Raw genomic sequence first — 46,959 nt, 5'->3', positions numbered from 1 at the left:
CCCAACCCTGCCTGCATGGAACTACCGCATCTACTCAACAAGCGCTGCATAGCGGGAAGTTATTTCGGTAACGATCCTTATTACTTCGATCACAGCGGCCCGGATGTCGATCTGCTGACGCAGGTCGCGAAGATCGCGGCGGCGGCGCACGCGCCGTTCATCGCGGGCGCGGACCCGGCCGCGCTTCTGATGGAATCCTGGCAGGAGCTCGCCAATCCGCGCGATCTGACCAAGATCTTCCAGACGCCCGAGCATGCCGCCTGGCGCTCGCTGCGTGATTCGGAGGACTCGCGTTACATCGGCCTTGCGATGCCGCGTTTTCTCGCGCGCGCGCCCTACGGCGCGAAGACCGATCCGGTCGAGGCGTTCGACTTCGAGGAAGACACGGCCGGCGCGAACAGCACCAAGTACGCGTGGGCGAACGCATCGTATGCGATGGCGGCGAATATCACGCGCTCGTTCAAGATGTCCGGCTGGTGCTCGCGCATTCGCGGCGTCGAATCGGGCGGCGCGGTCGAAGGATTGCCGGTGCACGCGTTTCCCACGGACGACGGCGGCATCGACATGAAATGCCCGACCGAAATCGCCATCAGCGACCGGCGCGAGGCCGAACTCGCCAGGAACGGCTTCATGCCGCTCGTGCACAAGAAGAACTCGGACTTCGCGGCGTTCATCGGCGCGCAGTCGCTGCACAAGCCGGCCGAATACGAAGACCCGGACGCCACCGCCAACGCGAACCTCGCCGCGCGCCTGCCGTATCTGTTCGCGTGCTGCCGTTTCGCGCACTACCTGAAGTGCATCGTGCGCGACAAGCTCGGCTCGTTCCGCGAACGCGACGACATGGAGCGCTGGCTGCAGAACTGGATTCTCCAGTACGTCGACGGCGATCCCACGCACTCTTCCGACGACACCAAGGCGCGCAAGCCGCTCGCCGACGCGCAGGTCATCGTGGAGGAAGTGGCGGGCAATCCGGGCTATTACACGTCGAAGTTCTTCCTGCGCCCGCATTACCAGCTCGAAGGTCTGACGGTGTCGCTGCGGCTCGTGTCCAAGCTGCCGACGGCCAAGGCCGCCTGAGCTTCGTCGTATCCGCGCATTTCGTTCTGAAAGGAGCCGCTCATGTCCGAACCTTCCGCCCGGGACCGCCTGCAGCCGTCGTTGCTGGACCGCCTGACCGATTTCGAACCGCACGCGCGTCATGAATCCCGCGAGCGTCGCGTGATCTCGGCGCGCGCGCTGCGCGACAGCGTGCAGCGCGATATCGGCTGGCTGCTGAACGCGAGCGGTCTCGGGGAGGGCACGGACGCGGCGAACCTGCCGTATGTCGCGACGTCCGTGCTCAACTACGGTTTGCCGGACCTGGCGGGCCGCGACGTCGCCGCGCTCACGGCGGCAACGCTGGAGCGCCTGATCCGCGACGCGCTGTGGGCCTTCGAGCCGCGGCTCGCGCGTGAATCGGTGCGCGTGACGGCGATCGACGATTCGCGGGGCAAGACGCGCGGCCATGTGATCCGCTTCGAGATCGAGGCCGACATGTGGTCGCAGCCGTATCCCGAGCGGCTTTTTCTGCGCACGGAGCTGGATCTCGAAGCGGGCGAGGTGCGCGTCGCCGACGCATCGACGGTGCGCGAAGGATCATCGGCCGGGGAGCAGCAGGCATGAACCCCGCGTTCCTCAGGTACTACAGCCAGGAGCTCCAGCACGTGCGGGAGATGGGCGGCGAATTCGCCGCCGCATTTCCGAAGATCGCCGGGCGGCTCGCGCTGGACGGCGTCGAATGCGCGGACCCGTACGTCGAGCGCCTGCTGGAAGGCTTCAGCTTTCTCGCCGCGCGCGTGCAGACGAAGCTCGATGCCGAATTCCCGCGCTTCACGCAGCATCTGCTGGAACTGGCGTATCCGCACTATCTGGCGCCGACGCCTTCGATGGCGGTCGTCCAGCTTCAGGCCGATCACGCGAATCCGCAGCTCGCCGCGAGCGCCGACGGCATCGTCGTGCCGCGCCACACGGCGCTGCGCGGCATGCTCGACAAGTCCGCGTCGACGCGCTGCGAATACCGCACCGCGCACGCGCTCACGCTGTGGCCGGTCGAGATCGCGCAGGCGAAGTTCTTCACGCATGCGGGCGCGCTTAACGCGTCGTCGCCTGCGCTGCCCGCGGGTGTCAAGGCGGGGTTGCGCCTGCGGCTGCGGGCAACCGGCTCGCTCGGCTTCGACCGCCTTTCGCTCGATCGCCTCGCGCTCTATCTGCGCGGCCCGGACGGCCTGCCCGCGCGCCTGCACGAGCGTCTGCTCGCGCATTGCGTCGGCGTCGCGGTGATGCAGCCGGGCAACGGTGCGAGCGCGGCGGCCACGCTCGCCGTGCTGCCGAAGACCGCGCTGCGCCCGCTCGGCTTCGCCGAAGACGAGGCGCTTCTGCCGGTCGGCCAGCAATCGTTCGACGGCTACCGCCTGCTGCAGGAGTATTTCGCCTTCGCGCCGCGCTTCATGTTCGTCGAAGTGGCCGGACTGCGCGGCGCGCTGCGTCATTGCCGCGGCCAGGAAGCGGAGATCGTGATCCTGCTCGATCAGGCCGATGCATCCCTCGAACGCGGCGTCGATGCGTCGAACTTCGCGCTCGACTGCACGCCTGCCATCAACCTGTTTCGCCGCCGCACCGATCGCGTCGCGCTGTCGGACACGGAGTTCGAGTATCACGTCGTCGTCGACCGCACGCGGCCGATGGACTACGAGATCCATCAGATCGACGAAGTCACCGGCTACGGCGCGGGCGCGGACGCGCAGAAGCAATACCGCCCGTTCCACTGCGCGAAGGACCTCGACATGCCGGGCGAGGGCGTCGCGTTCTATCAACTGCGCCGCGAGGCGCGGCGCGCGTCGGTGCGGCAGCAGCAGAACGGCGCGCGCAGCAGCTACCTCGGCAGCGAAGCCTTCATCGCGCTGGTCGATGCGCAGAACGCGCCGCAGGGCGGGGAAGTGCGTCAGCTCGGCATCAGCGCGTGGTGCACGAATCGCGATTTGCCGCTGTCGATGCCCATCGGCGCGGGCTCGACCGACTTCACGCTCGATGCCGAAGCGCCCGTCACCGCCGTGCGCTGCGTCGCGGGCCCGAGCCGGCCGCTGCCGTCGTTTGCCGAAGGGCCGGCGGCGTGGCGGCTGCTCGATCATCTTTCGCTGAACTACGCGTCGCTCGTGGATACGAACGCGCAGGAAGGCGCCCGCGCGTTGCGCGAGCTGCTCGCGCTCTACTGTCCGGCCGATGACGCCGCCGCGCACCGGCAGGTGGAAGGGCTGCGCTCGGTGTCCTGCGAGCCGGTCGTGCAGCGTCTGCCTTCGCCCGGGCCGATCGTCTACGGGCGCGGCCTCGCGATCACGCTGCGCTTCGACGACGCCGCGTTCGAGGGCGCGAGCGCCTTCCTGCTCGGCGCGGTGCTTGCGCAGTTTTTCGCGCAGTACGTGTCGATCAATTCGTTCACCGAGACCCACGTCGCGTCGCTCGCGCGTGGTCCGCTCATGCACTGGCCAGCGAGGACCGGACGATGCGCGACGCTCTGACCATCGACGGCGTGCTCGCGCGCAACGCCCGCCGCTTCGACTTCTTCCAGGCGCTGCGGCTGATCGAGCAGGCGCATGCGGAGCGTCCGCGCCTCGGCCGGTCCCTTTCCGCGCGCGACGACGCCGTGCGCCTCTCGCAAGACCCGGAGCTGATCTTCCATCCGACGACGCTCGGCGACTACGTTCCGGGCGAAGCCGGTCAGCCGGGCCGGCTCGCGGTGAATTTTCTCGGCCTGCTCGGACCGAACGGCCCGCTGCCGACGCATCTGACCGCCTATGTGCGCGAGCGCGCCCGCAACGCGAACGATCCGACGCTCGCGCGCTTTCTCGACGTGTTCCATCACCGGATGCTGTCGCTCTTCTATCGCGCATGGGCCGATGCCCAGCCGGTGGTGAGCGCCGACCGGCCGCGCGAGGATCGCTTCGCGGATTACGTCGGCAGCCTGTTCGGCCTGGGCGCGCCCGCGCTCGCCGGTCGCGACGCCGTGCCCGATTCCGCCAAGCGCCACTTCGCGGGCCTGCTCGCCGCGCCGACGCGCCATGCAGACGGGCTGCGGCTGATCCTCGCGCGCTTCTTCGGCGTGAACGTATCGATCGAGCCATGGCGCGGCCACTGGATCGCGCTGCCGGAAGACGCCTGCACGCGCCTGGGCGGCGCGCGGCTCGGCGTATCGACGGTCGTCGGCACGCGGGTGTGGGACTGCCAGCACAAGTTCCGCATCGTGATCGGGCCGCTTCGCTACATCGACTTCGCGCGCTTCCTGCCGGGCGGGAAGAGCCTCACGAAGCTCGCCGACTGGGTCCGCAACTACGTGCGCGATCCACTCGACTGGGACGTCGCGCTGCATCTGAAGCGTGAAGAAGTGCCGCCGCTGCGTCTGCGAGGCAAGGCGAGCGACGGCGCGCGCCTCGGCTGGAACACCTGGCTCACGAGCGGTGCGCCGGTCCATGACAACCATCGGGTCGTGATCGCCGGGCAGGCGGGAGCGAGCCATCGCAAGGAGACTCCTCATGACTGAAATCAGCCGCATGGCGTTGTTCGGCAAGCTCGATCCGCTTGCGTATCGTGCGATCGAAAACGGCGCCGCGTTCTGCAAGCTGCGCGGCAATCCGTATGTCGAGCTGGCGCACTGGATGCATCAGATGCTGCTCGCGGCCGATTCGGACCTGCGCCGCCTCGTGCGTCATTTCGAACTGGACGAGACCGCGCTCGAACGCGATCTGACCGCCGCGCTAGATCGGCTGCCGCGCGGTGCGACGGCCGTCTCCGACATCTCCGCGCAAGTCGACGAAGCCGTCGAGCGCGGCTGGGTTGCAGGCTCGCTGATGTTCAACGCCGTGAAGGTGCGCACGGGGCATCTCGTGATCGGCATGTTGCGCACGCCGAACCTGCGCAATGCGCTTTACGCGCTCTCGCGCCAGTTCGAGAAGATCAGTTTCGATGCGCTGTCCACGCGCTTCGACGCGCTGCTCGACGGCTCGCCCGAAGCACAGGCCGCGCCTGTCGCCGGGTCCGCCGAGGCCGCCGCGTCGGCCGCGCCGCTCGCGGAGCATGATGCGCTCGCCCGCTACACCGTCGATCTCACCGCCGAGGCGCGCGAGGGCAAGCTCGATCCGATCGTCGGGCGCGACATGGAGATTCGCCAGATCATCGACATTCTGATGCGCCGCCGTCAGAACAACCCGATTCTCACGGGCGAGGCGGGCGTCGGCAAGACGGCTGTGGTAGAAGGCTTCGCGCAGCGGGTCGTCGCGGGAGAGGTGCCGCCCGCGTTGCGCGACGCCATCGTGCGCACGCTCGATGTCGGGCTGCTGCAGGCGGGCGCGAGCGTGAAGGGCGAGTTCGAACACCGGCTGAAGCAGGTGATCGAAGCGGTGCAGACATCGGACAAGCCGGTGATTCTCTTCATCGATGAGGCGCATACGCTCGTCGGCGCGGGCGGCGCGGCCGGCACCGGAGACGCCGCCAACCTCCTCAAGCCCGCGCTCGCGCGCGGCACGCTGCGCACCATCGCCGCGACGACGTGGGTCGAATACAAGAAGCACATCGAGAAGGACCCGGCGCTCACGCGGCGCTTTCAGGTCGTCAAGGTGCCGGAGCCTTCCGAAGCCAGCGCGATCGCGATGATGCGCGGCCTCGTGCGCAAGATGGAGCGGCATCATGGCGTGCAGGTGCTCGACGAGGCGCTGGAGGCGGCGGTGCAGCTGTCGCATCGCTTCATTCCCGCGCGCCAGTTGCCCGACAAGGCCGTGAGCCTGCTCGACACCGCCTGCGCGCGCGTCGCGGTGAGCCAGCAGGCATTGCCGCCGGCCATGGACGATGCGAAGCGGCGCATCGAGACGTGGACGACCGAAAGCGGGATCGTGGCGCGTGAAGCGTCGCTCGGCATCGACACGAAAGACCGCGCCGCCGATGTCGCCGCCCGGCTCGACGCCGAGCGCGCGCGACTCGCCGATCTGACCGCGCGCTGGGAAGCGGAGCGCGCGCTCGTCGCACGGATTCTCGCGGATCGGCGAGCCATCGAGGAGGGTGGCGAGGCCGTGACGCTTTCCGGTCTGAAGGCGCTCACCGATGAGCTCGCGCAACGTCAGGGCGAAGCGCCGCTCATCCTGCCGGGCGTGGATGCGCATGCGGTCGCGTCGGTGGTGCAGGACTGGACGGGCATTCCCGTCGGCCGCATGGTGCGCGACGAAGCCGCGAGCGTGCTTGATCTGGCGGCGACGCTGAGCCGCCGCATCGTCGGGCAGGATCACGCGATGCAGATGATCGCGCGCCGCGTGCAGACCGCGCGCGCCGGCCTCGACGATCCCTGCAAGCCGGTCGGCGTGTTCATGCTGGCGGGCTCCTCGGGCGTCGGCAAGACCGAAACCGCGCTCGCGCTCGCCGAGGCGCTCTATGGCGGCGAGGACAACGTCATCACCGTGAACATGAGCGAGTACCAGGAGGCGCATACGGTATCGCTGCTCAAGGGCGCGCCGCCGGGCTATGTGGGCTATGGCGAAGGCGGCGTGCTCACCGAGGCGGTGCGGCGGCGTCCGTACAGCGTCGTGCTGCTCGATGAATTCGAGAAGGCGCATCCGGACGTGCACAAGCTCTTCTTCCAGGTCTTCGACAAGGGCCGCATGGAAGACGGCGAAGGCCGCGAAATCGACTTTTCCAACACGCTGATCCTGCTCACGACCAATGTCGGCACCGAGCTCATCACGTATCTGTGCGGCAGCGGGCGCGAGTCGCCGTCGCCCGCGCCATTGCCGGAAGAGATCGCGCGGGCGCTGCGCGAGCCGCTGCTCGATGCGTTTCCGCCTGCGCTGCTCGGGCGCGTCGCGGTGATTCCCTACTACCCGCTCGACGACGCCATGCTCGACGCCGTGATCCGCCTGCAACTCGCGCGCATCGGGCGGCGCATCGCGGAGCGGCATCGCGTGAGCTTCGGCTTCGACGACGCGGTGGTCGGCCAGATCGCGCGGCGCTGCACGGAGCTCGCGAGCGGCGGCCGGATGATCGACGCGATCCTCACCAACACTTTGCTGCCGCGTGTGAGCGCGGAATTCCTTGGCCGTCTCGTCGATGGCCGCAGCATCGGGAAAGTCGAAGTCGGCGTGCGCGACGGCGACTTCACCTATTCGTTCGACTAAGGAGCCAGCCATGCCACAACAAGTCAGCATGGGCGCGACCTTGCAATGCTCGTTCGGCATGACGCCGTCCACGCTCGTCGTGCTGCCCGTCAACCGGGTGCGCTGCGAAGGGTCGATCGCCGCGAACATCATGGATCACGTTCCGCTAGTGAACATCATGCCGTTCGGCATGTGCACGTCGCAGGCGAACCCGGAGGTCGCCGCAGCCACCGCCGCCGCGCTCGGCACGCCGACGCCGATGCCCTGCGTGCCCGCTACCGCGCAGCCGTGGGCGCCCGGCGCGGTCACGGTGCTGCTCGGCAGCCAGCCGTCGCTCGACAACGTGTCCACCTGCCTCTGTACCTGGGGCGGCGTGGTGACGATCGTCGATCCGGCGACGCGCCAAACACAGATTCCCTGACGACGAGGCCCGCGATGATGCTCACCGATACCAATCGCATCGCCCAAGTGACCTGCGCGCTCGGCAGGAACGCGCTCGTGCTGTATCGCATGCGCGGACGCGAGGCGCTCGGGCGGCTCGCGCAATGGGATCTCGAACTGCTCGCCGACCGCTCGACTCTCGACATCGCGAAGATGCTCGGCAGCGACTTCTCGCTGTCGCTGGAGATTCCGGGCGGCGGCACGCGCGAGTACAACGGCATCGTCACGGCGTTCGAGCTGGCGCGGCCCGCGAGCACGCAGCCCAATCTCCCGGCGATGTATCGCGCGACGGTGCGCCCGCGCCTGTGGCTGCTGACGCGTGCATCGCACTGCCGCTTCTTTCACCGGATGACCGTCCCCGCGATCATCGGCCGTGTGCTGGCCGACTATCACATCGACTTCGAGAACACATGCTCGGCGACGTATCCGAGCCTCGAACACTGCGCGCAGTATCGCGAGACGGATTTCGATTTCGTGAGCCGGCTCGCCGAGCGCGAAGGCATCTATTACTTCTTCGTGCATCAGGGCGGCAAGCACCGGCTGATCCTCACGGATTCGTCGCAGGTGCACGGCGCGACGCCGCACTGCGCCGAGTTGCCGTTTCGTCCGCAGCCGGCCACGCCGCACGAGCACGAGTGGATCTATGCGTGGTCGACGGGCGGCGAAGTGGCGACGGGTATCGTCGAGATCAATGACTACGACTTCGAGAAGCCGTCGCAGTCGGCGCAGCAGGGTCTGGTCGCGCGTGGGCTGCGCAGCACGCGCTTCGATCCCGCGTTCTACACGATGCAGGAGCACGCGCCGGGTTACACGCAGCACGCGGACGCCGAGCGACTCGCGCGGGCGCATGTCGAGGCGCATCAGGCGTCGAACGCGTTCGTGAACGCGCGGACCACGGCGCGCGCCATCTGGCCCGGCGGTCTCGTGCGGCTGACCGGGCATCCGCTGGAGCCGCAGAATCGCGAGCATCTGGTCGTTTCGGCGGAATATGCGGTCAATTCGGATGACTATCTTTCGACGCTCGACGCGCACGCGCGCCCGCCCGTGTTCGATTGCGCCTTCCGGGCGCTGCCGCGCGACGCCGGTTTTCGCGCCGCGCGCAACACGCCGCGCGCGCGCGTCGCGGGGCCTCAGACGGCGGTGGTCGTCGGGCCGGAGGGCGAAGAGATCCATACCGACAAATATGGCCGCATCAAGGTGCAGTTCCATTGGGAGCAGCTCGAACCGGAGGCCTCGCGCGAGTCGCTGCAGCGCTGCTGGGTGCGCGTCGCGCAGCCGTGGACCGGCAAGGGCTATGGCGCGTTTTTCCTGCCGCGCATCGGACAGGAAGTGCTGGTGCAGTTCATCGAGGGCGATCCGGACCAGCCGCTCGTGATCGGCAGCGTCTACAACGCGGCGCAGACCACGCCCTACGAACTGCCGGCGAAGATGGCGCGCACCACGCTCAGGAGCAATTCGACGAAGGGCGGCAACGGCTTCAACGAAATGCGCTTCGACGATACCAGGGGCGCGGAGCAGCTCTTCTTCCACGCCGAGCGCGATCTGGAGACGTGGGTGAAGCACGACGCGCTGACGCGCATCGGCAACGAGCGCCATGTAATCGTCGAGCAGGACGATATCGCGCGCTGCGGCGGCAATCGCAGCGACGACGTGCGAGGCGGCCAGCGCGTGCGTATCGGCGGCAAATATTCGCTCGATGTCGGCGGCGATACGCAACACAAGAGCGGGGCGAATATTTCGGTGGGGGCGGGTGTTAACGTCGATGTGAAGGGCGGGATGAACGTCACCATCGAGGCGGGCGAGATTCTCACGCTCAAGGCGGGCGGCAACACCATCGTGCTTTCGCCGTCCGGCATCGCGATCAGCGCGGCGGGGCCGGTGACGATCGACGGCGTGGTCGTGGAGATCAACTGCGGCGGCGGGGGCGGCGGCGCGGGTGCGGCGAACGCGTCACCCGATGAACCCGCCGAGCCCCGTCAGGCCGACGACGGCTCGAAATGAATGCGCACGGAGGAGACACCATGTATCTGACGCTCACGGTCGACACGTATCAGGGCAACGCGCCAGATGCGCCGCTCGCATGCCGCTTCGGGGCGGCGGGCGGGACCATCGGGCGCGGCCCCGACAACACGATGGTGCTGCCGGATGCGGCGAAGACCGTGTCGCGCCTGCATGCGCGGATCGACTGTTCCGGGGACGGCTGGCGGCTCGCCGATCTCGGCAGCAATCCGAGCCGGCACAACGGACGGCCGCTCGCGAGCGGTCAGCCCGCGCGATTGGCCGACGGCGACATGCTGGAAATCGGCGGTTATCGGCTCGGCGTTCGGGCGATGGCGCGCGCGCGTGCCGCCGCCTTCGACGCGCCGCTCGGCGTGCACGACCGTCGAAATTTCGATCCGCTCGATGTCGCAAGCGCGGGTGAGTGCGCTTCGGTGCAGGCGTGCGCGCACGATCCGCTCGCGCACGCGGCGGTGCTCGCGGATTCCCCGCTGCCGGGGCCGCGCTTCGATCCGCTCGCCGCGCCGCTCGGCAATTCGCGCATGTCGCATGGAGCACCGGCCCGGCTCGACGGACACGCGGTGTTCGCCGGCTCCGGGAGCGATCACGTATCGCCCGAGCAGTTCGCCTACGTGCAGCCTGCCGGCGCGACGGCGCATGCGCCGGCGGGCGGCATTCCGCACGACTACGATCCGCTGGCCGATGTCGCGTCCAGGCCTGCCGAACGCGCCGCGCCCGTGTCGATGCCCCGGCCCTCGCAGGGCGCGACGATGCCGTCTGCCGCGTCGACGGGCGAAGCGTTCGACGCGCCTTCCCGCCGCGCCGCGAACGCGCCGGGCATCGACGCCGCCAATGACGCCAGCGCCGAATCGGCTTTCGCGGCGCTGCTCGACGGACTGGGCGTCGATGCCGCCGCGCTCGGCACCCGCGATGCCGCCGAGACCGCGCGTCTCGCGGGCGCGATGCTGCGCACGGCGGTGCGCGGCGTGGTGGATGTGCTGCTGTCGCGCTCGGTGCTCAAGCGCGAGATCAGCCTCGACACGACGATGCTGGTCCAGCGCGACAACAACCCGCTCAAGTTCTTTCCCGACGGCGACGGCGCGCTCGCGCAGATGATGCGCGGCGCGAGCGCCGGCTACCTGCCCGCGCAGGCCGCGCTCGAAGGCGCGTTCGACGACATCCGCCGCCACGAGCTTGCGGTCCTCGCGGGCACGCGTGCGGCCATGCAGCATCTGCTCGGCCGCTTCGACCCGCGGGCGATCGCGCGCGCCGACACGCGGCGCGGCTGGCTCGACTGGCTGCCCGCGTGCCGCAAGGCGCGCCAGTGGGACCGCCTCATCGCGCTGCACGCCGAGCTGGAACGCGCCAGTGCCGATGACCTTGGGGCGCTGTGCGGCAGCGCCTTCAACGACGCATACGAGCGGCAGGCAAACGGCGATGCCGACGCGATGCCGCCGGCCCCTTCAATCCGATAGCAACCCGATAGCAACCCGACAAGCGAGGCGACGATGTCCTGGAACAACAAGGTGATCTGGTCGGAAGGCATGCTGCTGCAGCCGCAGCATCTTCAGCAGCACGACCGCTATCTGCGCGCGCAGATCGACGCGCGCTGCGCCGCGCTGCGTCCCTATGCGTTCGGCTTTTCGGAACTCGCGATCGACGTCGAGCAACTGAAGCTCGGCCGCATCGCGCTGACCGCGTGCGCGGGCGTGCTGCCCGATGGCAGTCCGTTCCGCCTGCCCGCCGACGATGACTTGCCGCTACCGCTCGCCATTCCCGAGGACGCGCGCGATCTGACGGTGGTGCTCGCGCTGCCCGTCGCGCGTCATGGCGTGCCGGAGGCCGCGCATACGGTGCAAGCCGGCGATGGCTTCGCGCGTCATCGCATCGCGGAAACCGAAGTGCTCGACAGCAACGACGGCGCACTCGGCGCGGCGCTCGTGCAGGTCGGCAAGCTCCAGCTGCGGCTCGCGTTCGAGCGCGACGTGGTCCACGCGCACACGGCGCTCGGGATTGCGCGCATCGTCGAGCGCCGCGCGGACAACAGCATCGTGCTCGATGCCGCTTATGCGCCGCCTTGCCTCGACTATCGCGTGTCGCGGGGGCTCGCCGGATTCGTCGACGAGCTCGCGGGACTCGTGCATCAGCGCGCCGATGCGCTCGCCGCGCGCCTGGCGCGCCCCGCCGCGACCGGCGCAGCCGAGATCGCCGACTTCCTCTTGCTGCAGGTGCTCAACCGCGCGGAGCCGCTGTTCGCGGGGATCGCGTCGACCACGGGCCTGCATCCGCACGACCTGCATCAGCACGCGCTGCAACTGGCGGGCGAGCTCGCGACCTTCAGCCAGCCGGGCAAGCGTCCGGGCGCGTTTCCGGTCTATCGCCACGAGCGGCTCGACGAGACCTTCACGCCGCTCGTCGACGCATTGCGCCGCGCGCTGAGCTCGGTGATGGACCCGCATGCCGTGCCGATCGCGCTGGAGGAGCGCAAGTACGGCCTGCGCGTGGCGATCGTGCCCGACCGCGAGCTGTTCGCCTCCGCGAGCTTCGTGCTCGCGGTGAAGGCCGATCTCGCGCCGGCCGCGCTGCTCAACGGCTTCCCGCGGCAGGCCAAGCTCGGGCCGGTGGAGCGCATCCGCGATCTCGTCAATCTCCAGTTGCCGGGCATCGCGCTGCGTGCGTTGCCGGTCGCGCCGCGCCAGTTGCCGTTCCATGCCGGCTTCACCTATTTCGAGCTGGAACGCGGCGGCGAATTGTGGCGGCAGTTCGCGACTTCGGCGGGCGTCGCGCTGCACGTCGCGGGGGATTTTCCGGGCATCGAGTTCGAGTTCTGGGCGATCCGTCCATAACGCCGGCTCCATTCGACGAAGGAACCCATCGTGAACGCACCGACCTTTCCGCAAGCCGGCTTCGACCCGGACGACACCATCCTGATTCCGCAGCCGGGCGGACGCGCCGCGTCGCGTGCCCGCGATGACGAAGATCGCGGCGAACCCGCGCCGCGCGACACCCGCGCGCCCGTGCTGCCGGTCGCGGCCGGCCTGAACCCGCTGGTGCGCGCGGCCAATCCGCTGCTCGAACTGGCGCTGCCGCTGCGCCAGCGCGCGGCGATCGCCGATATCGAAGGGCTGCGCGCCGAGCTCGCGCGGATGGTGCGTGCCTTCGAGTCGGAGGTACGCGCGAGCGGCATCGACACCGAAAAGCTCGCGGCGGCGCGCTATTGCCTGTGCACCTGCATCGACGAGGCGATCTCGGGCACGCCGTGGGGCAGCGGCGTATGGGCGAGCCGCAGCCTGCTCGTGACCTTCCATAACGAAGCGTCGGGCGGCGAACGTTTCTTCCTGATCCTGCAACGGCTCGCGCAGGATCAGGCGCGCAACGTCGACGTGCTGGAACTGCTGTACGTGATCCTGTCGCTCGGCTTCGAAGGGCGATATCGCCTGATCGACGGCGGGCGCAGCCAGCTCGACTCCGTGCGCGAGCGGCTTGAGCGCATCATCCGCACTCAGCGCGGCGCGTTCGAAACCGAGCTGTCGGTGCACTGGCGGCCCGCCGAGCGCGCGCGCAAGCCGCTCGGGCAGCGCATGCCGCCGTGGGTCTGCGCCGCGCTCGCGGGTGTCGTGCTGGTGGCGACGCACATCGCGCTCGCGCTGAGCCTGAACCGCACGTCCGATCCGGTGTTCGACGCGCTCAACCGCATCCGCGTGAGCGAGCGGCCCGCCGCGCGGGCGAGCATGATCGCGCCCGCCGCGATGCCCGCCGCCGCCGCGACGCTCGCCACCTTTCTCGCGCCCGAGATCCGCCAGGGTTTGGTTTCGGTGCGCGAGACGTCGGACCGCTCCATCGTCACGATCACCGGCGACAACCTGTTCGCCTCCGGCAGCGCGACGCTCGATCCGGCCTACGACGCGCTGATCGGACGCATCGCGGAGGCGCTGAAGAGCGTGGCCGGCCGGGTCGTCGTCACGGGCCACACCGACGACCAGCGGCTCGTGTCGGCGCGCTTTCCGTCGAACTGGCATTTGTCGCAGGCGCGCGCCGAAACCGTGCGCGCGATGCTCGCGTCGCTCACCGGCGCGAGCGCGCGCTTTTCCGCCGAAGGACGCGGCGACGCCGAGCCGCTCGCGCCGAACGACACGCCCGCCGGCCGCGCGAAAAACCGGCGGGTGGAGATCACGCTGCTCGCGCCGGGCGCGTCATCGTGACGTGACGTGACGCCAAAGTATTCGAGGCATGGAGACATCGATGAAGAAATTCGCAGGAATGCTTAATACGCCGCAATGGCTCACGCTCGCTGGCGTGCTCGCGCTGCTCGTCGTCGTGTGGTTCGAAGGGCCGCTTTTCGCGTTCGATGGACACGCGCCGCTCGAATCGCCGCGCGCCCGCTGGACCGCGATGGCGGCGCTCGTCGCCGCGTGGACGTTGGCGTGGGGCGTGCGCGCGGGCGTCGCGCGGCTCGTCAATCGGCGCTTCATGAGCGGCGTCGCGGGGCAAGGGCAGGCGGCGGCAGCAGGCAGCGCGGAACTCGCGGTGCTGCGCGAGCGCTTCGGGCAGGCGCTCGCGATCCTGCGGCAGGCGCGCATGAAAGGCGTCAACGGCCGGCAGTGGGTGTATCAGTTGCCGTGGTACATGTTCATCGGCGCGCCTGGCACCGGCAAGAGCACGGCGCTCGCGCATTCCGGCCTGCGCTTTCCGCTGCGCGAGAAACTCGGCGACGAGGCGATCGGCGGCGTCGGCGGCACGCGTCACTGCGACTGGTGGTTCACCGACGACGCCGTGCTCGTCGATACGGCGGGCCGCTACACGACGCAGGACAGCGACTCGCAAGCCGACGAATCCGCGTGGACGGGCTTCCTGCAACTGCTGCGCAAGTACCGGCCGCGCCGGCCGCTGAACGGCCTCATCGTGACGGTTTCGGCGGCGGATCTCGTGCGCCAGGACGAGACCGCGCGCGACGCGCACATCCGCACGATCCGCAGCCGGCTCACGGAGTTGAGCGAGCGGCTCGGGGTGCGCTTGCCGGTCTACGTCGTCGTGACGAAGTGCGATCTGCTGGCGGGCTTCACCGAGTTCTTCGACGACCTCGGCGAAGCGGAGCGCAATCAGGTCTGGGGCATCACCTTCGCGTTCGACGAGTCGCCGGGCGCGGACGCGGCGCTCGCCGCATTCCCCGCCGAATTCGATGCGCTCGGCGCGCGGCTGCAGGCGCGCGTGCCGCATCGCATGCAGCGGGAATCGGACGTGCAGCGGCGCGCGCGCGTGTACGGCTTCGCGCAGCAGTTCGCTGGGCTGCAGCCGGCGCTCGGGCGCTTTCTCGACGGCGCGTTTCGCGGCACGCGCTTCGAGGCGTCGCCGCTGTTGCGCGGCGTGTACTTCACGAGCGGCACGCAGCATGGCCGTCCGATCGACCGCGCGATCAGCGCCATCGCGCAATCGCTCGGCTTGGGGTGCGATGCAGGGTACAACCGCGACGCGTCGGGGCGTGCCTACTTCATCAACCGTCTGCTCAAGGACGTGGTGATCGCGGAATCCGGGCTGGTGGGCGCGAACGCGCGCTTCGAGCGTTGCAGCGCGTGGCTGCGGCGCGGCGCGCTCGCGCTGATCGGCGTGACGCTGATGCTCGCGCTCGCAGGCATGGCCGTGAGCTATCAGCGCAACCGTGCCTATGTCGCCGAGTTCGAGCGGCAGACGCGGCACGTCGCGCAACTGGCGCGCGAGTCGAACGCGTCCGCGGACCCGCTCGCGGTACTGCCCTTGCTTGACGCGGCACGCGCGCTGCCCGGCGGCTATGCGGATGCCGGCAAGCCGGTGCCGTGGCTCACCCGGCTCTGGCTCTATCAGGGCGACAAGCTTGGCCAGGAAGCGCGCGTGACGTACCGGCGCCTGCTCGATCAGACTTTGCTGCCGCTCGCGGTCGGCAAGCTCACGCAGGCGCTGCGCGATGTCAATGCTCCGACCTCGGAGGCGTCGCGCTACGAAGCCTTGCGCGCCTATCTGATGCTCGGCGACGCGCGCCACTTCGACCCCGCCGCGCTGCGCGCCCATCTGGTCCCCGCACTCTCCGTCGACGCGAGCCCGGCCCAAAGAAGCGCGCTCGATGCGCATCTCGCCGCGCTGTTCGACAAGACGCGCTTCGATCCGTCGCTGCCGCTCGACGATGCGCTCATCAAGGCGGCGCGCGCGCGGCTGGCCGAATTGCCGCTGTCGCAGCGCATCGGCGACCGGGTGGACGGCGAGCTTGCGCAGGCGAATCTGGCCGCTTTTGACGTGAGCGCCGCAGCCGGACCGAACGCGCCGCTGCTGCTCAGGCGCGCGAGCGGCGCGCCGCTCACGACCGGCATCGCGGGCGCGTACACCCGGGCCGGCTACGCGCAATACATGCGGCTGCGCGATGCGGCGCTCGACGATGTCGCGAAGGACGCCTGGGTGCTCGGCCGCGACGCCGCCGCGCTCACGCCCGATGGCGCCGCCGCGTTGCGCGCCGCGCTCGACGCGCGCTACTTCGATGCCTATCTCCATACATGGGACGGCCTGCTCGACGATGTGACCGTCGTGCCTGTCACCGCTCTCGCCGATGGCGCGCGTATCGCGAACGCGCTTTCCGCGCCCGATTCGCCGCTCAGGAAGTTCATCGTCGCGGCGGCGCGCGAGACGACGATTGCGGCGGCACGCGTCGACGAGCACTTTCAGCAGTTGCACGAACTCGCGGGCAAGCCGGGCGATGCCGCCGCGCTGGATCGCGCGCTCGCGCCGCTCAAGGACGCCGCCGTCTATCTCGACGCCGCCGACGCCGCGCGCAGATTGGGCCAGCCCGCGCCCGCCGGCGATGCGCTCGGCAAGCTGAGGCTCGCGAGCCAGACGGCCCCGGCGCCGCTCACGCCCGTCGCGGCATCGCTCGCCACGGCGGGCGCGGCGCTCGTCGAGGGCGGCGAGCGCGCGCGCCTCGACGCGCAGTGGAACGCGAGCGCCGGGCCGTTGTGCCGCCGCGCGCTCGATGGCCGCTATCCGTTCGTGCATGGCTCGAACCGCGACGTCGCCGCCGACGACTTCGGCAAGCTGTTCGCGCCGGGCGGTCTCATCGACGATTTCTTCCAGAAGAATCTCGCCGCGCTGGTCGATACGAGCGGACCCGTGTGGCAATGGCGCGCCGGCACGCCGCCGGCGGGCATGCCTCGCGATGCGCTCGCGCAGTTTCAGCGCGCCGCGCAGATCCGCGACGCGTTTTTCCACGACGGCAGCCGCGACATGTCGGTCCGCTTTCGCGTGAAGGCGCTTGCCTTCGATCCCGCCGTGACGCAGGTGAATCTCGACATCGACGGGCAGCAGCTCGCCCTGAAGCCGGACGGTCTCCAGTCGATGCTGCTGCAATGGCCGAGCGGCAGGAATACCGGCCGCGCGAGCGCGCAATTCGGCCCGCCTTCCGCGACGCAAACCGCGCCGCTGGATGCGAGCGGTCCGTGGGCGCTTCTGCATCTGCTCGACGCGGGCAGACTCGAAGCGACGGCGCAGCCTGACCGCTACCGGCTCACGCTCGATTCCGCCGGACGCCGTGCCGTGCTCGAGCTGGATGCGACGAGCATCGTCAATCCTTTCCGGCGCGCGCCGCTCGAGCAGTTTCGCTGTCCGGAGCATCTGTGATGATGTCGCCGGGCGTCGCGGGATGCTTCGGCAAGGTGCGCGGCAACGGCGACTTCGTGACGCGCCGCCTGCCGGCGTGCTTCGTCGAGCCTTGGGACGCGATGTTGCAGGCGGGCCTGCTCGCGGGCCGCGCGGCGCGCGGTTCTGCATGGCTCGATGCTTATCTGACCGCGCCGCTGTGGTGCTTCGCGCTCGGCGGCGGCGTGCTGGGGGAGAGCGGATGGGCGGGCGTGCTGATGCCGAGCGTCGACAGCGCGGGCCGTCACTTTCCGCTCACGATTGCCGCGCCTGTCGAGCCCCGCGCATGGCCGATGTGGCGTCCGCATGCTCACGCGTGGTTCGCGCGTTGCAGCGCGCTCGCGCTCGCGACGCTCGGTAAGGGCGCGTGTCTTTCGGATTTCGATGCCGGATTGCTCGCGCTTTCGCATGCGGATGATGCGAGCGGCGTGTCGGCGCCATCGCATGCCGGTGCGCGGGGAATGAGCGATTGGTGGCACGCGGCATCGGCGCGCGTGAGCGTCGGTTTGCCCGATGCCGCGTTCGTCGCGGCGCTATTCGACAGCGCCGGCAGCCGCGCGGACTAAACGTCGTCGAAACACGCAATGACCGCCGTGATGTTGTCCTTGCCGCCCGCGTCGAGCGCGAGCGCCACGAGACGCCTGCATGCATCGCCGATGCCGTGCGGCGTCATCACAGAGAGCACCGCCTCGATCTCGCGATGCGCGACCTCGCCGTGCAATCCGTCGCTGCACAGCAGATAGCGGTCGCCGGGCAGCCACGCATGCGCTTCCACGACGGGCGCGATCGACGGCAGCGGCCCCAGCGCCTGCAGCAGCACGTTGCGCGGCGGCAGGTGCTCGATGGCGCCGCGCTCCAGCGCCTGCTGATAAAGCGTCTGGTCGCGCGACAGTTGTGTCAGCGCGTCGTCGCGATACCGATAGAGCCGGCTGTCGCCGACATGGAACGAGATTAGCCGCGCCGAGCCGGTGGGCTGCCAGATGCCCGTCAACGTGGTGCCCATCGATCGGTGCGCGAGGCGTTCGCGCAGGTTCATCGCGTGGAGGGTCGCGTTGGCGTGGTCGAGCGCGTCGGCGGCGGCGCGCATCGCGCAGGCCGAGGCATCGTGGACGGTGGCGTCGGGATCATCGGTGAACGTGGCGCCGGCGTGACCGCACGGCATCGCGTCAGTCGCGAGCCGCGCGGCGATGCAGTCGAGCGCCGTTGCACTGGCGCGCGCGCCGAATGCGTGACCGCCCATGCCGTCCGCGACCGCGACGAGGTTCGACGCCGTATCGATCAGAAAGCGGTCCTGATTCTCGCGGCGCGTGCGTCCTGCGTCGGTCAGGCCGAATGCCGAGCAGGTGGCGAGGCGGATCGTGTCGGGTTGCATCGGTTTTGCTCCTTTTAATCGTGTCGCTACAGCCCGATGTCGCGCTCGAAACGCGCGCGGTCGGCTTCGTTGGAGATCGCGGCCGCGAGCCGCTCGTGCAGTGCGCGCAGGCTGGCGGCGCGCGACGCCTCGCGTTTCGCGACGATCGTCGCAATCGGGCCGAGATAAACGGCGAGCCGGAGCGCGGCGGCCTGCACGTCTTCCGCGCCAAGCGACGAAGACGGAGATGGTCCCCGCGACGTGCCCGCCTTTGACGCGTCCGCGAACGCGGCGACGAACTGCGCACGGCCTTTGTCGGAGGGAATATGCGGCGCGAGCAGTGCGACGAGCGCGGGCAGGTCCGGCGCATCGGCGATGCGCGCCGCCGCCCGGCGCACGAGCAGACGCGCCACCGGCCCGATCTGCGCGGCAAGCTGAGCCTCGACCGGCGCGAGCAAGGCGGCCGGCCACATCGTCAGCGAGGGCAGGGAGTCGCCGCGCCACGAGCCAGTCCCCGATGCGAGCGTGACAGCCTGCGCTTCGAGAATCGTGCGGTCGTCTTCCGCTGCTGTCGTCGCGATGTGGGCCGTGCCGTCCGTCGCGACGTCGAGTGCCCGCCGCAGCGCGTTCGCTGTCTGGAAACGCGCATCGGGACGCCGGGACAGCGCGCGCATCAGCACGGCGTCGAGCGCGGACGGCAGCGCCGGGTTGCAGGCGGACGGCATGCGCGGCGTCTCGTGCATGACCTGCCGCATGACCTCCGCCTGCGATGCGCCCGCGAACGGACGGCATCCGGCGAGCATCTGATACAGCACGATCGCGGCGGAAAAAAGATCGGAACGCCCGTCGACGGGCTCGCCGGTGAACTGCTCCGGCGACATGTAGCTCGGCGTGCCGATCATCGCGCCCGTCAGCGTCAGCGTGGACGATGCGACATGCGCGACGCCGAAGTCCGCCACCTTCAGCCGCCCTTCTGCATTCACGAGCAGATTGGCGGGCTTGATGTCGCGATGCACGACGCCGTGCTCGTGCGCGAAGCCGAGCGCGGCGAGCAGTTGCCCGAACCAGTCGAGCGCGGTGGCGGCTGCGAGCGGACGGCCTGCGTCGAGCCATTGCTTCAGTCCATGGCCGCTCACGAGCTCCATCGCGATATAGGCGGTGTCCGCCGTCTCGCCATAGTCATACACGCCGACGATATTCGGATGCGCGAGCCGCCCGGCTGCCTGCGCCTCGTTGCGCAGACGCGCCTTCAGGCTTTCCCGCTCGCCGCTTTCGAACAACTCGTGGCGGATCGTCTTCAGCGCGACATGGCGCTCGATGTGCGGATCGAACGCGCGATAGACGATGCCCATCGCGCCCGCGCCCAGCATCGACTCGATGCGGTACTTGCCGAGCTGCGTATTGCCCGGCGTGCGCGGCGGGTCGGTCGCGGCGGCGTTCACCTCATGCCTCGATCATCTTGAAGGCTTCGACGAGGCTCGTCTTCATGCGGGCGAACGACGCGGCGAGCGAAGCGATCTCGTCGCGGCCGCGCTCGCCGAAGTCCGCGCCATCGAGTTGGCCGAGACTCGCCTGATCGGCGGCGCGCGAGAGCGCACGGATGCGCCGCGTGACGAGCAGATGCACCATCACGTTCAGCGCGACCAGCAGCAGCACGAACACCCCGAGCAGCGACGCGAGGAAGGTGCGCAGCACCGCGTCGCTGCGCGCGACCGGCAGCGCCATCGGCACCGACACGAAATCCGCGCCGATTACATCGTGCATCGCCCAGTTGAAGCCGTTGTCGGGGCCGTACTTGTCGATGAGCGTCTTCGGCGCGCGCGACGGCACGCTGTGGCATTCCATGCAGGCGGCGTCGGTGATGCGGTTCGGGCGCGCTATATAGAGGTTCTGCCCCGTCGGCGTGTCGCGCAGGCCGACGATTTCCTTGAGCTCGGGCTTGTCGTGCAGATGCCGGATCACGTCCGCTTCCCAGTCCGAGGGCCGGTCGCGCGGATTGGTCGGATTCAGCATCGTCGAGCGATAGGAGTACCCGGCGAGGTGCTTTTCCAGCGTCATCAGCGTTTCGACCGCCGAAAACGCCGGCACCGACTGCGGCACGAAACTGTATTTGAGCTGCGTCTGCAAGAGCGGCGTGACTTGCGTCGCCGTGTAGTTCTGCGCGGCGCCCGCGGCTTCCATCAGGACGCGCGCATTCTGCACCGTCTCTTCGATGGCCGCGCGGCGCAGCAATTCGCGCGCGGCGAATCCGGCCGACACGAAACCGACTACGAAAACGGCGAGAAACACCAGATTGAATTTGACGGCGAGCGACAGTCTCATGACTCCACCTCGGTTGACTGAGCCTGCACGGGCGCGACTGCGCGCCGGCGCGGCCTGGCGGGAGGCGGGCACAGCACGCGCCGCCATTCGGGAAGATCGCGCAGGTTTTGCCGCACCTGCGAGCGGAATGGCTCGCGTTCCGCCAACGGCCGGAAGCGCGCGACGAAGCCGCGGCGAATGCCGAGCGGCGCGCTCAGCCAGCCGGCGAGATCGGCAAAGGTCGCCGGGCGGCCCTGCGACGCAACGATGAGCTTCCCCTTCACGGGCGTGGAGAGCGCCACGAGCGGATCGCGGAACGGCAGCGGCATTCCGGCGATGAACGCGGGCGCCGGGCGCGTGCTCGCATCGAGGGGTTTGCCTGCTTCACGCGCGGCATAATGGTCACCGTCGAGCGTCTGACGGACGTCGGCATGGCCGGGCAGGGCGAGCGTCATCGCGCCCGTCTCGATGAAGAGGGAGGTCGCGTCGCGGCTCGCGTGCAGCACGGCCGCGCCATCGCGCATCGCGCCGTCGAGCGTGGCGGTATCGATCGATAGGGACTCCGTTGCATCCGGCCGCGTGCGCGCGATCTTGATCCAGCCCGAGAGCAGCGCGAGCGCATCGCCGCCCGGCGCGGCATCGATGGCGATGTGCGTGTCCGCGCCGAGCCCGATGGTGGTGCCGTCCGATTCGAGTTGCGCGCTGCCTTGCGCCGCGGTGGCGAGGAGATCGCCTTGCTCCAGCGCGATGGGCGCATCGACGTTGAACACGGTCGTCGCGCGAATCAGCGTGACGGTTCCTTCCGGCACCAGGATGTACTGGCCCGCACGCGCGCTCTGAAGCGCGCACAGACACGCAATGGCGAAGCCGATGCGCAGAGCTTGGAGCGTGGTTCTGGCGTTCATCGCGGTCGATGCCTCGGAACGTGAAGGGATTGCGACGAAAACAGCCGGGCGCCGGCTTCTATTCCAAAGAAATTTTTCGCAAGACCGATGCAAGAAATCGCACGTAAAAAAGAGCGCCTTCGCGAATACGAAGGCGCCGGATATGCAGCTTCAGATCCCAGGTCTGCACTTCCGTGTGGCTGACAGCGAGCGCAAGCAGCCCTTTGATCGTCGCATCGTCGGATTTGAATGCGAAGCCCGCATCGCTCAGATAGCCCGATCCCCAGACCTTGAGGTCATCGATGTACTTGCAGCCGGCCGTGAATCCGTTTGCGTGACGATGGTTTCGTTGTCCTTGAACATCGCGAGGAAATGCATCTTGTCGCCGCAGATGCCCGAATTGAGCGTGAGCACCGAGAGCGCGGGTATCGGCACGGCGTAACGCTTGAACCAGCTGTTGTAGGCGATCGGCCGCGTATGCAGCGCATCGCGCTGCATACGCGCGTCCCAGTGCGCCTTCGCCTGCTGGCAGAATCGCTTGATGCGTTTGATTTCAACGATCTTCTAGATGACCTCCGCGAGCGTTTCCATGATGGAGACGACGGCATCCACGATCGTCGATACGCCCTGGCTCGCGAGCTGCAGGCAGAGGCTCGTCCCGCCCTTGAAAATGTCGTAGACGCACGCGCCGATGGAGAGCTTCATCGCGCGTCAGATCGCCTCGACGATGATGCCGGGGTGTCCGGTGCCGAACTGGACGTCGCGGCCCTGCACCCACTCGCGATACTTGGTGATGCTGCTGTCGACGGTATTGGCGATGCCCTTCGCGAGATCCAGGCCCGCACCGATGAGCGGCGCAAGGGTCGCGAGCAGCTTGCCGCACAGGAAGTCGACGAGCTTGCGCAAGAGGCCGGGTATCGTGTCGAGCGCGAAGCACGCCGGATCGTTGCGGATATCGGCGACCTTTTCGCGGATCATGTCCCAGAGCTTTTTCGCGCCTTCGCCGACCTTGTCGCGAATGATTTCATAGAGACGCCGCGCCGCGCTGCTCAATGCAGGCAGCGTGATGTCGGACGTCATGAGCTGTGCGGAACTCGTGAGCGTGGGGTTCTTGCGCTTTCTGATTTTTTGCTGCACCTGTTCGAGCGCGAGCGACGCCGACTTCTGTACGAGACTGTTGTCGATCACGTCGCTAGCGATCGACGCCGCGTCGTCGCCATCGGGTGCGAGGCCGAGACCGGCGTTGGTGATATCGAACGCGCCTTCGAGCAGCACCTGGAACGTGTCGTCCTCGATGTCCAGGTTGCCGAAGAGATACAGCACGCCGAGCCGCGAGTTGATGAGCGCAGGCGTCATGAAGTCCTGCGCGCCGGCTGCAGCGTCGGTGTCGCCGTTGCCGCGCAGCTGCTGATCGAGCAGCGTGAAGTGGTTCAGGCCGTTGCGCGAAACTTTCTTCCAGTCATCTCCGGTGCCGGCCGACTCTCGCCAGAACTCGAACGCGCTCACCAGAAGATGGAATTGATGGACGGTGCGATCGCGGTGGTATAGCTGGATCTGATCATCCAGGTTCTTCAGCGCCGAGCTGCGCACCTGACGCAGCGCGAAAGTTCCTCTTAGCCATTCATCGTAGGGCACGACGTCCGGCAAGCGGGCATAAGCGTAGGTCATGGATAGGTTCCTCGGGCCGGATTTGATCGAAGGGCTGCGCCGCACAGGTCCTAGCACCACGCGATGTCGCTGAGTTTCACGTAGTGCGTCTCTATCAGGCGGCCGCTGCGGCTGCGCAGGTCCACGCGATAGAAGCAGCCGAAGCTGAAGAAGCTCTGGTCGAGGACGTAAATTGCGCGGTGCATGATTCCTCCTGCGTGGCCGGTTCGCTGGACGAATCGCGCCGTTCGAGGTCGCTGCGGTGTGCTGCGACCGTCGAAAGCAAAACAGCAGGGTGTGGCTCTTTGTTCCGCGCAAGAGCGGCAATTTATTTGAGCGAGGAGGGGGAATAAAAGGGTTGCTTGAGTGTCCTCGCAGTTCGGGTGGGAGAGACGGATTTGGCACGAAGGAGGCAGACGGACCTCCGCGCGCCACTACAGGACGACCGGGGCAGGTCGGCCCCGGCTGTTATGCGTCGGCAGAAGATGGCGGGTGATCGGCGCTTGTCGGGCCACACTATCAGCCTTTCGCGAGCACCGTCTCCTAGACATCCAAATGTCTCTTCAGGTCAACAAACAGCCATTCAGCTTGCGAGCGCAAAGACGGGCAGTCCTCAGCCAAATACGTAGACCAGCCCGCGCAGGGCGGCTAATCGCTACAGAATGCACAGCGAAGGCCTCTATTCGTACATCCTCGCTAGTGTTTGCCCAGTGCTGGTTCGCCCCCCGAACGGATGGGTGGGGGCGCCTCACACCTTGCGTTTTGTCCCGTTCGTGGCTTCCCCCGAGAGCACAGTCCAGCGTAGGCGCACGACTGAGCCAACGGCCGCTCGACCGTCGGCGCTCTGACGGGTGTGGCCCGCTGAGGAGCGAGCGTTTCGTCGGCTGAACGCCGACGAACTATCGTAAAGGCTCCCCACAGCCGCTGCGGCGTCGAGGACGCAGCGATGCTGTCGTCACCTTATATCAGCGCCACGCCTCTGCCATCAGACCCTTGGCGGCACCGTTGGCGATCCAGACAGTGCGGCTTTGCCGGTCACAGGATCGGCCGCCGAAACCGGCGCGACCCCAGTCAGATCATGGGTAAATCCCGTCCATGTTGACGATCCGCCAGCGCGTCTAAAAGAGAGAGTTTCCGTGCCACGCATGGAGAAAAAGACCGAGACATCATCGCCGAACTCCCACTCGCGGCGCCTGATGTCAATGCGGGTTCTTAAGCCTGGCTGTGGACTGTCTCGCACCTGTCGGCGCTGAGGACTGCGACCGGCACCAGTTACCTAGTTACTGTGAAAAGCCACTTGAGCGGTGAATCGGTTCGAATTTCTTCGGCTTTTTTCTGGAATAAACATGCGAGCTCGGCTGTTTTCGGGTCATTGATCTCGCGAAGCGGACTGAACGAATGAGAGCCAGTTCACCTAGCGAAAAGCGGACGCAGCTTTACCAGCGCTGATAGTTGCAGGCGGCTGCTGCGTTCACCGGAGCTCGGAGAATAAATGGGCGGTGATGGGCGGCCGCGTCAAATTTTCGAAGCGAGCCATACCACAAGGAATGCGAACGAAGGTAAATTATGGCAAAGCCTAGAAATGAAAATTCGCCACTTAGCTACGCGAATTTCGGCCCCGGAAGGGGCGTTTTAATGGAGACTGATATGGCCGTGGATATGTTCCTCAAGTTGGGCAACATCAAGGGTGAATCACTGGCGGTAGGACACACCGAAGAAATCGAAGTGCTCAATTGGTCGTGGGGCTGCTCACAGACAGGCACAACACACAGTGGCACGGGCGGCGGCACCGGAAGAGCGTCAGTTCAGGATCTCAGGATCACCAAACACGTCGACAAGAGTTCGCCAACTATCGCTCAGTCGTGCTGTCAGGGCGTGCACATGCCGGAGGCCGTGCTGACGCTGCGAAAGGCGGGCGGAAACGAGCCGGTCGAATACCTGAAGATAACGCTGAAGGAGGTACTCATCAGTGGCCTGTCCTTGGGCTTCGGTGGTGGAGAACAGGTCTCCGAGAACGTCACACTAAACTTCGCCCAATTCAAAATGGAATATCAGCCGCAGGACAACAACGGCGCAAAAAAGGGCGGTGTGGTTGCGGGCATGTGGAACATCCCGAAGAACACGGCAACAGCGTCTAGTTGAAGCGCAACGTTGCTCTCACGAATGTGCCGGCTGACTACCAAAAAACGCTTGTCCTCGAGGAAACAAGAGGACGGCGCAGCTAGCGCGCCGGCATTCTACGACCGCAGGCATATTTCAGTTCTCTGGAGAAGTATCACCATGGCTTGCTCGAATAAAACTTGCCAAAATCAATCGAATGATCAGGCTCCTGTAAACAAATTAGGAGAATGTCGAAGCTGTCACGATGCCCGTATGTCGGCTATAGGAAGTAACTTGATCCAACTACCTCATAGGGTTATCGAGTGGTTCAGGCAGGCAGAGCAGAACTATGGCAAGAATTGTTTCTACTCGATGGACCTGCAAAAGATAATACTCGAGAAGAACGCAGGGAAACTTCAAGAGCTGGGCCTCGGTGGCATGGACTTCAAAGCGAGGATAAAGCTTGCCAACAACGGAAAAACTGACGGATTTTTGGCGACGTCGAAAGACTTTGCGCTTATGGCGAACGAGCGGCCATCGGTGGCTATTCGGGCCTTCATTAACGGACAACTGACTGTCTGTGAATGCGAATGCATGATAAAAGCTGTCTTCTTCAACTCACTGTGCGATCTGGTGGGTGAAGACGTCTTCGACATTGTGTTCGCAAATCTGAGAATCGCTACTGGGGGGGGCGTGGAAGACGCATTCATCGATCAACAACGCATCAAGATTAGCGAATCCGATTGCAACGCCGGCGATTGGACCTTTGTGGCGCACACGACCGAGAGCGCATTACAATTTCGCGAACTCGCAGAAAAAAAGAAGACGGGCGGATCGGCTTCTGGTTGGAACGTGATTTGCGTAAGCGGCGGCGGTGCGCTCCAGAACACCTATCTAGGTTTTGGGTTGTCGGGGGGGAATGCGGCACCGAAGACACTGCAGCAAATCAAAAGTGCCATGATCCAGGAGTGCGGCGGAGATCCGAATTCCAGAGGTTGGGATCTCTATTTGCACTTTCGTCGACGGCTGAACGCAAACAGATTTCTGCAATGGGTAAGAAACGAACTGCAGATAATCTGACCAGCGCTATGTCGTGACGATGCGGAGTCGCCTTGCCACGTGCATCAGTAGCTTTCCCACGGGCCCGCCGGCAGTGGTCCCTGTCGGCGAACGGCTCGATCCATGTTTAGTGTTCGCGGCGTCTGCGTCTTGACACCCATTAGAGATCTGAGGGACGCAGCCGACGATGCGTCGAAGCGTACGTGTGTCGCGCCAGCCATCTTGACATGAGGTGCGCCGCATCAACAGATCTCGAGAGGCGCAGTAGTCGTATCCTTGCTACGATCGTCACTAACTTCGGCGGCGCCGTTCCGGAAGAGCGGTTTCATCCCGATCTAGGACAGCAGCGCATCGATCTGCGAAAAATGGCGGGCGGAGTTTTGGTACTTTACATAAAAGGAATCGTTAGCTTACGCGAAATTAGGATTGCTTCTTAATGGTGGCGCCGGCAGATTGTGAAAGGCAAGTCGCTGCTGCGGCAAGAATTATGGACACCTGGCTCAAATAGGCCGGTGTTGTCCGGAATCGCTGCTGCACCCACTGTATGCGGAGCGATCATGCAGACCGGCATCGCCGACGGTCGCGGTGGTTCGTCAATGGATCGACACGCCACCATGCGGGCAACCTGATCGAGTAGGGCCATCTCGACGCACTGGGCGAACCTCCGCGGGTCGATCTGCTCCACCTACAACTGAAGACGGCATGGTCCATCTGCTACTTGTGACCACATGCACTGACGCTTCGGACGCCACGAATCGGCGCGATGTTGAATGCCCGTTACCCGAACCGCATGCGCCGCCGGATCTCACTCACCCATCCGTTGAAGCGCGATATACACCATCACGAAGTCGTCGACCCGGGACAAGTCCAGTCCCGTGGCCTCCTTGATCTTCTTCAGGCGATAGTCCAGCGTGTTTCGATGGATTCCGAGTGCTTCGGCTGTCAGCTTCGGTTGGGCGCCCTGCTCAAACCAGACCTTCAGGGTGTGGAGCAGAAGCGGGCCGTCGCGCTCCGTGGTAAGGAGCAACTCAAGCGGACGCGAAAATTCGGCGGTCCGCCAGGTCTCCGTCAAGCCGCAGAGCAGGACCGCCAGCCTATGGTCGTAATAGGAAAAATAATACTCGTCAGGCGAGCGTGCGCGGGCCATGCCGATCCGCAAGGTCTCGACCGCCGAGGTCCACGATTGCCGCAGACCCTCATAAGCGGGCAGCGCAATTCCAAGCGCAAGGCGGAAAGAGGTCTTGCAGACGCCGCCTATTTTGATTCGCACGTCCGCCAGCAGTCTTCGGGCGTTTTCTTCGGTTCGACCCGGGCTGGAGGGGTCCTCAACGACTGACCCGAATATCGCCAGATCGGTCATCGAAACGCGTGTGGCGATGAGGTGCGGGCACTCCCGGGAAATGCTGTCGCGGATGCGGTCGAGTTCGGCCAATGTCGTGTCCGGTTTGAACTGACCGGGATCGAACTGGCATATCAACGCGCTTCGGGTGAGTTCGAGGTCGATGCCGACGCGCGCGGCCCACGCGGCGACTTCGACTGAAGAGAGGTGCGAACTTCCGAGGATTGCTTGACGAACGAACTCTTCCTTGTGATGTTCCTCGCGCTGCAGTTCGAGCGTCAACTCGTCACGCTCAAGTATGAGTTGAGCCATGCTCTGGAGCAGCTTGCCGAACTGACGCACGTCCGCCGGTGCCCCCGTCAGCCCGATGACGCCCACGAGCCTTTCGCGGACGAACAGCGGCAGGTTGACGCCCGGACGCGTGTTCGGGATTCGCGCTGCCGCATCGTGATCGATTTCGACTTCGCTGGCGCTGCCCAGAACCATTTGCGCGCCCCGGTGAAACGAACCCACGCGCGACGGGTCCGTGCTCGCGACCACCGAGCCTTTCGCGTCCATGACGTTGACGTCGAAGGGCAACACCTTCGTTGCCTGTTCGACAATCTGTGCCGCCAGTCTGGAGTCGATTCGTCCGTTCATCCCTGGGAGGATAGCAGCGGAACGCGGCTCAAACGGTCATGGCATGCCGTTGCGCCGAAAGCCGCTCGATCTCCGCCGGAAAAATGATGCGGAGATTGTTCGTGGAACCGGCGAGGCCGAACGGTGTGCCGGACGCCACGACGATGGCCTTGTCCGACGCGCTAAGGCAGTTGGCCTGAAACGCCGAGATGGCGAACGAGACGATATCTTCAGTGGTCTCGGCCACCTCGCTCGTGCGCGCCATCACGCCCCACGCAAGGCACAGGCGTCGCGCGATCTCGATGCGAGGACCGAGGCTCAGAATGGACGCACTGGGTCGAAGGCGCGCCACGCGCAACGGCGTGCTGCCCGACGTCGTATAGGTCACGGCGACGCCGAGCGGGACGGTGTGCGAGATGGCCTGTATCGCCACACCGATGGCGTCGGTGCCGTCGGCGAGCGGGCCCGCACTGCCGGCCTGCAGTGCGCGTCGATGCAGCGGGTCGGCCTCCGTCTTATTGATGATGCGCGACATGAACTGCACCGCCTCGAGCGGGTATTGCCCGGAAGCGGATTCGGCGGACAGCATGACGGCATCGACGCCGTCGTAGACGGCCGTGGCCACATCGGACGCTTCCGCGCGCGTCGGCGTGCTCGCGACCGTCATCGATTCCAGCATCTGCGTGGCGACGATCACCGGCTTGCCCGTGCCCCGCGCCAGTTGAACCAGACGCTTCTGCACGGCCGGGACGTCTTCGGGTGGCATCTCGACGCCCAGGTCCCCGCGCGCGACCATCAAGCCATCGGACGCGCCCAGAATCTCTTCGATGTTGTCGAGCGCTTGCGGCTTCTCGATCTTCGAGATGATCGCTGCCCGGTCGCCGATGAGCGCGCGCGCTTCGAGGACGTCTTCGGCGCATTGCACGAACGACAGCGCCACCCAGTCGACGCCGAGCGAGAGCCCGAAGGCGAGGTCCGCCTTGTCTTTCTCGGACAACGCCGGGATGCTGAGGCGCGCTTCGGGCACGCTCACCCCTTTGCGGTCCGAGATGCATCCATCCGTTTCCACGTTCGTGACGATCTGCTCGCTGTTCGCGCTGACCACGCGGAATTGCATCTTGCCGTCGTCCACCAGCAAACGGTCGCCAGCCGATACCGCAGCGAAGATTTCCGGATGAGGCAGGTAGACGCGCGTACCGTTACCCGGCTCCTCGTTCCGGTCGAAGACGAACTGATGTCCACGGCGCAACACCGGTGCGCGCTCGGCGAACTTGCCGACCCGGAGTTTCGGCCCTTGCAGATCGATGAGAATCCCGATCGGCCTTCCGAGCCGCGCTTCCACATTGCGAATCAGCGCATGCCGTCTTGCATGGTCTTCATGGCTGCCATGGCTGAAGTTGAGCCGGAAGACGTCGGCCCCGGCAATGGCGAGATTCTCGATGATCGATTCGGTCGAACTGGCCGGGCCGAGCGTGGCGACGATTTTGGTTGAACGCATGATTGGGTTCCTGAAGGAGTAGGAGAGGGCGGTTCGGTGACGTGCTAGCGTTTGATCGACATGCCCAGCCGAAGCACTTCCGCGACGTTGCGAGCGGTTGCCCGCAGATTCGCGCGGGCTTCTTGCAGCGCGTCGCTCAAGGAGCAGGCGCGGCGGACGGATGCAAACGCTGCCTGAATGCCGATTGCAGCGAGTTCGTCCGCGTTCGCGGTGACGGCGCCTCCCAGCGCAAGCACCGGAACGCCCAGACGGCGTGCAATCTGCGCGACGCCGGCGGGGGCTTTTCCGCGCGATGTTTGCCCATCCACGCAGCCTTCGCCTGTAATGACGAGATCCGCGCCGACGATAGCCTGTTCCAGACCGAGCGCCTCCGCGACGATGACGGACCCAGGCTTCAGATTCGCGTTGAGGAAGCCGACCATCGCGGCGCCCATACCTCCCGCCGCGCCGGCGCCGGGGAGCGATGCCACATCGACGCCGAGGTCGCGGCGCATGACGTCCGCGACATGCCCTAACGCCTGGTCCAGCGCGGCGATCATGTCCTGCGTCGCCCCCTTCTGCGGGCCGAACACGGCCGACGCTCCGGCGGGTCCGCACAGCGGATTGTCGACGTCGCACGCGACATCGAACGAGCATTCGGCGATGCGTGGGTCCATGCCGCTTCGATCGATTCGTGCGAGCTTGTGCAAGCTGCCCGCGCCGCTCGACAAGTCGCGGCCGTCGCCGTCAAGAAATCGCACACCGAGCACTTGAAGAAAGCCCACGCCGCAGTCGTTCGTCGCGCTGCCGCCAAGGCCAACGATGAAGTGACGCGCGCCTTCGTCGAGCGCCGCCAGCACGAGCTCGCCCAGTCCGCGACTGGTTGCCCGCAGCGGATCACGTTCGGCGAGCGCGACGTGATGAAGCCCGCAGGCAGAGGCCATTTCGAGAAGCGCCACGTGTTTGTCGTTCAGTCCAAACTCGGCGCTGACCGTGCGGCCCAGCGGATCGCTCACACTTGTCGGGATAAGCCGCGCACGCAAAGGCCCCTTCAGGGCTTCCACCGTTCCCTCGCCGCCGTCCGCAATGGGGAGGCACACGAAGCTTGCGGCGGGGAACACGTGCGCGAATCCCTCCTGAATCGACTGGGCGGCATCCGCCGCGCAAAGGCTTTCCTTGAAGGAGTCCGGTGCGATGACAATTTTCACGGGCTGGCTCGCTGATGTTGTACGCCGTCATGCTAAACACGCAGACATCCGCGGCCATCGTGCAAATGCACAAGTCGGTCTCCGACATGCCGCGATTTTTCATGCAGATGCACAAGAGGCGCATCGGCCGAACGGTGCGTGGCGTGCGGTGCACGGTTCGCACGTGCGAATTCGTGGAGGCTCGCGGGGTTTACCCGCCCGGCGCAGTATTGCGCAAATGCCGGGACAGGCGTACATTGCTATATAACTATATAGCTCTTCCGTTTCTACCCGAACTCTATGTCCACAGCTGCAAACACCACCGATGTCTTCGCGGTCCTTGCGCGGCCGGACCGGAGCGGGGCGCCAAAGTACATGCGCCTGTGCTCGGTATTGCTTCAGGCGATTACCGCGGGGCACTGGAAAGCGGGCGACAAGCTCCCGACGGAAGAGGAACTTGCGGAAATGACCCCGTTCAGTCTCGGGACCGTGCAGCGGGCGCTGCGCATGCTGGTTGATCAGGGCGTGGTGGTGCGGCTACACGGGCTCGGCAGCTTCGTGGCGGAAAACGATCTGCGCATGGAGGACCCGTGGCACTGTCGTTTCTTCGCAGACGACGGCGAGAGCTTTCTCCCCGTCTACTCGAAGGTGGTGAGCCGGGAGCGAGTCAGCGGCAAAGGTGCGTGGACGCGCTATTTTCCCGATGCCAGCGAGCATCTCGTGCTGATCACTCGAACGATCAATGTGAACGGCGAGTTCGACGTGCTCGTACGGTTCTATCTGGACAGTCGAATCTTGCCGCGCCTATCGAAGGCGTCGTTGCGCTCGCTGGACGGCCTGAACTTCAAGACGCTCATCGCCAATGAGCTGAGCGTGCCGATTACCCGCATCACGCACGACATCAACGTGATCAAATTCGACGTTGCCACGGCGCAAGCCACCGGTACGAAGGCAGGCGAGGCGGGGTTGTTCATGAGGGCAGCGGCCATGATGGGCGCGACCGCGTGCGTGTATTACCAGGAATTCTCCATTCCGGCGACGAGCCGGGTACTCAGCGTGCCCGACCAGTTACCGAAAATGGGTCACACTTCGCGCTGAATTTTTCGGGGCAGACACATTGCCCCAAAAAAATTTGTCCCGCGAAAACTATAGTCCTACATAGTTGGAGGAAATATGAAAGATTCGCAAAACCTGCTCATCATCATGTCGGACGAGCACAATCCGAAGATGCTCGGCTGCGCGGGCAACAAGATTGTCGAGACGCCGAATCTGGATGCGCTCGCCGCGCGCGGCACGCGCTTCAGCTCGGCGTATTGCACGAGCCCGGTCTGCATTCCGTCGCGCGCGTCGTTCGCGGTGGGCAAGTACATCCACCAGATCGGCTACGCCGACAACGCCGATGCCTACGACGGCGAAGTGCCGAGCTGGCATCACAAGCTGCGGGACCGCGGGCACAACGTCACGTCGATCGGCAAGCTGCACTTCAAGCTGACGGGCGAAGACCATGGCTTCACGGAAGAAGTCATTCCCATGCACATCATCGAGGGCAAGGGCGATCTGATGGGTCTGGTCCGCAGCGACCTGCCGGTCCGGAAGGGCGCTTACAAGATGGCCAATATGGCCGGCCCCGGCGAGAGTCAGTACACGTTCTACGACCGTGACATCGCAGCGCGCGCGCAGACGTGGCTGCAAGAGATGGCGAAGAAGCAGTCGGACACGCCGTGGGTGCTGTTCGTGTCCTTCGTCGCGCCACATTTCCCGCTGACGGCTCCGCCTCAGCATTTCTACAAGTACTACAATCAGGACCTGCCTCTTCCGAAGCTCTACCGGAAGGAGGAGCGGCCCACGCACCCATACCAGGTCGATTACCGCAGCAGCTTCAACTATGACGACCATTTCGACGACGAGAAGCTGAAGAAGGCCCTTGCCGGCTATTACGGGCTGTGCTCCTTCCTCGATGAAAACATCGGTCTCGTGCTCAACGCGCTGCAGGATGCAGGCCTCGCCGACCGCACCCGGGTGATGTACACGAGCGACCATGGCGACAATCTCGGCTCGCGCGGAATGTGGGGCAAGTCCACCTTGTTCGAGGAGGCTTCGGGCGTGCCCCTGATCGTCGCAGGCCCCGGCATCGAACCGGGCAAGGTGGTGGATACGCCGGTGAGCCATGTCGATACTTACCCGTTCATTCTTCGCTCGGTCGGCGAAACGGACCCCGCGCTCACGGACGGTTTCCCCGGCGTTTCGCTGGACGACATCGCCGATGGCGCGAAGCCCGACCGCAACGTGTTGACCGAATACCACGGCATGGGGTCGGCAACGGGCGCGTTCATGATTCGTCACAACCAGTACAAGTACATGTACTACGTGGACTATCCCGCGCAACTTTTCGACCTCAAGGCAGACCCCGAAGAAATCAACGACCTCGGGACGGACCCGAGGTACACAAGCGTCCTGAGCGAATGCCATGAGCGGCTGCTCAAGATCTGCAACCCGGAGGATGTCGATCGCATGGTGCGCGAGCGCCAGTCCGAACTGCTGTCGCTGAACGGTGGCCGTGAAGCGGTTGTCGCACGAGGCGACCTGGGCTTCAGTCCGCCTCCGGGCGCGCCCATCGTGTTCGACTAACGCGGATCTGGAGCGAGCAACCCAACGCGCGCCCGAGCTCCGCAGAAGAAAGCATAGACATCCGGTCCGAAAGGGCACGCGCGTTGCATTACCCATATCGGGGAGACATGAGTTCGGGCTGGCACTCTTTCGGCTGCGAGAAACTAGCCATCAGCCTGCCTTCGAGCTTGAAAAATGAGGAACGTATGAACGTTTCGAATCAGAAATTCCAGTTCGCGTCGGTGCTGTTCGTATGCTGGTTCGCGAGCTATCTCGAGCGATTCCTGATCAACCTGGCGCTTCCGTATATCGGCGCCGAATTCAAGATCGACGAGTCGGGGCTGGGCCTGCTTCTCAGCGTGTTCTTCATTGGCTACGCCGTCATCCAGCTTCCGGGCGGATGGGTGGCCGACAAGATCGGAACGCGCAAGACCATCCTCTTCTCCGTGTTCATGTTTGCGATATTCACTGCGGCAAGCGGACTGGCCTGGTCGCTGACCGCGCTGTTCGTGATTCGCTTCCTTTTCGGCATCTTTGAAGGGAGCTTTCCGTCAGCTGCATACAAGGCCGTAGCGGAAGGCTATGCGAAGAACGAGCGGGCGCGGGTACAGTCGTTCATGCTAGCGACGAACCCGCTCAGCCTCGTGGTCGCGCCGCTCATCGCCGTTCCGCTGATTGCGCATACGGGCTGGCGCGGAATGTTTATCGGCTCGTCTGTCTTCGGCGCGCTCGCATTTCTCTTGTACTTCTTTGGAACGCGCCGGTCGCATCCCGCGCCCAGTAACGTGCCGACGACCAGCGGTCATCACGAGCCGCCGCTTCCCTTCAGGGAACTCATCAAGGACAGCAATATCTGGAAGATTTCGGTCATCAACTTCGGCGTCAACATTCTTATCTGGGGCTTCCTCTCCTGGCTGCCTTCCTACATGATGAAAGTTCAGAAGCTTGACCTCGCGCATGTTGGCATCGTGTCGGCCCTGCCTGGAATCGCAGGTGTAGTTGGCATGCTTTCCGGAGGCTGGTTGGCGGACAAGCTGTTCGCTGGGCGTGAAAAGTACCTGTTGTTCCTGAGCGTTGCGCTTGCGGGCATGAGTTTGTTCGTTATGCTGAGCGTGCCGACACTGCCAGTGGTGATTGCCTGCCAACTCGTTCTCTCCTTCAGCATGAAGATTTCCTTCATTGCGCTCTGGTCCTTTCCTTTGAAACTGATCGAGGCGAAAGACATGGGCATGGCCTCGGGCATCGTCAATCTTGGAAGTCAGCTTGCAGGCGTCGCATCACCGGCTGTGATGGGGTTCCTGATCGTGGCCCGTCATGGCTCCTACGATGGGGCGTTCGCGTTTCTCGCCGCCTGTACGGTCATTTGCGCAATTGTCACGCTCACCCTGCCAGGAAAGAGCGTGACGTCCGCGCATAACGCCAGAAACGTGGAGTTGGCGACGAAGAAACAGTAACAGGTTCGCTCGGATGAGCCTCAAACGCGTGGGTGCCGGGTCCTGAAATGTGGGGCCCGGGCGCTTGAGGTCTTTCGCGTTGCATATGGTAATCCTGCACAACCAACGGTGCACATGCCCCTCACAACGACTTCTCTTCAGTTTTTGCTTGGCCTTCCCGCCGGGAGTGTCTTGGTTCGTGCCGCTACCCGGTGCGATGGGCTGCGTGCCTCCGGTGGATCCCTTGCGCGGGAGGACGGACGACTGCCGGGGGGCAGCATCGACGATGCCGCCGGGTGTGGAAAGACGGAAGGCGACAAGGTGATCTACCGTAACGCTTGAAGTCGGCGTAGGCACCGTGCGTCATCACCTCCGCGCCGATACATCTGGATGGCCTTCTGACGATTGAGCGTCGCTCCGGTGCTCGGTGCTCCCCAGACTCCCTCCCAATACAGCCCCAAATTGTGTGCTGAAGCCTTATGGCCCAAGTCAACCGCTCGTTCGTACAGCGTGACTGCAAGGTCCGCGTCCGCATCTTTCCCCCTGCCGATCCGTGCGCTGTCTGCGAGCGCCGCCGCCGCGATGCCACGAAGCCGACCGTCGGCGGTGTCGTCCTTCATCACATCTTCAAGGATCGCATTGCCACTTGTGTATTCCGCATCGCCGCCGGTCGACGTGACGAGGGAGATGGCAAGTGCAACCCGCAACGACGGATGGCGATTCACACCTACACGATCAAGAAGGCGACGTCCCAGGATTGGCGCGCCTGAGAGGGGGCTGGTCAAGAGCGCGTTCGCTATCGCAGCCAGTGATTCAAGCGAGAGAAAGCCGGTCTTGTTCGCGGCAATCACGTGCTTGAAGAACTTCTCGACGTCCAGCATCGGGTCTGCGCTGCGAAGCTGTTGCCATTCACGTTCAATCTGTCCTACCCAGCTTTCCGTCTGCATGGTGAGGTGCTCTTTGGTGACAACTGCACCGTATTCTAGCTCACCATAAGTACTCTGGTAGGGAGGATGTACCGATGAAGACTCCATGCGGGCCGTTGACGGCGATGTTTGACGGCGACTGGTAAAATTAGGCGACTGATTTCAGGCACGCACGATGGGATTCGAAGATCTCGCTGCGCTCAAAGCGCAACTGAGCCAAGGCGCGAACCGCAAAAAGGTTGCTGCACGCTTGACGTCAGCGCCAGTAGGCGTCGGACGTGAAATGGAGCAGTCACCGAAGCCTCCGCGAACGTCTTCTGACGCAGCCGCGCGCGCAGTCGCCACGCTGCAACGACATTTCCCGCACGCCTTTCCGCACAGTCGCGCACCAAAGGTTCCGCTCAAGGTTGGGATTCTCAAGGATGTCCTTGCCCGAGCGGCGTCGCTTGGACTGAGCGAGCGAGACGCTCGTAACGGCGTCAAGATGTGGTGCCGGGGCCAACGCTATTGGACCTGTCTCGTCGAGGGCAATATGCGCATCGATTTCACCGGCGCAGTCACCGGAGTTGTTTCCGCTGCCGAAGCAGAGTACGGCACAAGTCAGGAGAAGACTCGGCTGGCGCGCAGGCGGGAGCAGATCGCGAATAATCGACATGGTCGACCGCGCTGACCGGCAAAACCGGTGTCAATTGCATAGTAAATTTGACATAAGGAATGATCGGTTGTTATGTATGTAATTTATTCGAAACATATCTTCTGCGCTGCATCGCGATAAGCGAGTCTCCGCATCGAGCGCGTATCTTCGCGGACGCAAGGCGCTTATCCGATCTTCAAATCGTCGAATATTCGACATCGTCATCTATCGCGAGACGACAACTCGTCCCAACGACACAGTGTGGTGAACGTGCGGTCGAATTGGAAAAAGTCTAAAACGTCCACGCAGTAAGGCGTGACGCGCGACACAAACACGGTCGCCTCGAGCACAGTATTCGTCGCGGGAGGGCCGTTGTGAGTTTTTCGGACAAGCGTTGAAGAACGCGGCAGGCTAAGCCTGCCGCGAGCAGAAGAACTCAACTCGAAGCAGGTGGAGAAGAGAGCAGATGCGTCATGATCTTCTGTTCGACCGACGATGTCGGCATGATGGTGTTCGGCGCGTCGCTCGCCGACGCGCCGAGTTTTGTCGTGGCGGCGGGCGCGGTCCTTGGAATCGCGTCATTGATATCGGCTCGCATGAGCTTGGCTTTACGATTATTCACGAAATCCTACTTCTCCCGCTCGCCCTGGTGGGTTGCAGGTGTGCGCTTACCGCTGTGCGCCGCCTTGCGCGGCCACCAAGTGCATAGCAGTCTCAATCTCTGCGGCGTCACCCAGGTAGCGGTGACTGCGGCCCTTGAGCGCGTCGTTCAGTTCGTAAATCAAAGGCTGTCCCGTCGGAATGTTCACCTCGACGATGTCTTCGTCCGAGATGTCGTCGAGGTACTTCACCAGAGCGCGCAGACTGTTCCCGTGCGCGACGATGATCACCCGTTTGCCGGACTGGATCGCTGGGGCGATGGTCGAATGCCAGTAGGGGAGGAAACGTGCCACCGTGTCCTTGAGGCATTCGGTCCTTGGCAGCGCTCCCGGCTCGAGATCGGCATAGCGCGGATCGACTATGGCGGTGCGCCGGTCGCCTTTGGACAATGGCGGCGGAGCAATGTCAAAGGCGCGGCGCCAGATCCTCACCTGGGCCTCGCCGTGCTTCGCGGCGGTTTCTGCCTTGTTTAGGCCTTGCAGCGCCCCGTAGTGGCGCTCGTTGAGCCGCCATGAGTGATGTACTGGGATCCACATGCGGTCCATTTCTTCCAGCACAGTCCACAACGTCTTGTTGGCACGTCGGAGCATCGACGTGAAAGCGATGTCGAACTCAAAGCCTTCGCAGCGTAGCAATTCAGCAGCAGCTCGGGCCTCGGCCAGTCCTTTCGCGGTGAGGCCCACATCAGCCCAACCCGTGAATCGGTTTTCCTCGTTCCAGATCGACTCACCGTGGCGTAGCAAAACAATCGTGGACATCAGGCACCTCTCAGCACGGGAAACGCGGTGCGACCGCCGTAGACCGCATCGGAACCGAGTTCGTCCTCGATCAGGAGCAGCCGGTTGTATTTGGCCACACGATCTGAGCGACATAGCGAGCCGGTCTTGATCTGCGTTGAACTCGTTGCCACGGCCAGATCGGCGATAGTCGTGTCTTCGGTTTCGCCTGAACGGTGCGATACCACGGCAGCATAGCCGGCGTGGTTGGCCATCCTGATCGCCGCCAGCGTCTCACTTAGCGTGCCGATCTGATTGGGTTTGATGAGGATTGCATTCGCGACGCTCTCCTCGATGCCGCGTTGCAGGATTGCCGTATTTGTGACGAACAGGTCGTCGCCGACGAGTTGGACTTTTGCGTCCCAATCGCTCGGTCAGCAGCTTCCAGCCGGACCAGTCATCTTCCGCCAGACCGTCTTCGATCGAGAGGATCGGATAGCGCTCAGCCCAGTTCACGAGCAGCTCGACGAACTCGTCCGAGGTGAACGATCTGCCTTCGGACGCCAGCTCATAGCACCCGTTGCGGTGAAACTCCGAGCTCGCGACATCGAGGCCCAGCCAGATGTCAGTGCCCGCCTTGAAGCCCGCTTTCTCGATCGCGCCCAGGATCACCTCAATGGCGGCATCGTTAGACGGAAGATTCGGCGCGAACCCGCCTTCGTCGCCCACCGATGTCCCGAGCCCATCGGCCTGCAGCACGCCCTTGAGCGCGTGGAACACTTCGACGCCCTGGCGCAGTGCCTCCCTGAAGCTCGGTGCGCCCACGGGCAGGATCATGAACATCCTGGATGTCGACGTTGTTGTCGGCGTGTGCACCGCCGTTGATGATGTTCATCATCGGCACTGGAAGCTGGAGCGATGCGTCAGGTTCGGAGGCCAGATAACGATAGAGCGGTTCGCCACTCGCCTGTGCCGAGGCTTTCGCCGCTGCAAGCGATACCGCAAGGATCGCGTTCGCTCCGAGGCGCGACTTGTCTTCTGTGTCGTCGAGTTCAATCATGCGCTGGTCCAGCCCGGCCTGATCGCCCGCATCGAAGCCAAGCAGTGCCGATCGCAGCTCGCCATTTACGTGATTCACCGCACGCGTGACGCCCTTGCCGCTGTAACGCCGCGGGTCCTGATCGCGCAGTTCCAGGGCTTCGTGGCTGCCAGTGGATGCACCTGAGGGCGCGGCCGCGTAGCGGATGGCGCCGCCTTCGAGGGTACCGAGGCGGCAATGGTGGGATTGCCGCGCGAGTCTAGGATTTCGATCGCACGGATGTCGTTAATCTTGTGCATGGAGTCAGACCTTGGCGATGTGGAGGAAGTTGGTAGTACCGGCCACGCCAAAAGGCGTGCCGGAGGCGACGACGATGAAGTTGCCCGTCTGCGCGAAGGCTTCGCCTCGAGCGACCGCGCAAGCTTTGTTCACCATGTCAGGTACGTCGGAGACGTTTTCATCGGCGTGCACTGCGTGCACACCCCAGACGAGCGCCAGGCGGCGCGCGGTGGCGAACTCTGGCGTCATGCCCACTACCGGGACGACCGGCCGTTCCCGCGCTGCGCGCAGGCTGGTGTAGCCAGACCGCGTGTAGGTGACGATCGCCGCTACAGGCAGCAGGTTCGCGGTCTGCTGCAGGGCGAGGCAGATCGCATCGGCGACCTCGGCTTGCGGCGCCGTGTGGGATGCATCGATCGCGCTGCGGTAGTCTGGATCGGACTCCACCTCCGCGATGATGCGGTCCATCATCGCAACTGCCTCGCGCGGATAACTCCCGGATGCGGACTCAGCTGACAGCATTACAGCATCAGCGCCGTCGTACACCGCGTTAGCCACGTCGGACGCCTCAGCGCGAGTCGGTACCGGTGAGCTAATCATCGATTCCAGCATCTGCGTGGCAACGACGACGGGTTTGCCAGTGGCGCGGCACGCCCTCACGATCTGTTTCTGAATACGCGGCACTTGTTCGGCCGGCAGTTCGACCCCGAGGTCGCCACGCGCGACCATGATCGCGTCGGCCGCGTCAACAATCGCGGCAAGCGACTCGATTGCCGCCGGCTTCTCCAGCTTGGCCAGTACGGCGGCGCGCCCCTGGACAATTGTCTTCACCTCGTGCACATCCTCGGGTCTTTGCACAAACGATAGCGCGACCCAATCGACGCCCAGCGTCAACCCGAACTCGAGGTCGGCGCGGTCTTTGGGTGTCATGGCGGGGATGGGTAGCAGTACCGAAGGCACATTCACACCTTTGCGGTCCGATATCGTGCCGCCGGTGACGACCTGCGTGTCGGCGAAGTCCGGCCCGAAGCTCACCACCTTGAGACGCACCTTGCCATCGTCGATCAGCAATTCGGTGTCCGTGTCGAGCGCGGCAAAAATCTCCTGGTGTAGCAGCGGTACACGCGTGGCATCGCCCGGGGTAGGGTCCAGATCAAGGCGAAACGCCGCACCGGCTTGCAGCGTGATCGGACCATTCGCGAGCGTGCCGATGCGCAGCTTCGGACCCTGCAGATCGAGCAGCACGGCAATAGGGCGACCAACGTCCCGCTCGACGCGGCGGATGATCTCGAGCCGCTCCTGGTGCTGGGCGTGCGTACCGTGACTGAAGTTGAGCCGGAATACGTCAGCTCCAGCGTCGAACAGGGCGCGCACGGTGGTCAGGTCGCAGCTCGACGGTCCGAGTGTCGCGACGATCTTGGCGTTACGTTGGCGATGCATTTTGTGCGTTCCACTCAAAAGATGAAGTCTGTGTTGATGAACTTGGATTGATGCTCGCGCACAATGGTGTTGAGCAGTTCCTTGTTCGGTTCGGTTTGTTTCGTGGCAACCATTGAGCGGATGGAGAATGCGCGCAGCGCGTCGCTGACGGAGAGCGTGCCTTCGGCCGAATCCTTGCGCCCCGCGAATGGGAACACGTCCGGCCCGCGCTGACACTGGCAGTTGATGTTCACGCGGCAGACCTGATTGACCAGCGGATCGACTAGCGCACCGATCTGTGAAGCGTCGGTTCCGAAGATGCTCACCTGTTGTCCGTGATCCGAGGTGATCACGTAGTCCAGTGCTTCTTCCACGGCATCGAAGCTCATCACGGGGACCACCGGACCGAACTGCTCCTCACGGTACAGTTTCATCCCCTCCCGCACGGGATAGACGACAGCCGGATTGAACAGCGTGTTGCAAAAGGTACCCCCGCCCTCGTTGACGACGCGCGCGCCCTTGGCCTTGGCGTCCTCGATCGCTTCTGTCATATAGGCAGTGCGATGCGGCCCGGGCAGCGGCGTAATGTGCACGGCGGCCTCCCACGGCATGCCCATTTTGAGCCGCGCTAATTCAGCAGTGAAGCGATCCAGGAACACGTCGACCACACTGCTGTGCACGATTAGCATTTTGAGCGCCGTACAGCGCTGTCCATTGAATGACAATGCGCCTTGCACGCACTCCTTGACTGCGAGATCCAGGTCAGCATTGGGCAGCACGATGGCCGCATTTTTCGCGTCGAGGCCCAACACGGCACGCAGGCGGTGAGATTTGGGGTGTTGCTTTTTCAGATGGTCCGCAACGCGGCTCGATCCGATTAATGCCAGCACGTTGACCTTGCCCGAGGCCAGCATGCGCGGCACCACGAGTTCACCCGGTGCGTGGATCGTGTTGACCACGCCAGGGGGAAACGCATCTCGAAACACTTCGAGCAGCGGTTCGAACAGCAGGGTGCCATACTGTGGCGGCTTGAGGACCACCGTATTGCCCATCAGCAACGCCGGAATCAGAGTGCAGAACGTCTCGTTCAGTGGATAGTTGTACGGTCCCATGCACAGCACTACGCCTAGCGGCGTGCGGCGGACCTGACCAATGGTTCCTTCGACCACCATGAATCTCGAATGGCCGTTGTCCATGTCCTTCAGGGCCTCGATCGTGGCCTGGATGTACTCGATGGTGCGGTCGAACTCCTTGCGGGAGTCGACGAGGCTCTTGCCGATTTCCCACATAAGGAGGTTGACGATCGACTGTCGGCGCTCGACCATGCCTTTCACGAATGCTTGCATGCAGGCGATGCGGCCGGCGACGGGCATTGTCGGCCATTGACCCCGGCCGTTGTCGTAGGCTCCTACTGCGGCATCCAGAGCGGCGTCGCTCTGCGCCTCGCCCATCAGCGGGTAACTGCCGATCTCGAGTTGGCTCACTTCGCCGGTTTCCGGATCGCGCGTGCAGACTGGCGAGAGCACAGTTTTGAAGGGGCCGTTCCACGTGAGTATCTCGCCGCCAACGAGGAACCCGCGCTGATGAACGGGTGCGCCAAGGCGGTGTTCCGCCGGAATCCCATCGGGTGTCGGAAAGTGCAGGTCGAGTTGCGAATTGCCGTCGGTCATCATCAGATCTCCAGAGGAGGTGGAATCTTTAAAGACAGTTGTATCAAGTCACGCCATCAAGGTGCGGTGCGAATCAAGCAACGAGCTTCCACGCGTTTATTGGGTCAAAATCTCGAATCGATAAGCGATTTCGAGCGGCCGATTCGGATCAAGTGCTACGGCGGTGGAGACGCCTCGTTCATTGATCGGATTGGGCGCCAGCGCGGCATGACAGCCAAGTTCAAATGCACTTGCCACAGGTTCGACGCCCAAGCACAGATTGCGACCATTCCAGGGGCTGTAGCTACGCCCCCGATTGCTGATCCATAGCAGAAGCGACGGGAGTACAGAGGCATCCCAGCAGAGACGGTACACAACCCGCGATTCGTTGTCCGTCAGGATCACCGATCCGTCGACTCCACAGAGCTGGATGATTTCTTCGGTATCTTCCGGGAACGGAAAGCGGTCGAATTCTGCTGTGCCACCGTCACGCAGTGGCACCTCATCAAGCCGGTCGAAAAATGCCGCCGGTTTTGCGCGAGACACGCCGGGTTCGGGGCCAGCGGGGTGAACGACACCAAAGCGAAACGCGCCAGGATCGATATGAAATGCGCCGGCGAGGGAGGGGAGCGCCAGATTGGGATGCAAGCCGATCGGACGGTGCGTCTTCTTGCGCGCCTCGATCGTCAGCGAGAAATCGATCGCGGCGCTCTTCGGATCGGCACGGACCACGCGAACAAGACGTGCTATGGGTGAGGCCGCCGGATACTCCAGTTCGATCTGGATTTCAGATTCCGTCTGCCGCACGAGTGTCCAGTCCGTGACACAGCCGTAACCGTGCAGGAGGTCGTCGCTCCAACCCAACAGGGCTTCGGGTTCCGCGACAGGTCTGGCGAGACTCTCCTGCCAGCTTTCCACAACGGCCTCCGGTGCATAGGGCACACCAAAGGGAATGCACGGGAATTCGCTTCTCATATGGTTGAGCAATTCCGGCTGCTGGTGCGTTGCATTGCCGATCCATGATGGCTCGTAGAACGGTCGAACCTGCCGGTCACCGCGCTTGAGCGCCACCCCGCCGAGCATGCCGCCCTTCGCATGCACGTCAAGCGCGCCGTGAGGCCATTCAAGGTGCCAGATCTCAGCCATGATCGTCGTCTTGCCAGGAAATGATTTGAAGCGACATTGTGTTTAGTCAAACTGAAAAAGTCAGCGACACCGAATGACTCGGACTGTAGGATATACACGCTATGATCCGGATAATGTCCTGCCTCCACTTAGTTCTCTTCTTCCAGCCAGCATGTGTTGTGGCGCGCGAGCAGCGCGCTGCTTGCGGCTGGACCCCAAGTGCCCGACGCGTAGAGTTTCGGCGCGCTTTCCGGAGCGGCCCAATGATCGATGATCGGGGCGACCCATTTCCACGCTGCCTCCTGTTCGTCGCGACGCACGAACAGGGCGAGCCGTCCCGCGATGACATCGAGCAGCAGGCGCTGATAAGCTTCCATTCGCTCGTGCTGAAAGAACTGGTCGAATGCGAGATCAAGGTAGACATCCTGTAGCGTCATCCCCAGACCCGGCTGTTTCGCAAGGGCAGTGAGCCGGATCGATTCAGTCGGCTGCAGACGGATCATCAGCCGGTTCGAACCCGGACGCAGGGCCGTTGGCCCCAACGTGGAATGTGGCACGGTCCGAAAGTTGACGACAATTTCAGCGACACGGGCTGCCAGGCGCTTCCCGGTGCGCAGAAAAAACGGCACACCGGCCCAGCGCCAGTTTTCGACCTCGGCTTTCAAGGCGACAAATGTTTCGGTCCTGCTGTCCATTCCGACGCCCGCCTCGGAACGGTACGCCGGGACTCCCGCGCCATTGATACTGCCGGTCTGATACTGACCACGCACGACGTTTTGCCTGATCTCATCACCGCGCAGCGGCTTGAGGGCGCGCAGCACGCGTAGCTTTTCGTCGCGCACCGCATCCGCATCCATGGATTGCGGCGGCTCCATCGCAACGATCGACATCAACTGCAGCAGGTGGTTCTGCACCATATCGCGCAGTGCACCGGTCTGATCGTAAAAGTTGCCGCGACCTTCGACGCCGAGTTCCTCGGCTACCGTGATCTGAATGCTCTCGACCCATTCGCGACGCCACAACGGCTCGAACAGCGAATTGCCGAAGCGCAGGGCAAACAGGTTTTGTACCGCTTCCTTGCCCAGGTAGTGGTCGATCCGGTAGATCTGGTCTTCGCTGAAGATCCTGCCGACGGCGTCATTGATTGCAGTGGACGATTCCAGGTCGTGGCCGAGCGGCTTCTCAAGGACCACGCTTGCGCCCTCGGTGAGCCCTGCGGCTCCCAATGCGCTGCAGATGGGCACGAATAGCGCCGGTCCGGTCGCCATATAGAAGATGCGTCTGCCTGGAGCGTTGCGAAGCGCTTCGGCCAACGACGCGAAAGAGTCAGGTTGGGCTGCATCAAGCCGTACGTAGCTGATACGCCCAAGGAAGCCGAGCCACGCCGCGTCGTCGATCGTGGATTCAGGGACGCGTGGCTTGACGTGCTCCTCGACCCATGCGAGATAGCCGTTGCAATCCAGCGCCGTGATCGCGACGGCGAGGATTTTGCCCCCGGGTGCGAGCATCCCGTCGCGATGGGCGGCATAGAGCGCGGGGAGGATCTTGCGCATCGCGAGATCGCCTGTTCCGCCGAACAGGACGAAGGAGAAGTCGAGCAGGTCCGGCTGGCTTGTCGGTGCTGGTGTCATGGCATTCATATAGAACGGCGAATAGGAATCCTACTAATCAAGCAGCGCGTTCACCTCGTCGAGGGTGGGGGCGTAGGCCCCTTGCTGCGCGCACACCACGGCCGCACAAGCCGCTGAAAAGCGCAGATGGGACGCCAGCGGCGCGTCAGGCCGGATGAGCATGCTCGCCATCCACGCTCCGACACAGGCATCGCCGCAACCGACGGTGTCAGTCACCCGAGCAGCAAATGCTGGTTGAAACACCACCTCGCGCGCAGTATGCAATTGCATGCCTTCTGCGCCGCGCGTAACGAGCAGCGCGGCATGGGGTGCCCATTCGCGAAGCTGATCCAATGCAGCTGTTTCGTCGAATTCGGGGAAAAGCCCGTGCAGATCCTCGTCGGAGACTTTGATATAGCTGGCAAGTCCGGCCATCTTGCGCAGCGTCTCCCGGTAAGCCGGGCCGTCCATCAGCGTCCGGTAGTTCGGATCGAAGGAAATTCGTTTGCCCGCAGCGTGGGCGGTCTGTGCGATTTCCAGCAGGTGCGCCGCGAGCGGCCGTCGGACCAGACTGAGCGAGCCGAAGTGCACGATCTGCGCGGCCTTCAGCCAGCCGGACGGCAACGCATTGGCGTCGAAGGCCAGGTCGGCGCTGTTGTCACCGACAAAGCAGTACCGCGGCGGATGCCTTGAAACGACCATGGAGAGGAATGGCGGGCGCTCGACCTGGCGGGTGAAGCGCGCGTCGAGACCCGCTTGAGCACTCAATCGCATCAGTTCGTCGCCGAAGCCGTCCTGGCTCACGGTGCCGGCAAATCCGGCCGGCACGCCAAGCCGTGCGCCCACGCGCGCGACGTTCCAGCACGAACCGCCGGCCGCGCTGCGCCAGCGCTGGTCGTCTTCGCAGATGAAATCGGTCAGCGCCTCGCCGAACACGACCAGTTGAGGGAGATTCGTGGTCGTTTCGATGACCTCACGCGCTCGCCATGCGGGTGACTGGGTAAGAATGGACATAGTGATCGTGCTCGGACGGTTATGGGATCAGCGAGGCGACGACCAGCCTTTGTAGCTGTTGGCGTTGTCCCGGGTCACCAGCGTCGAGGGCAGCAGGATCGTCGGATTGGCGGGCTTCTTGCCGTTCATGATGTCGTGGCCGACGCCCACAGCCTGTTGCGCCATCGTCCACGGGTCCTGGCTCGCCGAAGCCTGGACCATCGTGTCGGTTTTGAGCGCCGTTTCGATATCCGGCGCGCCGTCCACCGACGTGATCACGATGTTGTTCCGATGCAATTGCTTCGCCGCGAGGTCCGTGCCGATCGCTTGCGGATCGTTGATCGCGAACACGCCATCGAGCTTCGGGAAACGCGTGAGATAGCCCTGCATCGCGTTCATGCCGCCTTCACGCGAGCCTTTCGCGTCCTGATCGTCGGACAGAACCTTGATGCCCGGATTCTTCGAAAGCACGCTCTTGCAGCCATTCACGCGATCGATCACCGCCGACACCTGCGGGCCGTTCTCGATCACCACGTTGCCCTTGCCGCCCAGTTTTTTTGCCAGGAATTCGCAGGAGATTTCGCCGGCCTGCACGTTGTTGGTCTGCACGGTCGCGTCCGCGCCCGCCGCCGCGACGTCCACCGC

General features: G+C 64.6%; 38 protein-coding genes and 1 pseudogene. 19 read left to right on the top strand and 20 right to left on the bottom strand.

Annotated elements, in window-relative coordinates:
• The 12 genes from tssC to tagF all read left to right on the top strand — a co-directional run.
• On the top strand, positions 1-1,077 hold a 1,077-nt coding region (gene tssC, locus AWB78_RS32690), incomplete at its 5' end, for a type VI secretion system contractile sheath large subunit (RefSeq protein ID WP_232477972.1).
• Positions 1,078-1,119: 42 nt separating this feature from the next.
• Complete coding sequence (gene tssE, locus AWB78_RS32685) at positions 1,120-1,662, top strand: type VI secretion system baseplate subunit TssE (protein WP_062610758.1); 543 nt, start codon at positions 1,120-1,122, stop codon at positions 1,660-1,662.
• Positions 1,659-3,554, top strand: coding sequence for a type VI secretion system baseplate subunit TssF (gene tssF, locus AWB78_RS32680; RefSeq protein WP_062610757.1), 1,896 nt, complete (start codon positions 1,659-1,661; stop codon positions 3,552-3,554). Before tssE ends, tssF begins: the two co-directional genes overlap by 4 nt.
• Complete coding sequence (gene tssG / locus AWB78_RS32675; protein ID WP_062610756.1) at positions 3,539-4,573, top strand: type VI secretion system baseplate subunit TssG; 1,035 nt, start codon at positions 3,539-3,541, stop codon at positions 4,571-4,573. Before tssF ends, tssG begins: the two co-directional genes overlap by 16 nt.
• Positions 4,566-7,190, top strand: a complete 2,625-nt coding sequence (gene tssH / locus AWB78_RS32670) for a type VI secretion system ATPase TssH (protein WP_062610755.1) — start codon at positions 4,566-4,568, stop codon at positions 7,188-7,190. Before tssG ends, tssH begins: the two co-directional genes overlap by 8 nt.
• Positions 7,191-7,200: 10 nt before the next feature.
• On the top strand, positions 7,201-7,590 hold the full coding sequence (locus AWB78_RS32665) for a DUF4280 domain-containing protein (protein WP_062610754.1): 390 nt from the start codon (positions 7,201-7,203) through the stop codon (positions 7,588-7,590).
• A gap of 14 nt (positions 7,591-7,604) precedes the next feature.
• Entirely contained in the window at positions 7,605-9,611 is a 2,007-nt protein-coding gene (locus tag AWB78_RS32660; protein WP_062610753.1) for a type VI secretion system Vgr family protein, read from the top strand.
• Positions 9,612-9,631: 20 nt separating this feature from the next.
• Positions 9,632-11,083, top strand: a complete 1,452-nt coding sequence (tagH, locus tag AWB78_RS32655) for a type VI secretion system-associated FHA domain protein TagH (RefSeq protein ID WP_062610752.1) — start codon at positions 9,632-9,634, stop codon at positions 11,081-11,083.
• A 33-nt stretch (positions 11,084-11,116) separates the two neighbouring features.
• Positions 11,117-12,454: a type VI secretion system baseplate subunit TssK gene (gene tssK, locus AWB78_RS32650; RefSeq protein WP_062610751.1), complete on the top strand. Its 1,338-nt coding sequence runs from the start codon at positions 11,117-11,119 to the stop codon at positions 12,452-12,454.
• Positions 12,455-12,484: 30 nt separating this feature from the next.
• Positions 12,485-13,810: a type VI secretion system protein TssL, long form gene (gene tssL / locus AWB78_RS32645; protein ID WP_062610750.1), complete on the top strand. Its 1,326-nt coding sequence runs from the start codon at positions 12,485-12,487 to the stop codon at positions 13,808-13,810.
• Between the two features lie 40 nt (positions 13,811-13,850).
• Positions 13,851-17,243, top strand: coding sequence for a type VI secretion system membrane subunit TssM (tssM, locus tag AWB78_RS32640; RefSeq protein ID WP_063959059.1), 3,393 nt, complete (start codon positions 13,851-13,853; stop codon positions 17,241-17,243).
• A complete protein-coding gene (gene tagF, locus AWB78_RS32635) occupies positions 17,243-17,827 on the top strand; it encodes a type VI secretion system-associated protein TagF (protein WP_062610749.1) in 585 nt (194 codons plus the stop codon). The genes tssM and tagF overlap by 1 nt, the downstream gene beginning before the upstream one ends.
• Here the strand turns inward: tagF and AWB78_RS32630 are convergent.
• Genes AWB78_RS32630 through AWB78_RS32615 form a run of 4 tightly spaced genes read right to left on the bottom strand, consistent with a single transcriptional unit; the run spans position 17,824 to position 21,818 of the window.
• The gene (locus AWB78_RS32630; RefSeq protein WP_062610748.1) at positions 17,824-18,633 is read right to left on the bottom strand and encodes a PP2C family protein-serine/threonine phosphatase; all 810 of its coding nucleotides are present in this window, start codon (positions 18,631-18,633) and stop codon (positions 17,824-17,826) included. The genes tagF and AWB78_RS32630 overlap by 4 nt on opposite strands.
• Positions 18,634-18,659: 26 nt before the next feature.
• Complete coding sequence (locus AWB78_RS32625; RefSeq protein ID WP_232477971.1) at positions 18,660-20,054, bottom strand: serine/threonine-protein kinase; 1,395 nt, start codon at positions 20,052-20,054, stop codon at positions 18,660-18,662.
• Between the two features lies 1 nt (position 20,055).
• On the bottom strand, positions 20,056-20,934 hold the full coding sequence (locus AWB78_RS32620; protein ID WP_062610747.1) for a Tll0287-like and HAMP domain-containing protein: 879 nt from the start codon (positions 20,932-20,934) through the stop codon (positions 20,056-20,058).
• Entirely contained in the window at positions 20,931-21,818 is an 888-nt protein-coding gene (locus AWB78_RS32615) for a FecR domain-containing protein (protein ID WP_062610746.1), read from the bottom strand. The genes AWB78_RS32620 and AWB78_RS32615 overlap by 4 nt, the downstream gene beginning before the upstream one ends.
• Between AWB78_RS32615 and AWB78_RS46915 the strand changes: the two genes are divergently transcribed.
• Entirely contained in the window at positions 21,802-22,239 is a 438-nt protein-coding gene (locus tag AWB78_RS46915) for a hypothetical protein (RefSeq protein ID WP_157697693.1), read from the top strand. The genes AWB78_RS32615 and AWB78_RS46915 overlap by 17 nt on opposite strands.
• Positions 22,240-22,361: 122 nt before the next feature.
• Here the strand turns inward: AWB78_RS46915 and AWB78_RS46910 are convergent, their stop codons facing one another.
• The 3 genes from AWB78_RS46910 to AWB78_RS49415 are packed head-to-tail and all read right to left on the bottom strand — an operon-like array spanning position 22,362 to position 23,650.
• Positions 22,362-22,502, bottom strand: coding sequence for a hypothetical protein (locus tag AWB78_RS46910; protein WP_157697692.1), 141 nt, complete (start codon positions 22,500-22,502; stop codon positions 22,362-22,364).
• 6 nt (positions 22,503-22,508) lie between these two features.
• Positions 22,509-23,465 (bottom strand): hypothetical protein, encoded by a 957-nt coding sequence (locus AWB78_RS32605; RefSeq protein ID WP_062610744.1) that lies wholly within the window; start codon positions 23,463-23,465, stop codon positions 22,509-22,511.
• A 50-nt stretch (positions 23,466-23,515) separates the two neighbouring features.
• Positions 23,516-23,650: a hypothetical protein gene (locus AWB78_RS49415; protein WP_269768960.1), complete on the bottom strand. Its 135-nt coding sequence runs from the start codon at positions 23,648-23,650 to the stop codon at positions 23,516-23,518.
• 1,441 nt (positions 23,651-25,091) lie between these two features.
• Here AWB78_RS49415 and AWB78_RS32600 point away from each other — a divergent pair.
• Both AWB78_RS32600 and AWB78_RS32595 read left to right on the top strand, forming a co-directional pair.
• Complete coding sequence (locus tag AWB78_RS32600; protein WP_062610743.1) at positions 25,092-25,586, top strand: Hcp family type VI secretion system effector; 495 nt, start codon at positions 25,092-25,094, stop codon at positions 25,584-25,586.
• 252 nt (positions 25,587-25,838) lie between these two features.
• Positions 25,839-26,624 carry a hypothetical protein gene (locus AWB78_RS32595; RefSeq protein ID WP_157697691.1) on the top strand — a complete coding sequence of 262 codons (786 nt, stop codon included), beginning with the start codon at positions 25,839-25,841 and terminating at the stop codon, positions 26,622-26,624.
• A 784-nt stretch (positions 26,625-27,408) separates the two neighbouring features.
• Here AWB78_RS32595 and AWB78_RS32590 read toward each other — a convergent pair.
• Genes AWB78_RS32590 through AWB78_RS32580 form a run of 3 tightly spaced genes read right to left on the bottom strand, consistent with a single transcriptional unit; the run spans position 27,409 to position 31,245 of the window.
• On the bottom strand, positions 27,409-28,581 hold the full coding sequence (locus AWB78_RS32590; protein WP_062610741.1) for a sugar diacid recognition domain-containing protein: 1,173 nt from the start codon (positions 28,579-28,581) through the stop codon (positions 27,409-27,411).
• Between the two features lie 28 nt (positions 28,582-28,609).
• Positions 28,610-30,058: a pyruvate kinase gene (pyk, locus tag AWB78_RS32585; protein WP_062610740.1), complete on the bottom strand. Its 1,449-nt coding sequence runs from the start codon at positions 30,056-30,058 to the stop codon at positions 28,610-28,612.
• A gap of 44 nt (positions 30,059-30,102) precedes the next feature.
• Positions 30,103-31,245: a glycerate kinase gene (locus tag AWB78_RS32580; protein ID WP_062610739.1), complete on the bottom strand. Its 1,143-nt coding sequence runs from the start codon at positions 31,243-31,245 to the stop codon at positions 30,103-30,105.
• 279 nt (positions 31,246-31,524) lie between these two features.
• On the opposite strand from AWB78_RS32580, the gene AWB78_RS32575 reads away from it, so the two are divergent.
• The 3 genes from AWB78_RS32575 (at position 31,525) to AWB78_RS32565 (ending at position 35,285) form a co-directional block, all read left to right on the top strand.
• A complete protein-coding gene (locus tag AWB78_RS32575; protein WP_062610738.1) occupies positions 31,525-32,322 on the top strand; it encodes a GntR family transcriptional regulator in 798 nt (265 codons plus the stop codon).
• Between the two features lie 75 nt (positions 32,323-32,397).
• Positions 32,398-33,852 (top strand): sulfatase family protein, encoded by a 1,455-nt coding sequence (locus AWB78_RS32570; protein ID WP_062610737.1) that lies wholly within the window; start codon positions 32,398-32,400, stop codon positions 33,850-33,852.
• A 107-nt stretch (positions 33,853-33,959) separates the two neighbouring features.
• On the top strand, positions 33,960-35,285 hold the full coding sequence (locus AWB78_RS32565) for an MFS transporter (RefSeq protein WP_082883510.1): 1,326 nt from the start codon (positions 33,960-33,962) through the stop codon (positions 35,283-35,285).
• 305 nt (positions 35,286-35,590) lie between these two features.
• Here the strand turns inward: AWB78_RS32565 and AWB78_RS32560 are convergent, their stop codons facing one another.
• Positions 35,591-36,211 (bottom strand): SEL1-like repeat protein, encoded by a 621-nt coding sequence (locus AWB78_RS32560; protein ID WP_062610762.1) that lies wholly within the window; start codon positions 36,209-36,211, stop codon positions 35,591-35,593.
• Positions 36,212-36,365: 154 nt separating this feature from the next.
• On the opposite strand from AWB78_RS32560, the gene AWB78_RS44090 reads away from it, so the two are divergent.
• Positions 36,366-36,860, top strand: coding sequence for a ProQ/FinO family protein (locus AWB78_RS44090; protein ID WP_074173585.1), 495 nt, complete (start codon positions 36,366-36,368; stop codon positions 36,858-36,860).
• A gap of 400 nt (positions 36,861-37,260) precedes the next feature.
• Here AWB78_RS44090 and AWB78_RS46905 read toward each other — a convergent pair whose 3' ends face one another.
• The 9 genes and pseudogenes from AWB78_RS46905 to AWB78_RS32520 all read right to left on the bottom strand — a co-directional run.
• Complete coding sequence (locus AWB78_RS46905) at positions 37,261-37,446, bottom strand: hypothetical protein (protein ID WP_157697690.1); 186 nt, start codon at positions 37,444-37,446, stop codon at positions 37,261-37,263.
• Positions 37,447-37,492: 46 nt separating this feature from the next.
• A complete protein-coding gene (gpmA, locus tag AWB78_RS32555; protein WP_062610735.1) occupies positions 37,493-38,242 on the bottom strand; it encodes a 2,3-diphosphoglycerate-dependent phosphoglycerate mutase in 750 nt (249 codons plus the stop codon).
• Positions 38,242-39,538 (bottom strand): annotated as a pseudogene (gene eno / locus AWB78_RS32550) (phosphopyruvate hydratase). The gene gpmA and the pseudogene eno overlap by 1 nt, the downstream one beginning before the upstream one ends.
• Before the next feature lie 4 nt (positions 39,539-39,542).
• Positions 39,543-40,958, bottom strand: coding sequence for a pyruvate kinase (pyk, locus tag AWB78_RS32545; protein ID WP_062610734.1), 1,416 nt, complete (start codon positions 40,956-40,958; stop codon positions 39,543-39,545).
• A gap of 14 nt (positions 40,959-40,972) precedes the next feature.
• Positions 40,973-42,607 carry an NADP-dependent glyceraldehyde-3-phosphate dehydrogenase gene (locus AWB78_RS32540; RefSeq protein WP_062610761.1) on the bottom strand — a complete coding sequence of 545 codons (1,635 nt, stop codon included), beginning with the start codon at positions 42,605-42,607 and terminating at the stop codon, positions 40,973-40,975.
• Between the two features lie 96 nt (positions 42,608-42,703).
• The gene (locus tag AWB78_RS32535) at positions 42,704-43,732 is read right to left on the bottom strand and encodes a hypothetical protein (RefSeq protein WP_232477970.1); all 1,029 of its coding nucleotides are present in this window, start codon (positions 43,730-43,732) and stop codon (positions 42,704-42,706) included.
• A gap of 128 nt (positions 43,733-43,860) precedes the next feature.
• The gene (gene zwf / locus AWB78_RS32530) at positions 43,861-45,342 is read right to left on the bottom strand and encodes a glucose-6-phosphate dehydrogenase (protein ID WP_062610759.1); all 1,482 of its coding nucleotides are present in this window, start codon (positions 45,340-45,342) and stop codon (positions 43,861-43,863) included.
• Positions 45,343-45,375: 33 nt separating this feature from the next.
• Positions 45,376-46,335 (bottom strand): carbohydrate kinase family protein, encoded by a 960-nt coding sequence (locus AWB78_RS32525; protein ID WP_062610733.1) that lies wholly within the window; start codon positions 46,333-46,335, stop codon positions 45,376-45,378.
• Between the two features lie 27 nt (positions 46,336-46,362).
• A partial coding sequence (locus tag AWB78_RS32520; RefSeq protein ID WP_157697689.1) for a substrate-binding domain-containing protein occupies positions 46,363-46,959 on the bottom strand: 597 nt, incomplete at its 5' end.

Origin of the sequence: Caballeronia calidae (genome assembly GCF_900044055.2) — a bacterium.
GTDB classification, from domain to species: domain Bacteria; phylum Pseudomonadota; class Gammaproteobacteria; order Burkholderiales; family Burkholderiaceae; genus Caballeronia; species Caballeronia calidae.
This window is presented reverse-complemented; position numbering and strand designations above follow the sequence as displayed.

Excerpts from the sequence above, each read along its gene's own strand:
- pyk (WP_062610740.1), bottom strand. The coding sequence starts at position 30,058 with ATGCGTTCAACCAAAATCGTCGCCACGCTCGGCCCGGCCAGTTCGACC.
- AWB78_RS44090 (WP_074173585.1), top strand. The coding sequence starts at position 36,366 with ATGGGATTCGAAGATCTCGCTGCGCTCAAAGCGCAACTGAGCCAAGGC.
- tssM (WP_063959059.1), top strand. The coding sequence starts at position 13,851 with ATGAAGAAATTCGCAGGAATGCTTAATACGCCGCAATGGCTCACGCTC.
- AWB78_RS32665 (WP_062610754.1), top strand. The coding sequence starts at position 7,201 with ATGCCACAACAAGTCAGCATGGGCGCGACCTTGCAATGCTCGTTCGGC.
- tssG (WP_062610756.1), top strand. The coding sequence starts at position 3,539 with ATGCGCGACGCTCTGACCATCGACGGCGTGCTCGCGCGCAACGCCCGC.
- tssF (WP_062610757.1), top strand. The coding sequence starts at position 1,659 with ATGAACCCCGCGTTCCTCAGGTACTACAGCCAGGAGCTCCAGCACGTG.
- tssK (WP_062610751.1), top strand. The coding sequence starts at position 11,117 with ATGTCCTGGAACAACAAGGTGATCTGGTCGGAAGGCATGCTGCTGCAG.
- gpmA (WP_062610735.1), bottom strand. The coding sequence starts at position 38,242 with ATGTCCACGATTGTTTTGCTACGCCACGGTGAGTCGATCTGGAACGAG.
- tssH (WP_062610755.1), top strand. The coding sequence starts at position 4,566 with ATGACTGAAATCAGCCGCATGGCGTTGTTCGGCAAGCTCGATCCGCTT.
- AWB78_RS32525 (WP_062610733.1), bottom strand. The coding sequence starts at position 46,335 with ATGTCCATTCTTACCCAGTCACCCGCATGGCGAGCGCGTGAGGTCATC.
- AWB78_RS32565 (WP_082883510.1), top strand. The coding sequence starts at position 33,960 with ATGAGTTCGGGCTGGCACTCTTTCGGCTGCGAGAAACTAGCCATCAGC.
- AWB78_RS32605 (WP_062610744.1), bottom strand. The coding sequence starts at position 23,465 with ATGACCTACGCTTATGCCCGCTTGCCGGACGTCGTGCCCTACGATGAA.
- AWB78_RS32575 (WP_062610738.1), top strand. The coding sequence starts at position 31,525 with ATGTCCACAGCTGCAAACACCACCGATGTCTTCGCGGTCCTTGCGCGG.
- AWB78_RS32540 (WP_062610761.1), bottom strand. The coding sequence starts at position 42,607 with ATGACCGACGGCAATTCGCAACTCGACCTGCACTTTCCGACACCCGAT.
- AWB78_RS32600 (WP_062610743.1), top strand. The coding sequence starts at position 25,092 with ATGGCCGTGGATATGTTCCTCAAGTTGGGCAACATCAAGGGTGAATCA.
- AWB78_RS32570 (WP_062610737.1), top strand. The coding sequence starts at position 32,398 with ATGAAAGATTCGCAAAACCTGCTCATCATCATGTCGGACGAGCACAAT.
- AWB78_RS49415 (WP_269768960.1), bottom strand. The coding sequence starts at position 23,650 with ATGCACCGCGCAATTTACGTCCTCGACCAGAGCTTCTTCAGCTTCGGC.
- tssE (WP_062610758.1), top strand. The coding sequence starts at position 1,120 with ATGTCCGAACCTTCCGCCCGGGACCGCCTGCAGCCGTCGTTGCTGGAC.
- zwf (WP_062610759.1), bottom strand. The coding sequence starts at position 45,342 with ATGACACCAGCACCGACAAGCCAGCCGGACCTGCTCGACTTCTCCTTC.
- AWB78_RS46910 (WP_157697692.1), bottom strand. The coding sequence starts at position 22,502 with ATGAAGCTCTCCATCGGCGCGTGCGTCTACGACATTTTCAAGGGCGGG.
- AWB78_RS32560 (WP_062610762.1), bottom strand. The coding sequence starts at position 36,211 with ATGCAGACGGAAAGCTGGGTAGGACAGATTGAACGTGAATGGCAACAG.
- AWB78_RS32615 (WP_062610746.1), bottom strand. The coding sequence starts at position 21,818 with ATGAACGCCAGAACCACGCTCCAAGCTCTGCGCATCGGCTTCGCCATT.
- AWB78_RS32630 (WP_062610748.1), bottom strand. The coding sequence starts at position 18,633 with ATGCAACCCGACACGATCCGCCTCGCCACCTGCTCGGCATTCGGCCTG.
- AWB78_RS32590 (WP_062610741.1), bottom strand. The coding sequence starts at position 28,581 with ATGAACGGACGAATCGACTCCAGACTGGCGGCACAGATTGTCGAACAG.
- pyk (WP_062610734.1), bottom strand. The coding sequence starts at position 40,958 with ATGCATCGCCAACGTAACGCCAAGATCGTCGCGACACTCGGACCGTCG.
- tagH (WP_062610752.1), top strand. The coding sequence starts at position 9,632 with ATGTATCTGACGCTCACGGTCGACACGTATCAGGGCAACGCGCCAGAT.
- AWB78_RS32660 (WP_062610753.1), top strand. The coding sequence starts at position 7,605 with ATGATGCTCACCGATACCAATCGCATCGCCCAAGTGACCTGCGCGCTC.
- tagF (WP_062610749.1), top strand. The coding sequence starts at position 17,243 with ATGATGTCGCCGGGCGTCGCGGGATGCTTCGGCAAGGTGCGCGGCAAC.
- AWB78_RS32620 (WP_062610747.1), bottom strand. The coding sequence starts at position 20,934 with ATGAGACTGTCGCTCGCCGTCAAATTCAATCTGGTGTTTCTCGCCGTT.
- AWB78_RS32535 (WP_232477970.1), bottom strand. The coding sequence starts at position 43,732 with ATGGCTGAGATCTGGCACCTTGAATGGCCTCACGGCGCGCTTGACGTG.